The organism is Paracholeplasma brassicae (genome assembly GCF_000967915.1).
In the GTDB taxonomy this organism is placed as follows: Bacteria; Bacillota_I; Bacilli_A; order Acholeplasmatales; family UBA5453; genus Paracholeplasma; species Paracholeplasma brassicae.
In genome coordinates this window covers 1,095,755-1,153,425 of sequence record NC_022549.1, presented here as the reverse complement: position 1 = coordinate 1,153,425, position 57,671 = coordinate 1,095,755, and the positions used below count along the sequence as shown (strand labels likewise).

General features: G+C 35.0%; 54 protein-coding genes, 1 pseudogene, 1 riboswitch and 1 other annotated feature (2 of these 57 running past the window's edge). Of the genes and pseudogenes, 48 read left to right on the top strand and 7 right to left on the bottom strand.

Features of this window, described 5'->3' with window-relative positions:
- From BN853_RS05350 to BN853_RS05325, 6 genes are all read left to right on the top strand, one after another.
- Window positions 1–676, top strand: the 3' portion of a protein-coding gene (locus tag BN853_RS05350; protein ID WP_030004937.1) for an AAC(3) family N-acetyltransferase. Its footprint begins 107 nt before the window's first position; only the last 676 of its 783 coding nucleotides appear in the window; its start codon lies beyond the left edge, outside the window; its stop codon occupies window positions 674–676.
- Entirely contained in the window at window positions 667–924 is a 258-nt protein-coding gene (locus tag BN853_RS05345) for a GlsB/YeaQ/YmgE family stress response membrane protein (RefSeq protein WP_030004936.1), read from the top strand. Before BN853_RS05350 ends, BN853_RS05345 begins: the two co-directional genes overlap by 10 nt.
- Window positions 925–1,241: 317 nt before the next feature.
- A complete protein-coding gene (locus tag BN853_RS05340) occupies window positions 1,242–2,510 on the top strand; it encodes a Y-family DNA polymerase (RefSeq protein ID WP_030004935.1) in 1,269 nt (422 codons plus the stop codon).
- Window positions 2,503–2,832, top strand: a complete 330-nt coding sequence (locus BN853_RS05335; protein ID WP_030004934.1) for a YolD-like family protein — start codon at window positions 2,503–2,505, stop codon at window positions 2,830–2,832. The genes BN853_RS05340 and BN853_RS05335 overlap by 8 nt, the downstream gene beginning before the upstream one ends.
- A 153-nt stretch (window positions 2,833–2,985) precedes the next feature.
- Window positions 2,986–5,616, top strand: coding sequence for a bifunctional acetaldehyde-CoA/alcohol dehydrogenase (gene adhE, locus BN853_RS05330; RefSeq protein WP_030004933.1), 2,631 nt, complete (start codon window positions 2,986–2,988; stop codon window positions 5,614–5,616).
- A 139-nt stretch (window positions 5,617–5,755) separates the two neighbouring features.
- Window positions 5,756–6,577 (top strand): prephenate dehydratase, encoded by an 822-nt coding sequence (locus BN853_RS05325; protein ID WP_030004932.1) that lies wholly within the window; start codon window positions 5,756–5,758, stop codon window positions 6,575–6,577.
- 38 nt (window positions 6,578–6,615) lie between these two features.
- On the opposite strand, the gene BN853_RS05320 is transcribed toward BN853_RS05325, so the two are convergent.
- From BN853_RS05320 to gpmI, 5 genes are all read right to left on the bottom strand, one after another.
- A complete protein-coding gene (locus BN853_RS05320; protein WP_030004931.1) occupies window positions 6,616–8,679 on the bottom strand; it encodes an alpha-amylase family protein in 2,064 nt (687 codons plus the stop codon).
- Window positions 8,680–8,858: 179 nt separating this feature from the next.
- Complete coding sequence (locus tag BN853_RS05315; protein WP_030004930.1) at window positions 8,859–11,426, bottom strand: hypothetical protein; 2,568 nt, start codon at window positions 11,424–11,426, stop codon at window positions 8,859–8,861.
- 103 nt (window positions 11,427–11,529) lie between these two features.
- Window positions 11,530–13,800 carry an ABC transporter permease gene (locus tag BN853_RS05310; protein ID WP_052591281.1) on the bottom strand — a complete coding sequence of 757 codons (2,271 nt, stop codon included), beginning with the start codon at window positions 13,798–13,800 and terminating at the stop codon, window positions 11,530–11,532.
- Window positions 13,801–13,936: 136 nt separating this feature from the next.
- Entirely contained in the window at window positions 13,937–14,614 is a 678-nt protein-coding gene (locus BN853_RS05305; RefSeq protein ID WP_030004928.1) for an ABC transporter ATP-binding protein, read from the bottom strand.
- Between the two features lie 101 nt (window positions 14,615–14,715).
- Window positions 14,716–16,251, bottom strand: a complete 1,536-nt coding sequence (gene gpmI, locus BN853_RS05300; protein ID WP_030004927.1) for a 2,3-bisphosphoglycerate-independent phosphoglycerate mutase — start codon at window positions 16,249–16,251, stop codon at window positions 14,716–14,718.
- A 160-nt stretch (window positions 16,252–16,411) separates the two neighbouring features.
- Here gpmI and BN853_RS05295 point away from each other — a divergent pair, with 160 nt between their 5' ends.
- The 26 genes from BN853_RS05295 (at window position 16,412) to BN853_RS05170 (ending at window position 40,430) form a co-directional block, all read left to right on the top strand.
- Window positions 16,412–17,236, top strand: coding sequence for a DUF3137 domain-containing protein (locus BN853_RS05295; protein WP_030004926.1), 825 nt, complete (start codon window positions 16,412–16,414; stop codon window positions 17,234–17,236).
- Between the two features lie 48 nt (window positions 17,237–17,284).
- A riboswitch (FMN riboswitch) is annotated at window positions 17,285–17,401 on the top strand.
- Window positions 17,402–17,472: 71 nt separating this feature from the next.
- Window positions 17,473–18,123 (top strand): ECF transporter S component, encoded by a 651-nt coding sequence (locus BN853_RS05290; RefSeq protein ID WP_030004925.1) that lies wholly within the window; start codon window positions 17,473–17,475, stop codon window positions 18,121–18,123.
- Complete coding sequence (locus BN853_RS05285; RefSeq protein WP_030004924.1) at window positions 18,123–18,596, top strand: hypothetical protein; 474 nt, start codon at window positions 18,123–18,125, stop codon at window positions 18,594–18,596. The genes BN853_RS05290 and BN853_RS05285 overlap by 1 nt, the downstream gene beginning before the upstream one ends.
- A gap of 127 nt (window positions 18,597–18,723) precedes the next feature.
- Window positions 18,724–19,632 carry a phosphatase PAP2 family protein gene (locus tag BN853_RS05280; RefSeq protein ID WP_030004923.1) on the top strand — a complete coding sequence of 303 codons (909 nt, stop codon included), beginning with the start codon at window positions 18,724–18,726 and terminating at the stop codon, window positions 19,630–19,632.
- 133 nt (window positions 19,633–19,765) lie between these two features.
- Complete coding sequence (eno, locus tag BN853_RS05275; RefSeq protein ID WP_030004922.1) at window positions 19,766–21,061, top strand: phosphopyruvate hydratase; 1,296 nt, start codon at window positions 19,766–19,768, stop codon at window positions 21,059–21,061.
- A 152-nt stretch (window positions 21,062–21,213) separates the two neighbouring features.
- Window positions 21,214–23,280, top strand: coding sequence for a ribonuclease R (gene rnr / locus BN853_RS05270; RefSeq protein ID WP_030004921.1), 2,067 nt, complete (start codon window positions 21,214–21,216; stop codon window positions 23,278–23,280).
- Window positions 23,243–23,692, top strand: a complete 450-nt coding sequence (gene smpB / locus BN853_RS05265) for an SsrA-binding protein SmpB (RefSeq protein WP_030004920.1) — start codon at window positions 23,243–23,245, stop codon at window positions 23,690–23,692. Before rnr ends, smpB begins: the two co-directional genes overlap by 38 nt.
- Complete coding sequence (locus BN853_RS05260) at window positions 23,693–24,688, top strand: patatin-like phospholipase family protein (RefSeq protein WP_030004919.1); 996 nt, start codon at window positions 23,693–23,695, stop codon at window positions 24,686–24,688.
- A complete protein-coding gene (locus BN853_RS05255; RefSeq protein WP_030004918.1) occupies window positions 24,685–25,527 on the top strand; it encodes a phosphatase PAP2 family protein in 843 nt (280 codons plus the stop codon). The genes BN853_RS05260 and BN853_RS05255 overlap by 4 nt, the downstream gene beginning before the upstream one ends.
- A gap of 34 nt (window positions 25,528–25,561) precedes the next feature.
- Window positions 25,562–25,745, top strand: a binding site (T-box leader).
- 44 nt (window positions 25,746–25,789) lie between these two features.
- A complete protein-coding gene (gene alaS, locus BN853_RS05250; protein ID WP_030004917.1) occupies window positions 25,790–28,393 on the top strand; it encodes an alanine--tRNA ligase in 2,604 nt (867 codons plus the stop codon).
- Window positions 28,390–28,809: a Holliday junction resolvase RuvX gene (ruvX, locus tag BN853_RS05245; RefSeq protein WP_030004916.1), complete on the top strand. Its 420-nt coding sequence runs from the start codon at window positions 28,390–28,392 to the stop codon at window positions 28,807–28,809. Before alaS ends, ruvX begins: the two co-directional genes overlap by 4 nt.
- Window positions 28,809–29,096 (top strand): DUF1292 domain-containing protein, encoded by a 288-nt coding sequence (locus tag BN853_RS05240; protein ID WP_030004915.1) that lies wholly within the window; start codon window positions 28,809–28,811, stop codon window positions 29,094–29,096. Before ruvX ends, BN853_RS05240 begins: the two co-directional genes overlap by 1 nt.
- Window positions 29,062–29,655 carry a class I SAM-dependent methyltransferase gene (locus BN853_RS05235; RefSeq protein ID WP_084232932.1) on the top strand — a complete coding sequence of 198 codons (594 nt, stop codon included), beginning with the start codon at window positions 29,062–29,064 and terminating at the stop codon, window positions 29,653–29,655. Before BN853_RS05240 ends, BN853_RS05235 begins: the two co-directional genes overlap by 35 nt.
- Complete coding sequence (locus tag BN853_RS05230) at window positions 29,652–30,542, top strand: peptidase U32 family protein (RefSeq protein WP_030004913.1); 891 nt, start codon at window positions 29,652–29,654, stop codon at window positions 30,540–30,542. The genes BN853_RS05235 and BN853_RS05230 overlap by 4 nt, the downstream gene beginning before the upstream one ends.
- Entirely contained in the window at window positions 30,539–31,732 is a 1,194-nt protein-coding gene (locus BN853_RS05225) for a peptidase U32 family protein (protein WP_030004912.1), read from the top strand. Before BN853_RS05230 ends, BN853_RS05225 begins: the two co-directional genes overlap by 4 nt.
- A complete protein-coding gene (locus BN853_RS05220) occupies window positions 31,725–32,402 on the top strand; it encodes a M48 family metallopeptidase (protein ID WP_030004911.1) in 678 nt (225 codons plus the stop codon). Before BN853_RS05225 ends, BN853_RS05220 begins: the two co-directional genes overlap by 8 nt.
- Before the next feature lie 59 nt (window positions 32,403–32,461).
- Window positions 32,462–32,938 carry a transcription elongation factor GreA gene (gene greA, locus BN853_RS05215; protein ID WP_030004910.1) on the top strand — a complete coding sequence of 159 codons (477 nt, stop codon included), beginning with the start codon at window positions 32,462–32,464 and terminating at the stop codon, window positions 32,936–32,938.
- Window positions 32,938–33,504 (top strand): YqeG family HAD IIIA-type phosphatase, encoded by a 567-nt coding sequence (locus tag BN853_RS05210; protein ID WP_030004909.1) that lies wholly within the window; start codon window positions 32,938–32,940, stop codon window positions 33,502–33,504. The genes greA and BN853_RS05210 overlap by 1 nt, the downstream gene beginning before the upstream one ends.
- The gene (locus tag BN853_RS05205; protein ID WP_030004908.1) at window positions 33,491–34,543 is read left to right on the top strand and encodes a GTPase; all 1,053 of its coding nucleotides are present in this window, start codon (window positions 33,491–33,493) and stop codon (window positions 34,541–34,543) included. The genes BN853_RS05210 and BN853_RS05205 overlap by 14 nt, the downstream gene beginning before the upstream one ends.
- A gap of 1 nt (window position 34,544) precedes the next feature.
- Window positions 34,545–35,114 (top strand): bis(5'-nucleosyl)-tetraphosphatase (symmetrical) YqeK, encoded by a 570-nt coding sequence (gene yqeK, locus BN853_RS05200; protein ID WP_030004907.1) that lies wholly within the window; start codon window positions 34,545–34,547, stop codon window positions 35,112–35,114.
- Between the two features lie 20 nt (window positions 35,115–35,134).
- On the top strand, window positions 35,135–35,458 hold the full coding sequence (gene rsfS / locus BN853_RS05195) for a ribosome silencing factor (RefSeq protein WP_030004906.1): 324 nt from the start codon (window positions 35,135–35,137) through the stop codon (window positions 35,456–35,458).
- 2 nt (window positions 35,459–35,460) lie between these two features.
- Window positions 35,461–36,114, top strand: coding sequence for a class I SAM-dependent methyltransferase (locus BN853_RS05190; RefSeq protein WP_030004905.1), 654 nt, complete (start codon window positions 35,461–35,463; stop codon window positions 36,112–36,114).
- Window positions 36,115–36,179: 65 nt separating this feature from the next.
- Window positions 36,180–36,698: a ComEA family DNA-binding protein gene (locus tag BN853_RS05185; protein ID WP_030004904.1), complete on the top strand. Its 519-nt coding sequence runs from the start codon at window positions 36,180–36,182 to the stop codon at window positions 36,696–36,698.
- Window positions 36,667–38,751 carry a ComEC/Rec2 family competence protein gene (locus BN853_RS05180; RefSeq protein ID WP_052591277.1) on the top strand — a complete coding sequence of 695 codons (2,085 nt, stop codon included), beginning with the start codon at window positions 36,667–36,669 and terminating at the stop codon, window positions 38,749–38,751. Before BN853_RS05185 ends, BN853_RS05180 begins: the two co-directional genes overlap by 32 nt.
- Window positions 38,752–38,806: 55 nt before the next feature.
- Window positions 38,807–39,757: a DNA polymerase III subunit delta gene (holA, locus tag BN853_RS05175; protein WP_030004902.1), complete on the top strand. Its 951-nt coding sequence runs from the start codon at window positions 38,807–38,809 to the stop codon at window positions 39,755–39,757.
- 4 nt (window positions 39,758–39,761) lie between these two features.
- Window positions 39,762–40,430: a 3'-5' exonuclease gene (locus BN853_RS05170; protein ID WP_030004901.1), complete on the top strand. Its 669-nt coding sequence runs from the start codon at window positions 39,762–39,764 to the stop codon at window positions 40,428–40,430.
- A gap of 24 nt (window positions 40,431–40,454) precedes the next feature.
- Here BN853_RS05170 and rpsT read toward each other — a convergent pair whose 3' ends face one another.
- The gene (gene rpsT / locus BN853_RS05165) at window positions 40,455–40,715 is read right to left on the bottom strand and encodes a 30S ribosomal protein S20 (protein WP_030004900.1); all 261 of its coding nucleotides are present in this window, start codon (window positions 40,713–40,715) and stop codon (window positions 40,455–40,457) included.
- Window positions 40,716–40,823: 108 nt separating this feature from the next.
- On the opposite strand from rpsT, the gene pgsA reads away from it, so the two are divergent.
- Window positions 40,824–41,390, top strand: a complete 567-nt coding sequence (gene pgsA / locus BN853_RS05160) for a CDP-diacylglycerol--glycerol-3-phosphate 3-phosphatidyltransferase (protein WP_030004899.1) — start codon at window positions 40,824–40,826, stop codon at window positions 41,388–41,390.
- Window positions 41,391–41,436: 46 nt separating this feature from the next.
- On the top strand, window positions 41,437–42,426 hold the full coding sequence (recA, locus tag BN853_RS05155) for a recombinase RecA (RefSeq protein ID WP_030004898.1): 990 nt from the start codon (window positions 41,437–41,439) through the stop codon (window positions 42,424–42,426).
- A 73-nt stretch (window positions 42,427–42,499) separates the two neighbouring features.
- Here the strand turns inward: recA and BN853_RS05150 are convergent, their stop codons facing one another.
- On the bottom strand, window positions 42,500–43,078 hold the full coding sequence (locus BN853_RS05150) for a hypothetical protein (RefSeq protein WP_030004897.1): 579 nt from the start codon (window positions 43,076–43,078) through the stop codon (window positions 42,500–42,502).
- Between the two features lie 177 nt (window positions 43,079–43,255).
- Here BN853_RS05150 and rny point away from each other — a divergent pair, with 177 nt between their 5' ends.
- The 14 genes and pseudogenes from rny to cmk all read left to right on the top strand — a co-directional run.
- Complete coding sequence (gene rny, locus BN853_RS05145) at window positions 43,256–44,812, top strand: ribonuclease Y (protein ID WP_030004896.1); 1,557 nt, start codon at window positions 43,256–43,258, stop codon at window positions 44,810–44,812.
- A gap of 70 nt (window positions 44,813–44,882) precedes the next feature.
- Window positions 44,883–45,638 (top strand): TIGR00282 family metallophosphoesterase, encoded by a 756-nt coding sequence (locus tag BN853_RS05140; protein ID WP_030004895.1) that lies wholly within the window; start codon window positions 44,883–44,885, stop codon window positions 45,636–45,638.
- Between the two features lie 204 nt (window positions 45,639–45,842).
- Window positions 45,843–47,279, top strand: coding sequence for a tRNA (N6-isopentenyl adenosine(37)-C2)-methylthiotransferase MiaB (gene miaB / locus BN853_RS05135; RefSeq protein ID WP_030004894.1), 1,437 nt, complete (start codon window positions 45,843–45,845; stop codon window positions 47,277–47,279).
- Entirely contained in the window at window positions 47,272–47,565 is a 294-nt protein-coding gene (locus BN853_RS05130) for a YlbF family regulator (protein WP_030004893.1), read from the top strand. Before miaB ends, BN853_RS05130 begins: the two co-directional genes overlap by 8 nt.
- Before the next feature lie 152 nt (window positions 47,566–47,717).
- Complete coding sequence (locus tag BN853_RS05125) at window positions 47,718–49,280, top strand: hypothetical protein (RefSeq protein WP_030004892.1); 1,563 nt, start codon at window positions 47,718–47,720, stop codon at window positions 49,278–49,280.
- A 23-nt stretch (window positions 49,281–49,303) separates the two neighbouring features.
- Window positions 49,304–51,832 carry a DNA mismatch repair protein MutS gene (gene mutS / locus BN853_RS05120; protein ID WP_030004891.1) on the top strand — a complete coding sequence of 843 codons (2,529 nt, stop codon included), beginning with the start codon at window positions 49,304–49,306 and terminating at the stop codon, window positions 51,830–51,832.
- Between the two features lie 16 nt (window positions 51,833–51,848).
- Entirely contained in the window at window positions 51,849–53,636 is a 1,788-nt protein-coding gene (mutL, locus tag BN853_RS05115) for a DNA mismatch repair endonuclease MutL (protein WP_030004890.1), read from the top strand.
- Window positions 53,633–54,517: a tRNA (adenosine(37)-N6)-dimethylallyltransferase MiaA gene (gene miaA / locus BN853_RS05110; RefSeq protein ID WP_030004889.1), complete on the top strand. Its 885-nt coding sequence runs from the start codon at window positions 53,633–53,635 to the stop codon at window positions 54,515–54,517. The genes mutL and miaA overlap by 4 nt, the downstream gene beginning before the upstream one ends.
- Window position 54,518: 1 nt before the next feature.
- The gene (locus tag BN853_RS05105; RefSeq protein ID WP_030004888.1) at window positions 54,519–55,016 is read left to right on the top strand and encodes a shikimate kinase; all 498 of its coding nucleotides are present in this window, start codon (window positions 54,519–54,521) and stop codon (window positions 55,014–55,016) included.
- Entirely contained in the window at window positions 55,013–55,432 is a 420-nt protein-coding gene (locus BN853_RS05100) for a type II 3-dehydroquinate dehydratase (RefSeq protein WP_030004887.1), read from the top strand. Before BN853_RS05105 ends, BN853_RS05100 begins: the two co-directional genes overlap by 4 nt.
- A gap of 53 nt (window positions 55,433–55,485) precedes the next feature.
- Window positions 55,486–56,049: an elongation factor P gene (gene efp / locus BN853_RS05095; RefSeq protein ID WP_030004886.1), complete on the top strand. Its 564-nt coding sequence runs from the start codon at window positions 55,486–55,488 to the stop codon at window positions 56,047–56,049.
- Between the two features lie 125 nt (window positions 56,050–56,174).
- Window positions 56,175–56,273, top strand: a pseudogene (locus BN853_RS09155) (S4 domain-containing protein); the annotation flags it as partial.
- Between the two features lie 12 nt (window positions 56,274–56,285).
- Window positions 56,286–56,879 (top strand): pseudouridine synthase, encoded by a 594-nt coding sequence (locus BN853_RS05090; RefSeq protein ID WP_030004885.1) that lies wholly within the window; start codon window positions 56,286–56,288, stop codon window positions 56,877–56,879.
- 50 nt (window positions 56,880–56,929) lie between these two features.
- Window positions 56,930–57,671 carry the beginning of a (d)CMP kinase gene (gene cmk, locus BN853_RS08755; protein WP_030004884.1) on the top strand. Its footprint extends 1,337 nt past the window's final position, so the window shows 742 of its 2,079 coding nt (coding positions 1–742); its start codon is at window positions 56,930–56,932; its stop codon lies beyond the right edge, outside the window.

The following is a 57,671-nucleotide window of genomic DNA, read 5'->3' as shown; positions in this document are numbered from 1 at the left end:
TGGGGCAAAAACCGTACTAGACGCGTTTTGTTCTTATTTCTCAGAAGGTGTTTTTATGTTGCCTGCACACACGTGGAAGACTATGGATGAACAAAACAACCGATTTGATCCAAAAAAAGAAGAGGCATGTGTTGGTTTATTGCCCAATATGATGCTTAAAAGAAGTGACGTTCATCGAAGCTTGCACCCAACGCACTCAGTAGTAGCTTCTGGGAAAAAAGCTAGTAGTTATATTAAGGGTGAAGAAGATAAAACGACACCCACACCAAAAGATGGGGTTTATGGGCGCTTAAAAGACGTTAAGGGTTATATTTTATTAATTGGTGTCACACAAATGCGAAATACATTTATTCATTCGATTGAAGAACGTAAAGAAATCGCCAATCGTTTAACAAAAGAACCGATTCTTTTTGAACTTGTTAAAGAAGATCAAATTTTAAAGAGGTATTTTCATAAACATTACACAAAAGAATTTCCGCATCTATCGGAAAACTTTGACCGAATTGAACCATTGTTAATTGAAAAAAAATTGATTGAATTCTATCAATTTGGTGATGCCGTTGTAAGAAAAATGAAAGCAGATGAGTTATCGACGTTTATTGAAAAGTTGCTTGACCAGGACAGACGTCTGTTTGACTCAAATGAGCCATATGAAGGAGGTATAAAATGGGATTAATTGGATTCATCATTTTTGGTGGTATTGCAGGCTGGATTGCAAGCATGATTACTAAAAATAACAAACAAATGGGGATTATCGCCAATGTTATTGTTGGATTACTGGGCTCAATTATCGGGGGCTTCATCGCTTCTGAATTGGGCTTTGGGAAAATCACAGAGTTTTCAATTCGTAACTTGGTCATTGCAATATTTGGCTCCGTAATTTTACTTTGGATTGTTAATTTTATCACTGGAAAAAGACGATAAATTTTTCTAAAGGCACTTGTCATAAGACGAGTGCTTTTTTTTGAAGTAAAATGTAAATATATTTTCTAACAAAGGCAGTCGATGTTCTTATTTTTAAACTAAAAAATCGCTACACAGAGCGTTTTTTCTTTTTAAAACAAACTAAAACGATTTTTCTAAGGTATCGATAAAATAAAAACAAAGAGGCATGGCCAAGGTGCGGCAATTGCCGTTTTTCTGACTGAAAATGCTTGTTTACTTTCATTTTAAACAAGTAAAATTGAGTGTATTTAACAAGACTCTTTTTGATATAATTTAGACACCTTGGAGGTGAGTTTATGCAAAGCTATCAATTACATAAAAATATTATTTGTATCGACCTAAAAAGTTTTTATGCATCGGTAGAATGCAGCTTACTGGGTCTTGATCCTTTTACAACACCGCTTGTGGTTGCCGATCGCTCTAGAGGTGGTGGGGGTGTTGTGCTTGCGATTAGTCCTTATTTGAAATCGCTCGGGGTTAAAAGTCGCTGTCGAATTCATGAATTACCAACCAATATTTCGATTATTTACCGTAAACCTCAAATGCAAACCTACCTTGAATATGCTTCAAAAGTCCTTAGTATATACTTGGATTATGTTTCAGAAGAGGATTTGTTTGTCTATTCAATTGATGAAGCGTTTCTAGATTTAACCTCGTACTTGTCTTACTATAAGAAGACGGACGCTGAGCTAGCGAAAGACATTTTAAAAGCCATTAAAAATAAGCTTGATTTGTATGCGACTTGTGGGATTGGCCCCAACATGTTGATCGCAAAACTTGCGTTAGATATCGAATCTAAAAAAAGCCCGGATTTTATCGCAAAATGGGGTTATGATGACATTAAGACAAAGCTTTGGCCGATTGAACCATTAAGTGAAATGTGGGGTATTGGCCACCGGATGCTACACAATTTAAACCAAATGGGCCTCTACAAGATAGGGGATATTGCAAATTACGACGTAAAAAAACTTAAGCGAAAATACGGTGTTTTAGGGGAGGAGCTTTATTATCATACCCACGGGATTGATATGAGTATCCTTCAAGATAAAGACGCAATTAGCTCACCAAAGAATAAGTCGTATGGGATTGGACAAACACTTTATCGCGATTATCACGTGCCTGATATTTTTCAAGTGATCAGAGAAATGGCTGATGACGTGGCAAGACGTTTAAGGATGGCGAAAAAACAAGCATCAACTATCTCATTTGGAATCGGGTACTCAAAGGCATATGGTGGTGGATTTTCTAGGCAGCAGACCATAGAGGTTGCAACCGCTAGTCCCACGAAGATTTATGAGATTTGTTTGGGTCTGTTAAATGAATTTTATGAAGGGTTTCCAATTCGAAAAGTGCATATTTCGGTTAGTCAAATGTGTTCGAATCATGCGTATCAGCTTAACTTGTTTGAAGATATTGACATCGAAATCAATGAAACTAAAGTTCATAAAGCGGTTGATGAAATCAAGGATAAGTATGGAAAAAATAGCGTTTTAAGGGCATCGAGTGGTTTAGAGAGTTCGACAATTAAAAAACGAAATGAAATGATTGGTGGACACAATGCCTGATTATTATGTTGATCGAGGGATCATTAAATGGCGACCATTTGATGCACTTGTTGGCTATCATGACGTCATAAGAAACATGAAGTATCAGCGAGCAAAAAAAAATCAACCAATGGTCGACGAACAAAAACAAGAAGAACTTGAGTATCTTATGAGACGAGCAATTGAAGAAGATCTTGAAGTTGTTATTGTCTATTTTTTTGACGGCTACGTAAAAGAGACGTTTGGACGAATTATTAAAACAAATCCTATTTACAAACAAATAACCCTTGACACTAGTGAACGATTCCACGTTTCTAATATCTTAGATATTAAGTTGTATTGATTGCGTTTTTACCTTTAAAACGCGGTTTTACAACTTTTTGTTTTATGAAAAATATGATTGCGTTTACATATCTAAGTAAAACGCTTTCTATTTTTTTTCTAATTAAGTCCTGGCTATAATGAAGGTGTAGAAATCGAAAGGAAATTGAATATAATGCAACCAAAACAACAGTCAGTAGACGTGGCACTTTTTACAGCCACGGATGAGATTAACGGTTTAGTCGCAAATGCGAAGCAGGCGCTTGAGTCTTTTTATGATTACGATCAAGCGATGATTGACCATATTGTGGCGAAGGTTTCAGTCGCAGCCCTAAATGCCCATGGTAGTTTGGCTAAACTTGCTGTCGACGAGACAAAAAGAGGTGTTTTTGAGGATAAGGCAACAAAGAATTTGTTTGCCGTAGAGTATGTAATTAACCACATGCGTCACTTAAAAACCGTCGGTATAATTAGCGAGGATGATGTCAAAGGCATTACTGAAATCGCTGATCCAGTTGGTGTTGTTTGTGGTATCACACCTGTGACTAACCCAACAGCAACCACGTTATTTAAGGCATTGATTTGTCTTAAAACGAGAAACCCAATTATCTTTGCATTCCACCCAAGTGCTCAAAAATCAAGCATGGAGGCTGCGAAAATTTGTTATGAAGCTGCCCTTCTTGCTGGTGCTCCAGAACATGCAATTCAGTGGATAGAAGTACCAACAATGGAAAAAACGAACTTACTTATGAACCACGAAGGCGTTGCGACTATTTTAGCAACCGGTGGTAATGCAATGGTTAAAGCGGCCTATTCATGCGGCAAACCAGCGCTTGGTGTTGGTGCCGGGAACGTCCCAGCTTACATTGAAAAAACAGCGAATTTAAAACGTGCTGTGGCAGATGTTGTGATGTCAAAATCTTTTGATAATGGTATGGTCTGTGCCTCTGAACAAGCAACGATCATTGATAAAGAAGTTTATGATGAAGTAATCAATGAATTCAAGTCGTATGGGGTTTACATTTGTAATGCCAAAGAAAAGTCGTTATTAGAAAAATTTATGTTTGGTGTTTCTAAAAAAGACGAGTATTCCCAAGCGAAGTTAAATCCAAACGTGGTTGGAAAATCAGCCAAATGGATTGCTAATGAGGCAGGGTTTGACATCCCAGAAAAGCATTTAATTCTTGGTGTGAATTGTAGTGAAGTGGGTATAAATGAGCCACTCACTCGTGAAAAATTATCACCAGTGCTTGCCATATTAAAATCCAAGTCAAGTGATGAAGGTATCCGTATATCAAGACACATGGTTGAATTCAATGGTCTAGGTCATAGTGCGGTGATTCATAGTGATAATCAAGAAGTTGTTGACAAATTTTCTAAACAAATGTCTGCAATTAGAATCATCCATAACAGCGCAGCAACTTTTGGTGGTATTGGCGGTGTTTATAATGCGTTTATTCCATCGATGACACTAGGCTGCGGGTCCTATGGACACAACTCAGTTGGTGATAACGTTAGCGCCATCAATTTACTAAATATCAAGAAAGTAGGCAGAAGAAAAAATAATATGCAATGGTTTAAAGTCCCAAGCAAGATTTACTTTGAAAGAGATTCCATCGAGTATTTAAGACAAATGCGTGAGATGGAAAGAGTATTTATTGTGACTGACCGTCAGATGGTTGATTTAGGTTACGTTAATCGCGTAACTGATCAATTGAATTTAAGACGCAACCAAGTAAGCATTCAACTCTTCTGTGACGTCGAACCAGACCCAAGCATTGAAACAGTGCTTAGGGGTTATGAAATCATGAAATCGTTTGAACCCGATACAATTATTGCCTTAGGTGGCGGTTCACCGATGGATGCAGCTAAAGTTATGTGGTTATATTATGAAAACCCAGACGTTAACTTTGATGATTTGAAACAAAAGTTCATGGACATCAGAAAACGTGCATTTAGATACCCAGAACTTGGTAAAAAATCAAAAATGGTTTGTATACCAACGACCTCAGGTACCGGTAGTGAAGTGACACCATTTGCGGTTATAACCGATAAAAAAGAAAATAAAAAGTACCCATTAGCGGACTACTCATTGACACCTACGGTCGCAATTATTGACCCGTCATTGACGATGAGTCTGCCAAGAAGTGTAACCGCTGATACCGGTATGGATGTCTTGACACATGCGATTGAAGCCTATGTTTCAACGCTTGCAAATGACTACACAGACGCACTAGCACTTCAGGCAATCAAACTTGTCTTCGACTACTTAAAACCCAGTGTCGATAATGGTAAAAACGACCCAGTTGCTCGTGAAAAAATGCACAACGCATCGACCATTGCTGGTATGGCATTTGCCAATGCGTTCTTAGGCATCAGCCACTCAATGGCACACAAAGTCGGTGGGGTATTTCATTTAATTCATGGTAGAACCAATGCCATCTTATTGCCGTACGTCATCGAGTATAACGGCACACGCCCACAAAAACTGTCAACTTGGCCAAAATACGAATCCTACGTTGCCGATCAAAAATACGCGGATATCGCAAGATTCATCGGGCTTAAGTTTGAAACGACTGAACAAGGTGTAAAAGCATTGTCAAAAGCGGTTTATGAACTTGGTCTCTCGATTGGTATCGATATGTCATTTAAAGCTCAAGGCGTTGAAGAAAAAGCATTCATGGCCGCAGTCGATGAAATCGCGTATTTAGCCTATGAAGATCAATGCAGCCCTGCAAACCCTAGATTACCGATGGTAGCTGATATGAAAGAAATTTTAATCAAAGCATACCACGGCACAAAATAGTTTTCTTCCGAAAGAATTAAACATAGAAAAAAGAACGTTATTGTCAGTTCTAAGCGGCAATAAACGTTCTTTTTTCACTACCTAGTTGAAATACCCGTATTTTAGCGTATAATAAATAACAAAACGAAAGAGTGATGGTATGCCAACAATTGCAATTCTTGGGAAAAAAGACACCTACAGTGAACAAGCGGCCAGTCGGTTTATTAAAAAACAAGGTAGTGACTTTGAAAAAGTATACTACAAAACAACCAAAGAAGTAGTGAAATCTTTGGATGAAGGAATCACATATGCGGTGTTGCCGTTTGAAAATACGCTTGAGGGATACGTGAACCAACACATGGATTTGTTAATTGAACAAGACATTGAAATTATCAATGAAGTGACGTTAGATATTCAATTCAACTACGTTAAGAGAGTAGATAAACCAAGACGGGTTTATGTTCAGTACGTGGCTAAAAATCAATGCCTTAATTTAATTGAATCCTTAAATGATACCGAGATCATCACCACGGAGAGTAATTCGGAATCGTATGAGAAAATGCTTCAAGACGAGGATTCCGCTTCGATTATTCCATCACATCTAACCGTAAACAACAAACATTGGATGATTAAAAAAGATATTTCAGATACGCATTCAAACCACACCAGATTCTTAATTTTAACCAAACGACGTGATAATCCTGTTTATGACTTATATCAAACGTTAAAAGTGACCTTATTAATCAACGTAGGTAAGGATAAACCAGGCTTACTTTATGAGATTTTAAAAGAGTTCGCCAAAAGAGACATGTCATTGATTTCGATTATGTCTAGACCAACCAAAAATCAAATTGGTACGTATCATTTTTTTATTGAGCTATACTTAACCAATGAACTCACGAATGAACTTCAAAAAATTAATGAAATAGAGCGTTTGTTTCAATTGAAAATTCTAGGGATATACAAAAAAATAGAAGAATGAATCAAAAAAAAGAGAGATTTTACACTCTCTTTTTTTGATTATTTTTGAATGACAAGAATTTTGACTTCACCAGCACCCATGAAGAAATAAGGGTTACCATTTTCATCGAATTCAAAGAACATGCGAGGTTCTAACTCATGCATGGCATAAAGTAGTTTGGCCTCTTTTGCAACCAAATTGAATTTTTCGCGAATTGGTCTTAAATCGACTTTGGTGTGTTGAGCTTCGTATGGGTTCGCATTACCAACGATTAAAAGTATTTCATTTTTTGCTTCATACGCAAAACCAATTGGATTATAACCTTCAGTAAAACTAATTGGAAGATAGTTTTTCTTATTTGTGATGACATCCAAATAAGCTTGTCTAATTGGACTTACTTTGGATAGGTTATCAAGGATATCTTTTGACATATGATTCAAGTAATGAATGGCAAATTTATCGAATAGTGCAAGTTTCATGTAATATGGATCACTTGAATCTAACATATAAAGTTCGTTTGGTCTAGGGTCAATACCCGTATTCATTGGTTGACGCTCATAAACCTCTTGACCGGAATTTATAAACGGCACACCATTTGGCATGAACATATTCATAACGGTTAAGAACTTACTCAAGTTTTGCCCGCCATCTCTAGCAGCTAGTCTTGGTGTGTCATGTGTTTCACCACAGGCAAAGACAGGGCAATCAAGCAAGACGGATTCATACATGAATCGGTGAAGATTACCTTCAAACACCTTATGTTCCATTGAAAAACCGTTGCCTATGATCATGTTATAACCCATAGGACGTGCTGTTTTTGCGTTGTCAGGGTTTAGTTCTTCAGCGATGAACGCGAAGTCAGGATCGATTTTTCTAGCAGTACTGATAATTTGTTCAACGAGCTCTTTTGGAAGCGCATGACCCATGTCAATACGAGCACCATCGATGCCATAAGTTTTTTGGTAGTGAGGGATAATATTTGCTAAAGTATCCCAAAGTGCTGTGTTTGGCTTGTTTCCAGGGTATAAATTTGATTTGATGGTATCAAATAAAATGTAAGGTGGAATATTTTGATCGGTTAAATATTGTTGATTGTCTCTTGGGTGATCGAGATACATTCTAAAGAAGGTAACATCGGTCCAAGGTGGTTGAATATCATTGATGTGATCAGAGAAAGCAGGTGCGATGGTAAGTCCGTAATAGGTATCGATCAGTTCTAAAATCGAACCGCCATTCTTACGGTATTCTTTCTCAAGTTTTTTCCATAGTTCTTTATCTTGAGTTTTCGGATCAAATTGGAATAATGAAATGTGATCTAAAACTTCTTTTGATTGATAAACCGTAGGCATGTATTTACTCACAGGTGAAACCGTTTTTTCGAGTAGCTCATGGACGTATGGTGGTTTATATTTTGGCATATCGGCAGATTTAATCCAATAAAACCAATCTGGATGATCAATGATTAAATCATTTTCAGTGGCATTGGTTCTTGGGATGATGTCAATCATGACGCGCATGCCTAAGGTGTGGATTGCTTCAACTAAAACCTGGAACTGTTCATCTAAACTTAAGTCATTTTCAATCATTGGATCCGATAGGGATGAATCAAGTTCAAAAAAGTTCGAAACCCCGTATGGGCTACCTAACTCACCTTTTTTATTCTTTAATGAGAACTTTGAAATAGGTAAGAGATAAATGGTATCAACACCCATCTTCTTCAACATTGGAAGAAGCATCAGTGTTTTTAAGAACGTACCTGTTTCTTTTAAGTGGTAAACGTTGTTTTCATCAATGTAACCATTTCGATCGTGATCCCAAGCAGAAGAGGTACGAATCATCATGGAATATACCGTTGATTTAATAATCCAGTCACCACCGAACTTGTGGTGTTCATTTCTAATTGAAGAAAGCGATTGAACAGGAAGTGATTCGTATTTATCTAATAAAACATGGTCAATTAAGTCAATCAAGTAATCAAAAGGATTTACTAAGTGTTCACCACTTTTTAAACGAGTGATTGGGTCATGACCAAATAAATTGAATAAATCTGGAATTGCGTAATTAAAAGGGTAACTTGGTTTGTTCTTCACAAGTGCCTCTCTAAGTTTTAGTATTTTTGACATATTATAAACTCCTATCTATACAGTTTACATTATAACACCATATCGCCGTTCTTTTATATATAATGTGAAAAAGAAGTAAGCGTTTACACAAGTTAGGAATTATAAAATTTTAACTAGTTATATTTCGTAAAAAAAGACACCACCAAAGGCAGTGTCTTCTAAACAATCGTTACTTAGAATTAATTTGGTTCAATCGGAGGCATTATCCCTTCTGAAAAATTGAACATACGCGCAGGAAATGAATAAACACTTTGACGTTCTGTTTCAGTCATATTTGAAAAATCAAGAAGTGCTAAAGTATCTAGTTCATCGAATAAATCGCTGTAATAATTTGAGATTTCAAGACGCATCTCGTCCATGGCTTGTTCGGTCGAATTAGTCATTTCTAAAATGAACGCATCTTTAAGTAAGGTGTCAAACAAATTAGTAATGATTTCTAAGAATCGTTCTTTATTTGCTAAAGTAAGCGCATTGTCGACCACAAGAATGAACACGACGCTGTAAAGAAGTTCAGGGTCTTCGATTTGCCATACATTGGTATTGATCATTGAAGCAACTTCAGCTTGATCCAATGAGGCAAATAAGTCATTTTCTAGTATCGCAATTTCATAAATGAGTGAAGCTAAGGATGGAACTAATCGCTCGTAGGCAACGTCAAAATCGGTTGTTGGCATCATCGAATTGAGGATACTTGATTTTAATGGTACTCTTATGGCTCGTAAGACTGTTTCGATATTCTCAACACTATTTAGAGAGAACAATATCTCATGATATTCCCTAATGCCAAAGATAACAGCTTCTAACTCCTCATAGAAAGCGGCATCAATGACCGTTTGTGGCTCATCTAAGAATAGGATTAAATCAGCAATTGCTTTGCCGTTTGTAAGTCTAAATTCATCAATAAATGCGATACCTAGTGTTTTAAATAAATCAAGTGCGGCAATAATGTCATCTTTTGACTCACTTAATTCAATTAGTAACATCACCATTTCTGGTGGGTACATTTCTTGGTTTTCTAGTGATTGTAGTAGAAGTTCAATTGATTTGTTTTGAAGGCTTAAGAAAGCTTCAGATTGAAGTAAGGTTTCAAGGTAGATGACCTTATCTTCATGTGTGATCATTGAATCATCTAGGAAATTTAGTACATAACTCACAAGCTCGAATAACACATCAACTTTTATTTTTTGTTCGTCGTATTGATAATACTCATCAATAATTGTGACGGTTTCATATAAATCATTTTGAAGTGTTAATATGGCCATCACGTCCTCGGTTGTAACTTCAACTAAGATATTAAGAAGAAGATCAATTGATGCACGTTCTATTTTTGCAACAACAGCGATCTCTGTTTCAGTATTATTACTTTGAACACCACTTACAGATTGTGCCATTAAGTCCATTAATGTGAAGAACTTAATGAATGTTTCTTCCTCAGGTAATGTGGTAATTAACACATCAAGCAGCTCATTCTTGATTAAAATAGCTTCAGAAATTTCAAGTGCCATTTCGATGTTTGCAAGTTGATCAAACACACTTTCTGGAATGGAACTGTAGAGGGTGTTTAAATAGCTAGATAGCTCTGAAAAGACTTCTTTAAACATGACTTCATTTTCACTTATAGCATCGATGATTGATGTCATCATGGCTAAGTTTGTTTCTAACTGTGTGAGGTACGAATGACTATATTCTAGATCTTGTGAATCCATTAAGTAGTCAAAATATGCTCTCATTGGGTGATCGTAACCTTTTAATGAGTTATATAAAGTTAGGTCACTAGCTTTGATTTGGACGAATACATCAAAGAATAAACTGAAGTATGGGTTGCCATCATCATAAAAATAGTTGTATTCGATTTGATTTAGGATTTCAGAGTAAGTATAATAGACAAAATCCATCTTTGCCTCAACGTTAGACTCAGGTAAGAAGAATTCCATGAAAAGGGATTCTTGTTCAGGTGTGAGATAAGGCATGAATATTTCTGATATCGAAGAAAAATCAACCGCTGGGTATTTTAAAAGAAATGCATCTTCTTGTTGTTGATACACCACGCTTTGCGTTTGAAACTCATGTTCAGCACGATCGCGGTTCATTCCAATGAAGGTCATCATTAAATTAACCGCTACGTTAGAAAAATCAGTCGATTTCATCCCGTACGCACTTAAGTCATTGATTTCAGTCATTAAATCACGGATGCTTATGGTTTGTTGCATACGTTGTGGCATTTCATAGACTTGTTTAACCATGTTGTAAGCATCAGTTTCAGATAAATCGGTTTGAGTCATCGATAACGCAACTGAGTTCATCATGAGTGACATTTGTAGATAAGCTTCATATTGACTTGGGTCGTTATTAAAATCACTTAAACTCATTTCTGGTTCATATGATTCATTTACTAGTTTCAGAAGTCTCGAATACAAATCACCTGTATCAAGCGTTACAGTGTATGTGACAGACGATGATGGGTTTGAAACAGTTTTATCTTTTAAAGCAATAACCGATACACTATGTGATCCTTCAGGAATGGTTACTTGTTTTAAATCAAATGTGGTATTAGTTGTTGTAAATGAACTAGTTCCAACGACGATTCGGTAGGAAGTAGCCCCTTCAACGGACTGCCAAGTGACAACGCCATTTTCGATTGTTACGTTTTGTGGGCTTGAAAGTGTTGGATCGCCCGTTTTTTCATCACAACCAAAAAGGCTAAAGAGTGCAAAGACTGATAAAAGCACAAACATCAATTTTTTCATAGTATCCTCCTTAAGAAATTGATTTATTTTCAATTAGATTATTACTAATTTGTCTTCATTATACATTTTTTTCTAAAATATGTCATGTAAATGTCTTTTGAAATTAATCAAAATTTTGAAAATGTGAAGAAAATGATTCTCGAATGGCAGTTTTTTGATAAAAATAGCGAATCATAAAGTAAAAAACGGTAATAAATATAAAGGCAAAAAGTGAAGCTAAATGATAATCATAGCTTATCTCGTAAAGGAAGAAGCTTAGATAGAGGTCGGATATAAGAGTCAAAAATACCAGATAGAAGCCATAAGTAAAAACCATTGTCAATATAAAAATGAGCCAACTTTCTTTTATTAGGTACTTTCTTCGTTTGTCTTTAGCTAGTCCTAAAACGGATAGTTTTACGTAGTTGTCTTTTAAGGACTGATACAACAACGTTTGTTGGTTAGCCAAAGAGAGCATCAACGATACTAGAATAAAACATATAATGAGATTAAGATAGCTTTGAATCTGTTTCATCTCTATTAATTGACGACTTAATGAGCTGTTATAGTCGTAGACAACAATCAAACGTTTTTGAAAAGTAGAAAGTAGTGATGTTTTTAGCACTTGTTTATCATCAAGTGATTTAATCATAAAACTATTCCTATTTTTGTTTTCTGTATTGAGGTTAGAGATAACGAGGTTTGAAAGTTCTTTGTCAAAAAAACCACTAATGATATAACTTGTTTGATTGCCTAAGGTAGTTGTGATAACCACATCATCTAAGACGTTTAAACCATAAAGCGCTTTAAAAGCATATGGTAAAATGATGGTAGGCTCTTGGTTCTCTTTAAATAACGTAAGCGCATCTTTACTAATATTTAGGTCGTAGTAGATAGAAATATCATCTGGATTGATTGAAACAAACTCCATAACGACATGGTCATTTATTGTGACGTTTGTATCAAAAACGATTGGTGAAAATTGTAAATCTGTGCGTTTGGATAACTCATCTTCTATTGATGTGAAATTTTGTGTAATTCCAGTAATATAGAAATCAAACTGGTAAAACGACCCGTAATGTTTAATTCGTTCGCTCATATGTCGGTTGGCATAAAAAAGTAAGAAAACAGATAAAAATACAATGAACAAACTAACAATATAAGCTTTGAATGTCTTTTTCATTAAGGTCATTTTGAACAGATTAGCTGTTAGTATATTACCTTTAAATTTGCGCGTTGCAAAAAATAGGTGTGGAAGTTTCAAAGTACAAAACATAAACAAGAAAGCTACCGTAATCAAAATGATAAGTACGACATTCTTTGTATAAAGAAGAATTGCTACAATCAAACAAACAAAAAAGATCTTGATTGCTGTTTTTGAGGTTTGTGTCTCTCTCTTTTTATCAGATAAAAGAACGCCTAAAGAAATAAATACGAGTAAGTTCATGATCCCAAAGACGACGAATGCTTTTGATAAGTTAATCTTATATGAAGCAGTCGAACCTAGAAAATAAAAACCATAATCAATAACGAAATAAGAAAGAATAAAACCTATGACAAAACCAATAATCAAAGAAATGTATATTTCAGTTAAAAACAGTAAGTATATCTGCTTGTTTTTAAAACCTATCGTTCGTAAATTTTGATACTGAGTGTGTCGGTTTAGTGAAATGATTTGAAGGTTAGTATAAAAAAATACGAGCAGTGTTAAACTAATTATTGATAAAATAATGGTAAAGAAAGTAGCGGTGATTTGAATATTTTGATTAATTCTTTGTTGATTAAAAGGGTGTGAAATAGACAAGTTTTGATACCCAGGTAATGTCTCTAATGTGGTTTTAACTTGTTCGATGTCAACGCCATCATAAAAAGATAAATAGAGTTGATTTGTAAAACGTTCGTATATTACCTCAGGTAGATTGGATAAACTAGGATCTAAAGTCGTAATGAGCGTTTTTAGAATACTTTTCTGATCGACAAATACACGTTCATCTTTGAACAAACCGTAGTCATTGATAATGTAAGCGACCTGGTACTTGATTTTTTTATCACCAAGTTGAATATCTACTGTATCAAATAGATCAATATCATGTTTTTTTGCAAAACTTGAAGTTATAATGGCGTCATTAGGTAGTAAAACAAATGTATTGTTTGGGTTGATATAGTCTGTAAATGACGCGATTGAGGTTGAAAATAACGTTACCGAATGTATGTCGGAATCTAGCGTAAAGGTTGTTTCAATTTCAAATAACTGAAGATAACGTTTCAACTCATCTTTTACGGATGAATTTAATAAAGGTGTAATTGAAAAAAAACGAGAATTGCTTTCTAATGTTGGGTTAATTTTCAATTGGTAATCGTGGTAAGTAGAAGAAGTTTCATTATTATAGTACATTTTTAAGAATTCATTAGTTGATAGACTGAGGTAGATGGTTAAAACTAAAAAGGACAGGGCGCATACAAACAGTAAAAACCGAAAAAGACTTTTTTTAATATTTCTAAAAGAAAGTTTTAATATATATAAATACAAACTAGCCGTTTGTTTCATCGCGAATAATCGCTCCGTTTTTCAATTCAATGACTCTTTTTGCTTGTGTTGCAACGTCCTTATCGTGGGTGATAATAATGAGTGTTCTTTGGTGCAGTTCATTTTGTTCTTTCAATAACAAAAGAAGTTGATTAGTGGTTTTATCATCAAGGTTTCCTGTGGGTTCATCAAGAAATAGTAGTCGTGGATTGTTAATTAGTGCTCTTGCGATAGCGACACGCTGTTTAGTCCCACCTGAGAGCATATTTGGATAAAACGAAGCATAAGACTTAATGTGAAGTTCACTCATTAGTTGATATATTTTATCCTTGTCTACAAAACCGTTTAATGTAGCTGCCAACTCAATGTTTTCATAAACCGTTAGTTCATTGATTAACTGGTATGACTGAAAGACAAAACCGATGTCGGCAATTCTCAATTCGGTTAAGGCATCTGTTGAGTAGTTTTCAATTGGTTTTTCAAATAACATAAGGTTACCACTTGTTTTTTGTTCTAGACCCGATAATATTCGAATTAGGGATGATTTTCCTGAACCTGTTGGGCCGATGATTGCAACGTATTCACCTTCGTTAATGGTTAGGTTAATATCTTTTAGAACCGTGTCTATGCCATCTTGAAGTGTATAGGTTTTAAACAAATTTAAAGCTTTAATTATACTCATATTATCACCACCTGTTTACTTTATTTTATCACAAGTCTAAAAAAAGTAAGCTTAATTGAAAAAAGAAACGCATTTGAAAGCATCAAATGCGTTGGAATTAACTATTTTATAATTAATGACTTGCCGGTCATTTCTTTTGGTTTTTCTGTTTCTAATAGTTCAAGTAACGTTGGTGCAACGTCACAAAGTGCGCCACCAGAACGTAATTGATAATTTTTGTCTGTGATAATTACAGGGACTAAGTTCGTTGTGTGAGCGGTATGAGGATTTCCAAATTCGTCTCTCATTTTTTCGGCATTCCCATGGTCCGCAAGGACAATAGCAACACCACCCACGCTATTAATGGCGTCTAGAACTTTACCTAAACATTCATCGACGGCTTCAACAGCTTTTGTGGTTGCTTCAATCGAACCGGTATGACCAACCATGTCTGGGTTTGCAAAATTTAGAATCATGGTGTCATATTCATCTGTTTTGATTGCTTCAACAACTTTTTCAGTAAGTTCATAAGCACTCATCTCAGGTTTTAAGTCATAAGTTGGTACTTTTGGTGACTCAACTAAAATTCGATTAGAACCTTCAAGTTGACGTTCAACCCCACCATCGAAGAAGAAGGTGACGTGTGCGTATTTTTCAGTTTCTGCGGCACGAATTTGTTTTAATCCAGCATTGGCAATCACTTCGCCATAAATGTTTTGTAAGTCATTTAACTCAAACGCAATTGGGCCTTTAACCGTATAGGCATAGTGCATCATTGAAACAAAGAAAATATTCTTTGGTCCTTTTGAACTATCAAAGTGAGCTTTACCTTCAGTATAATAGTCCTTGACTGCTTCAGGGTTTGAAAAAGCAGTTGCAATTCGAATTGCTCTATCCGGTCTAAAGTTTGCAAAAATTATCGCATCGTTGGTTTCAACAAGGCCATTCTTGTTAACCACAAACGGTAACATGAACTCATCAGTAATGCCTTTTTGATAAGAATCTTCAATGCCACAAATTGGGCAGTCATATAACGGTGCATCACCAACGGTCATTGCGTCGTAAGCTTTTTGAAGTCGATCCCAGTTGTTGTCTCTATCCATTGCGTAATAGCGACCAGAAACGGTTGAAATTTTAGCACCAGCTTCGATCAGTTCTTTTACATACCCTAAGCCACTGGTTTGAGGGGTATCTCGACCATCTAAGAAGGCATGATAGAAGGTTTTGTTTTCAACGCCTTGATCTTGAGCAAAGCGCAGAAGAGCTTTAATGTGTTCACTATTTGAGTGGACCCCACCATGACCAGCTAATCCGAAAATATGAAGTTTTGAATTGTGCTTTTTGACATGATTAACAGCGTCTAAAAATGCTTGGTTATGATAAAATGAACCATCTTTGATTGCGACGTTAATGCGAGTAAGTGATTGATAAACCACACGACCTGCGCCTAAATTCAAGTGACCAACTTCACTGTTTCCCATTTGACCATCTGGCAGACCTACAGCCTCACCAGACGCTTCTAATGTGTTATTTGGATAGTTTGCAAGTAATTTGTCCAATACCGGTGTATTTGCTAATGTGACAGAATTTGAGTCACTAGCTTCTGCTAAACCTTGGCCATCCAAAATGATTAATCCTGAAAATCTTTTTTTACTCATTGTATACCTCATTTCTTTATCAGTGTTATTATATAACAGATGAAGTCATTTTTGTTATTGAAAAGGTTTACTTAGTGTAAAAAAGTTTTTTTTTCAATTTTGTTTGATTAAATATAGTAAAAAAATGTGAAATATTCTATAATATTGATGGGGTGATTGTATGGCAGAACTAAAAAAGATTTCTCAGTTAAAACTGACTTGTGAAATAATCTCTGCAAGTGGCATTGTCTTATTCGTATTAGGTATGCTCACAACAATGGCAAATGCAAATGTGGGTGGTTTTATTACATTTGTTATCGGTCTTGCTATGGCTTCAATACCGGTGTTTGTGTTTAAACCTGCAGCGGTTAAATTCAAAGATAAGTACGTTAAACAAGCGATAAATGAATTAGGTATTGATGCGAGTTTTCATGCCACCTATGGTTTTACAAAAGAGGAAGTTAAGAACTCAAGAGCGATTCAACTTCAAACAAGATTTACAAGCGAAGATTTGGTCAGTGGTGTGATTGATGATCGCGCGTTTCGATTTTCGGATATTCACATTGAACAGCGTCGCAGTAGTGGCAAGTCAAGCCACTATGTAACAACCTTTAAGGGTCGTTTATTCGAAATAGCGAGTGATAAGACGGCGAAATTGCCAGTTTATATTTTCCCTAACAACCGAAAATACTTACCATTGTTTTCTTCTGAAAAGAAAATAGAATTAGAATCCATTAAGTTTAATCAAGCTTTTGATGTTTACTCATCAGACGAACACACAGCTTTTTACGTCATTACACCAAGATTAATGGAAAAAATTCATGAATTAAATTCAAAATACGAAAAGCTATCAATTAGTTATATTGGTAATAAACTTTATGTTGCCGTTGACACACGAATTGATTATTTTCAAATTGCCCTATTCAAACCGATAGAAGAGCATTTCATCGAAGAATTTAAGAAGGATATTTTGGAAGTTAGAAACATTATAAAAACGCTATCATAAGGTCAATTGTTGACATACTTTGAGATTCGATATATAATGAAGCTGAATTTAATACTTCGGGGCAAGGTGTGATTCCTTGATCGGCGGTTATAGTCCGCGAACCTACGGGTTGAGCTAGTGTAATTCTAGTACCGACAGTTATAGTCTGGATGGGAGAAGAAATGTCGTCAGTTTTTTGTCGTCCTTTTTTGCCGTCACCCTGGAGTGAGGGCATTTTTTATAGGAGGATTCTAAAAATGACAAACACATTCAACACAAAAAAACTGGTACTGGCTTCAATTTTTACCGCCCTTGCGGTAGTTGTCGGGTACCTAGAAATTGTTTGGCCACTCTCAGGGTGGCTAAAACTTGACTTTTCTGAAGTCATTATTTTATCGGCATTCTTGGTGCTTGGTTTTAAACAAACGGCAGCTGTAATTGTGGTTAGGTCAATTATTCGTTGGCTAATTAGTGGACAAAACGCTGACTTAATCCCATTCTTTGGTGAATTTATGGCAATCACAGCGTCTTTTACAATCATTGGATTATTTATGCTTGCAAATAAGTTGATTCGTTTTAAGGAAATACCGATGATTATTAAAGAAGACCATTCAAAATTGTCAATGAACCAAAAAATGATTCGTGGGTTTGTCGTTGCGCTAGGTTTAACTGTGGTAATGACGGCTTTAAATTTCTTTATCGCGACACCTATCTATATTTCAGGCGGGAGTCATTTGTTTTTTACAACACTCATTAATGACAACAATTTTGCTTGGATTGGAACGAATGTAGAAACTTATTTTTGGTGGACATTTAATCTCTATGTACCGTTTAATTTTGTCAAAGGGATATTAATAATGATCGTGTTCGAGTTATTGCGTGATCGTATAAAGGAAATGGATATCTAATGAAAACATTTATAAATAAACTAAAACAACCAATCGATAAAAGTGATTTAAAAGGATTTATAATAGAGGGATTTCTAGCCTCTATTGTGTTTGGTGCTTTCATTGGTGCATTTGAGTTTTATTTTGAGGCCGTATTTGATTCGATATTATCAATCTTTGGGTTTGTAATATTCTACTATTTTATGTCCTCAAGACTCTATAAATCATTTAGAGAGTACCACATACTCTATTCAATACTCGCGGTTTTCTTCTTATTATTTGGTATGTACGTTACCGGATTTACTAAAATGATGTTTTTACAAAAACTACTTATTGGTGATGTCTTAGATGTTATAGGATTTTTAGACCCTAGGCTCTATTTTTCTTATCTATATCTTTACAGCACAAATTCTATGGTTATATTTAACAATTTAATCAATACACTTTTTACAATTATTGTGTCTGTGATGCTTTACAGAAGAATGACTTACTAAACTAGATTAATTTCTAGTTTATTTTTTTTTGACTTTTGTCATCTATTTGATAAAATATATCATGCTAGTGACTAGCACAACGTATAAAATCGGCATACAATTGGTATGTAAATCTTGGGAGGATAATATGGATTTAAAAATTGTTGAATGGTTTCAAAGTAATCGTAATGACGTTTTTGATCAGTTTTTTGGATTAATCACTGAATTCGGAGGCGATTTGATTTTCTTAGTCGTTGGAACGCTAATTTTATGGCTCTATGATAAAAAAGTTGGTTTTCGATTCATGGTGATTTTCTTATTCACGCTTGGATTCAATGACGTGTTTAAAAACATCATTAGAAGACCACGGCCGTTTTTAGAAGGTGTGGATTCTGTAGGCGAAGAAACGTATGGATATGCAATGCCTAGTGCGCACGCAAGTAACGTAAGTATGCTTGGATTGCTTAGTCTTGAGGCGTTTAAACCAAAAGTTCGATGGCTAAGTTTTGTGGTGTATCCTATAATTATACTCGTGTTGATTTCTCGTATTTATCTAGGTCAACATTACCTAAGTGATGTGATTGTAGGCTTTATTTATGCACTTGCTTTTTATCATTTAATAAAAACAGTTGGGCAAAATATAAAACTCCATTACACAAAAGTAATTCTTATTGGACTTTCAGTATTACTTATACCGATGATAGTCTTTGGAATGTTTTACAAATCATTTAACATCGCATCTCCAGATTCATTTCGAAATCTCTTTATTGCATTTGGTTCAATATTAGGTTTGACTATCGGACATATAATAGAAGAAAAACATGTGAAATATGTCGAAAAAGCACCAATCATCAAGCAAATAGTTAAATACTTGATTGGGTTAATCATCGCTGTTGCGATTCAAGAAGGCTTCAAACGAATACTGCCTTACCCACTTGAAGAAAGTATTTTTACACTAATCCTTGATGCGATACGTTATTTCTTGTTAACTATCTGGTTGACGCTTGGAGCACCTTATGTGTTTAAATTAATCATTAAAGAAGCAAGAGTCGATTAAAAAAAGTTTTTTACCAATATCTTTTAAAAAGTAAACGCTTTTATCTTTGTTGTCGCTTTATTTTTAACTAAGCATAGGGTATAATAACAAGTGGTAATAAGCTATAAAATAAATACTATAAGGAGTGAATATTATGCCATTTATTACAGAAGTGTATGCAAGAGAAGTTCTTGACTCACGTGGGAATCCAACGGTTGAAGTTGAGGTTTACACAGAAAGCGGCGCATTTGGTCGTGCTTTAGTACCATCAGGTGCATCAACTGGCGAACATGAAGCAGTTGAATTAAGAGACGGCGACAAAAAACGCTATTTAGGAAAAGGTGTTTTAAAAGCCGTTGAAAACGTAAACGACATTATTGCACCAGAAGTAATCGGTTATGCGGTTACAGATCAAGTTGCTATCGACCAATTAATGATCGAACTTGACGGTACACCTAATAAATCTAAATTAGGTGCTAACGCTATTTTAGGTGTTTCTATGGCAGTTGCAAGAGCAGCAGCTGACTTCCTAGGTGTGTCTTTATATAACTACCTAGGTGGTTTCAACGCAAAACAACTACCTGTACCAATGATGAACATTATTAACGGTGGTTCACATGCTGATAACACAGTTGATTTCCAAGAATTCATGATTTTACCTGTCGGGGCACCTTCATTTAAAGAAGCAATTCGTTGGGGTGCTGAAGTGTTCCACAACCTAAGAACAGTATTAAAGAAAAAAGGTTACAACACATCCGTTGGTGATGAAGGTGGATTTGCACCATCATTAAAATCAAACGAAGAAGCTATTCAAGTGATTTTAGAAGCAATCAAAAATGCAGGTTACGAAGCTGGTAAAGAAATCTTTATCGGTATGGACGTTGCTGCTTCTGAATTCTTCAATAAAGAAACTAAGACTTACGTATTAGAAGGCGAAGGCAATAAAGAATTTACATCGGCTGAATTAGTTGATTTCTATGTTGGCTTAGTAGACAAATACCCAATCATCACAATCGAAGATGGTCTTGATGAAAATGACTGGGCTGGTTGGAAGATCTTAACAGAAAAATTAGGTAAGAGAATTCAATTAGTAGGTGATGACCTATTTGTTACAAACACTGAACGTTTAAGCACAGGTATTGAACAAGGTATTGCAAACTCAATCTTAATCAAAGTAAACCAAATTGGTACATTAACTGAAACTTTTGAAGCTATTGAAATGGCTAAGAGAGCTGGTTATACTGCGGTTGTTTCACACAGAAGTGGTGAAACAGAAGATACAACAATCGCGGACATCGTTGTTGCAACAAACGCTGGTCAAATTAAGACTGGGTCAGCATCACGTACAGACCGTATTGCTAAGTACAACCAATTAATCAGAATCGAAGATGAACTAGGTGAAACTGGTAAGTTCTTAGGTTTAAAATCTTTCTATAACTTAAAAAAATAATTAGATTATTATGATTAAACAAGAAGATAACTCACACTTGAGTTATCTTTTTTTTAATTTCATTCAGAAATAACTAAATTTTAAACGGAATTCGAAAAGACTACGCTTTTAAGCCGTTATCTATGATATAATTAAATAAAGTTGGTGATATTATGAATATATTAAAATACTATAAAGACCATAGTAGTCTTGCGTTTGAAGAATTACTTAAGTTATCAAAGCTATCAGATGAACAGTTACTTGCACATCTAGATGAATTGGTTGCAAACAGACGATTAACTAAAACCAAAGACAATAACTATGTACTATATAAAAATTTAGCCGTAGGACGGATTGACGTTAAAGATAATTTTTCTTTTTTAATCCAAGTAGGCGACGATCTTTTTATGCAAGATAAAGACATAAAAGATGCGCTTGATAATGACATTGTATTGGTTCATATTGGTAAAACAAATAAAGTCCTTGAGGTCCTTGAAAGAAATGTTCAACGTTTGGTTGTTCACGTCTCCAAATTAGGACAAAAAAACGTCTTTATTCCAATTAAACCGTTTCGATTGACGATTGAATTAACTGAGGGGTCAATGCCACTATTTGGTGGGGAAGTTTTACTTTTAGAAGTCGAAATATTTGAAAATAAAAAAGCAATTTGTAGGATTGTTGAGCAAATTGGAAATACAAAAGACCCAGGAATTGATATATTAGAGCTTGTTTATCAGTTTGATTGGCCACACACATTTAGTGATGAGGTCTTGTCTTACACAGAATCGCTCGATCGTCGGATTAAGGAAGATGGAAGATATCGTGTAAAAGATGAACTGATTGTTACAATTGATGGTGCAGATGCGAAGGATTTAGATGACGCAGTGAGTTTGAAAATAGTGGATGATTATTATCACCTGTCTGTTCATATTGCTGATGTGACTGCGTATGTCACAGAAAATTCAATATTGGACCAAGCTGCCACAGAACGGGCCACATCGGTGTACTTAGCCGACCGTGTCATTCCCATGCTACCTAAGCGCTTATCGAACGATTTATGCAGTTTAAATGCCGCTGAAGATAAGTACGCATTATCGTTGTTTATGAAGATTAATAGACAAGGTGATGTTGTTTCACATGAGATAAAACAAACCATTATTGAAGTTAATCAACGATTGAATTATCAAGAAGTGAATCGTTACCTCGATCAAAAATCACCTTTGTACACGAAAGACATCGAACAAATGATGGATCATATGTATGACTTATCGAATCTTTTAGAACAAAAAAGATACATAAGAGGGTCGCTCAATTTTAAAAGCGATGAATTTAAGTACGATACTGACGAATTTGGTAATATTTTAGACATACACTTAGCAGTCACAGGTCAATCAGAAGGAATTATTGAATCGTTCATGGTGTTGGCTAATGAGACGATTTCGATGCATTTATCTACGTTAGGCTTACCTTGTATTTACCGTGTTCATGATAAACCTGATCAAGAAAAGTTACTTAATGTACTTGAACTGATTAAAGGACTCGGTATTAAAATCCCTAGAATTAATCATGTGACACCCAAAGCCTTACAAATGATTATTGAAAAAATAGAGGATCATCCGCTTGAACAAGTGATTCACACATTATTACTTCGTTCAATGAAAAAAGCCGTTTATAGTGAGAACAATATTGGACATTATGGCTTAGCATCAACGTATTATTCGCATTTTACTTCACCGATTAGACGGTATCCGGATTTGTTGTTGCACCGATTGATCCGAAGATTCTTAATTGAACCATCCAACGTAAGTGAAGATTTTAGACATTTTGAAATGCTTTTGCCAACCTTAGCAAAACATTGTTCAGATATGGAAAAAAAAGCAGACGAACTTGAGCGTGAAGTAGACAAGTTAAAGACAACGGAATTTATGGCAAATCAAAAGAATGAAGTGTTTGAAGTCGTTGTTTCAAGTATTACAAATGCTGGTATGTTTGTAAGGCTTTCAAATGGAATCGAGGGGCTCTTGCCACTTCGATTATTAGATGATTATTACACATTAAACCCAAAAGAGTTAACCTTGACGGGTAAACGAAGTAAAAAAATATTTAAAATTGGGCAATTGATTGAGGTGAAACTCATCGAAGTTGATGTCAAACTAAGGCAATTAACATTTAAATTAAATGAAGGAAAGGGTGAGCGCAATTATGAAAATCGTCGCCACAAACCGAAAAGCAACGCATGATTATTTTATTGAGCACAAATATGAAGCCGGTATTCAGCTTTTAGGTACAGAAATTAAATCCATTCGCCAGTCAAAGGCAAATATTAACGATGCGTTTATTCAAATTAAAAATGGCGAACTGTTTGTGATCAATATGCACATTTCACATTATGAATACGGCAATCAGTTCAATCATGATGAATCACGCACAAGAAAATTACTGATGCATAAAAAAGAGATTTTAAAACTTGAAGCAAAAATAAAAGAGGATGGGTACGCCTTAATCCCTTTAAAACTTTACATTGAAAAAGGTCTTGCAAAATTAGAAATTGCCATTGCCAAGGGTAAAAAGACATACGATAAACGAGAAGCACTAAAGGAAAAAGACCAGCAAATGCGTATTAAAAAGGTCTTGAAAGAGACGAATCGGTAAATGAAACCTAAAGTCGGTTTAATGCTTGGTGGTGGTGGCGCTAAGGGTGGGTATCAACTTGGCGTTATAAAAGCGTTACAGGAAGAAAAACTTTTAGACAACATTGACTGCATCGCAGGTACATCAATTGGCGCGATTAATGGCTTATTGATTGCTACACTTAAGGATGCCGATAAAATATATGAAACTTGGGTTTATGCTCAAGAAAAACAAAAAGAGGTCAAAGGCTTTACAAGATTCAAAGAAGACAAAAGAGGCTTGTTTAGTCTAGATGTTTTAAGAGATGTCTTTAGAAAGACGATAGACATAAAAAAACTTGAAAACAGTCCAATTGATTTATATGTCGTGACATCAAAACTGATTAATCCGAAATTAATTGCCTCACAAATTCGAACAAGCAACTATGAAAAGTGTGTATTTCGAATCAATGACGCACAAGATGCTATGGATAAAGTCATTGCTAGTGCCTCTATTCCGCTCTATTTTGGACCTACGCAAATTGGCTTAGAATTTCATGTGGATGGCGGGGTTGTTGATAATAACCCGATTGATGTGTTAATTGATGCCGGTTGTGAGGTAATCCTTACAGTTCCATTAGATCATGGGTTTGATCCTTCAATCTACAGACACAAGAATGTAATGATTATTAATTTAACCGACTTAAGCGTATTTCAAAAAGTGTCTATTTTAGATGCTTACGACATCATCCGTTTTGATCAAACACACATCAATGAAAAAGCTAACTATGGCTATTTTGTTGCTAAAGATGTAATATCAAAACTAAGGGACCTAAATTTGTTGAAAAAAGGATTAATATTAAATTACAATGAAAATTTTGTTAAACCTACGAGATACATTTACTTTGATGTACCGCTTGAAACGTATGAGAAAGTTCAAAAACTAAAAGAAGAACGTGTAATTAAAAGAAAAGAACAAAAGAAACGTCAAAAATACCAAAAGAAATTAAATAAGAAAATGAAAGAGGATAACCAATGAGATTCGTAGATTTTTTTCAGCAGTTTTCAACCCCAATACTTGATTGGTTTTTTAGAATAATCACTGAGTTCGGAGACCAATATTTCTTTATTTTATTAGGTGCAATTTTGTACTGGACAATCGACAAAAAATTCGCTTTTAAATTTATGATTTCGTTTTTAGCTTCTGCATTTATTAACGGTGGTCTTAAAGAAATTACAAACGCAAGAAGACCTTATGAAAATGGGGCTAAACCAATCTTAGGTTTAAAAACGCATGGCTCGTCCATGCCGAGTGGTCATGCACAGTCAATCGGTTTAATAGGTATCGTAATGACTGACCGGTTTAAGCATGTTACATGGGTGAAGTACGTATTTTATGCTTTAATGGTTTTAGTTCCAATCTCTCGGGTTTATTTAGGTCAACATTACCTTCACGATGTTATTGTAGGCTTATCACTCGGGGTGTTTTTTGGAATTCTATTTATGTGGCTACTAACGGTAAAGAATGACAATGTCGAAGAAATTAGGGCATTATACTTAATTCCAGTATTGATCATACTCTTGTTTTTCGTTTACAACCGTGATCTCTACATTGCTTCATTTGCGTATATGGGACTTGCACTCGGTTATTTTGTCGAAAAAAGATACGTCAACTACGACATCAATGGGCCAATGAAACACCAAGTGATTAAAGTCCTTATTGGTTTAATTGGTGCACTTCTAATAAAAGAAGGATTAAAACCCCTGTTTGAACTTATATCAGATGCTTATATTTTAGATGGCATTCGATATTTCTTAATAGCAATATGGGCTAGTTTAGGTGTAATGTACCTATCAAAAATGTATCTAGCAAAATAAAGCTTGAAAAAAAATCAAGTTATGATAAAATAAATTGAACGCAATGAACAAGATGAGTAACAGAAGGATTTGAATGTAGAGATTATGCGGTTGGTGAAAGCATAACAAACACTCTGTGAAGCTACTTGGGAGCGGTGGTTTGTTGGCCTTAACAACACAAATAAAGGGCTAGTGAAAACTAGAACTAAGGTGGTACCGCGGAATGATTCGTCCTTAGATTGATTTCTAAGGGCTTTTTTTATTTTTTAGGAGGATAATTCACATGAAATTTATGACATCAAAAGAAATTAGAGACACATGGCTACACTTTTTTAGAGATAAAGGCCATTCAATTGAGCCTTCAAGCTCCTTAATCCCTATGGGTGATAAGACGCTTTTATGGATTAATGCAGGCGTAGCACCGTTGAAAAAATACTTTGACGGCTCCGAAGTTCCACCAAGACCAAGGTTAACCAATGTTCAAAAATGCATTCGCACGAACGATATAGATAACGTTGGTAAAACGGCAAGACACCACACATTTTTTGAAATGATGGGGAATTTTTCGATTGGTGATTATTTTAAAGAAGAAGCAATTGATTTTGGCTTTGAACTTCTAACAAGTCCAAGTTATTTTGGGTTTCCAGTCGAAAAACTGTATATGACTTATTACCCAGATGATGTTGTGGCTAAAAATCGTTGGTTAAGTTTAGGGGTTAAGGAAGACCATTTAATTCCATTAGAAAGTAACTTTTGGGAAATTGGTGAGGGTCCAAGTGGACCGGACACAGAAATTTATTTTGATCGTGGAGAATTATTTGACAAAAGAGGACCAGAACTAATTCAAAACGACATCGAAAACGAACGTTATATTGAAATATGGAACATCGTATTTTCACAATACAACGCAAAACCAGGCATTCCAAGAAATGAATATAAAGAATTACCAAATAAAAATATTGATACGGGTGCTGGTCTTGAGCGCTTCGCCTGTGTCATTCAAGGAACTAAAACAAATTTTGAGACGGATTTATTTTTGCCAATCATTGAAAAAACCGAAGAACTGAGTGGTATTAAGTACGATGGACAAATGGCATTTAAAGTCATCGCTGACCATGTGAAAACATTGTCTATGGCGATTGCTGATGGTGCGATTTTATCCAACGAAGGACGAGGTTATGTTTTAAGACGCCTGTTAAGAAGAGCCTTAAAATATGGGAAGAAAATTAATCTTAATGAAGCTTTCTTATATCGTTTAGTACCTGAAGTTGTAAAAATTATGGGACCGTTTTATGACTCTGTCCATAAGAATCAAGCGATCGTTGAGAAAGTAATCCACATCGAGGAAATGAAATTTCTTGAAACACTTTCAAGCGGTGAAAAACACCTAGATGAAGCGTTAGAAAAAACAACCGATGTCTTAAGTAAAGAAGACGCGTTTAAACTTTATGATACATTTGGCTTTCCAATAGAACTCACTGTAGAATTGTCAGAAGAAAAAGGTTATCAAGTCGATATCGAAGGGTTTAAGGCTTTATTGCAACTTCAAAAAGAACAATCAAGAGCAAGCAGAACAAAAGAAGGTTCGATGAAACAACAAGAAAAAGCATTCATCGAATTTAGAGAACCATCTGTCTTTATTGGTTATGAGAATTATGAGGTTTCGACACCGGTCATTAAAGTGTTTGATTCAGGTATCGTGCTAAAAGAGACACCTTTTTACGCAACGATGGGTGGACAAGTCGCAGACAAAGGGACGATCAACGGTTATGAGGTAACCGATGTCATTAAATTACCAAATGGCCAGTATTTGCATGTAGTGGATAATCCATTTGATGAAGGTGAAATGGTTATTGCAAAAATTGATCTTGCAAATCGTGTGAAGATTATGCAAAATCATAGTGCAACGCATTTGCTTCATAAAGCCCTCAAAGTGGTTTTAGGTGACCATGTGAATCAGCAAGGTTCACAAGTGACACCAGCAACCCTTCGTTTCGATTTCAACAACTATGAAACACTCAAAAAAGAGGAGATCATTGAAATTGAAACCATTGTAAAAAATAAGATTAATGAAGCACTTGATGTCGTAACAACAGAAATGCCAATCGCAGAAGCAAAAAAATTAGGCGCTATGGCACTTTTTGGTGAAAAATACGGCGACGTCGTCCGTGTGGTTGACATTGCTTCCTATTCGGTAGAACTTTGTGGTGGTACACACGTTAAAAATACAAAAGAAATCATCGATTTTTCAATCACAAGTTTTGAATCGATCGGCTCTGGCATTTTTAGAATTGAAGCCGTTACAGGTAATCAATTAATTGAAAAAGTAGAAGCTTACTTACACTCACTCATCAAAGATAATGTGACACTTGAAGAAAAGCGTGAACGTCTCGTCGATGAACTCAAAGACATCAGTCCAAAAACAGTCATTGAATTAAGTCAAAAAGCGCCGTTCATTGGATCTTATCAAGACGTCATCGAACTAAGAAATTACAATGAAAAGATTAAGGAAGATAACAAACAATTAGAAAAGATCTTACAACAAAGTAAGCAAAAAGACGCACTATCGAATCTTGAACAATACGTTACTTCAAATGACAAAAATCAGGTGGTTCATACAAAAGATGTTGAAATGCAAGTTTTAAAACAACTAGTAGACGCAATTTATGATAAAATGAACTTAGACGTTTTATTCTTAATTAACGAAGCCAATGATAAACTCACATTTATGTGTAAATCAAAAACAATCAGTGCCAACCAATTAATTAAGGCAGCCGCAAAACTCACAGGCGGTTCTGGTGGCGGAAGAGACCAATTTGCTCAAGGTGGCTCAGGTAATTTTGACGTTACTGAATTAATGAAACACATCAAGGGGATGATGAATTGATCTATATTGGACTTGATTTAGGTGAGAAAACCGTTGGAATTGCAAGAAGTGATTCCGGTATTATTGCACATAGTGTGACTACATACCGTTTTTATACAAATCACTACGACGATGCATTTGAGTACGTTAAAAAATACGTAATTGAAAACGACGTTGATGTGGTCGTTATTGGGTATCCAAAGCACATGAACAACGATATTGGAATTCGAGCTCAAATTTCAATTGATTTTAAAGAAAAACTTGAAAAAGAACTTCAAGTTGAAGCCGTTTTATGGGACGAACGATTGTCGACAAAAACCGCTAAAATGCATATGATAAGTGCGGGCTTGTCTCGTAAGAAACAACAAAATAAAAAAGATGAACTTGCCGCACAAGTCATTTTACAAAACTATTTAGATTTTAAAGGAGACAACTAATGGATGATACTAGATTAACACTTGTATTAGATGGTGAAGAAGTCATTTGTGACATTTTATTTACTCACTATTCTGAAGAATTTGAGAAAAACTATGTGGTTTTTCAATTTACCGATCGCGATGAAATAAGCGCAGCTGTATTCGTTGAGACCGATGGTGGCGAAGGCTACTTTGAGGATGTGCAAACTGACGAGGAATGGGAATTACTAGATGAATTGCTTGAAGCTTTTCTAGGTGATTTAGAGGCCGAGGATGACGATGCACAGGATGAAGACGACGATATCTAATATAAAAAATAAAGCCCTCGAAGAAAAGGTACCTATCATCTCTGCTGAGGGGCTTTTATTTTTGAAAAAAGCAATTAAAGACTATCAAGTTAAGGACATTTTAGAGATTGGTAGTGCGGTAGGGTATTCAGCCATTGAAATGGCGCAAATAGCCAACCACGTAACGACCATCGAACGTGACCCTCAAATGGTTGAAAAAGCAAAATTAAACATTAAAGAACTCGGCTTAGAAGAAAAAATCACACTCATCTTTAATGACGCTTTATCAGATGAAATTAACTTTGAAGAACGCTTTGATTTGATATTCATCGATGCGGCTAAAGCACAGTATGAAAAATTTTTTAATAAGTACGCACCCTACTTAAAACCCACAGGAATAATTGTGACAGATAACTTAAACTTCCATCACTTAGACATTAATCGTGTTTCAAGGGGAACCAAGGGGTTAATTAAGCGTTTAAACGCATTCAAATTGTTTTTACAAAACCACTCAGATTATGAAACGGTGTTTTCAGATATTGGTGATGGAATGAGTATTAGTAGGAGGGTATCGAAATGATTAAACTAGTAACAATTTATGACCTACGTCACATGGAAAAACTAAGTGAGTTTGCCGATGGATTTATTGGTGCAAATGATCAATTTGCCACACGCGTTGAACGATCATTTAGTGTCTTAGAATTACTTGATCTCATCAAAGAAGCACATCGTTTAAATAAAAAAATATACATCAGTATCAATCAAATGATGCACAACGATCAAATCGCGTCATTTAAAGAATTCATTCAAACGTTAGAGACGGCTAATCCAACTGGCTACATTGTTGGTGATATTGGTGTCGTCTACCTTCTAAGAGAATTAAAAATCGAAGCTAAAGGTGTATATAATCCAGAAACCTTATTAACGAACGTCTTTGATTTTAATTTCAATCAGACACTAGGCGTTCATGGTGCATTTCTTGCAAAAGAGATTACATTAGAGGATATTTTGGCGATCACAAAACAAAAGAAGCTACATGCGTTTATGTATGTACATGGCTATTTAAATATGTTTTATTCAAAAAGACAGTTAATCTCAAGCTATTTTGAGAATTTAGATCAGAATAACCCATACCACGACAAGCGTAACCTTAAGATTAAAGAAGAAAAACGCCCAGATTTAGTCTACCCAATTTTAGAAGATAATGGCGGTACACATGTATTTAGAGATAAAGTTTTCTCAACACTGAATCACATTAATCTACTAAAAGAACACATCGATTACGCGGTATTTGATATGGTCTTACACGATGACTCATATACGTATGACGTACTTAAAAGATACGCTGAAGTGTTAGAAGGTAAAGAACCACTAACATCTGACATCGAACAAAAATATGGGGAAACTTGGGATGATGGTTTTTTATATAAAAAAACAGTATATAAGCCGAAGAAGGTGACAAGATGATTGAATTATTAGCACCTGCAGGTGACTTAGAAAAATTGAAAATTGCGATTATTTATGGTGCTGATGCCGTATTCATCGGTGGCACTGAATTTTCATTACGCGCAAGAGCGTCAAACTTTACGTTAGCTGACATTAAAGAAGCGTGTGAATTTGTCCATAGTTATGGCAAAAAGCTCTATGTAACGACCAATATCATTCCTCATAATGAAAATATGAGTGAGCTAATTGAGTATTTAAAAGGTCTTGAAGCGTGTGGCGTTGATGCGATTATTGCTGCAAGTCCATACATCGCAACGACGGCACTAGAACATACGACAATTCCTGTACACGTGTCAACACAACAATCGGTAGTTAATTCGAATGCGGTTCAGTTTTGGGCAGATTTAGGTGCCGAACGTGTCGTATTAGGACGTGAACTTGATCAGTATGAAATCAAAGACATCTGTGAAAAATCTCCGGTTGAAATTGAAGTGTTTATCCATGGTGGCATGTGTGCTTCATATAGTGGTCGTTGTACGTTATCAAACAACATGACCGATCGAGATGCAAACCGCGGCGGATGCGCACACAGCTGTCGTTGGAACTACGAACTTTTGAGTGATAAAACGACCATTAACGACGAAAGTGTCTTTTTCTCAATGTCATCCAAAGACCTACAAACATTGGCATTTATTCCATCGTTAATTGATTCGAAGGTATCTTCCTTGAAAATCGAAGGTCGAATGAAATCAATCCACTACATCGCTACGGTGGTTAGAACCTACCGTATGTTAATTGATGAATATACCGCAACTAAGCAGATTAAAGATCTTGAGTTCTATATCAAAGAAATAAAAAAAGCGGAAAACCGATTGACCTCTTTTGGCTTCTTAGATGGAAAACCAAAAGCGGAACAACAACTCTATAATTTAAGAAACGAAGAGCCAACAAAAGAATTCATTGGTATCGTACTAGCTTATGACCCAATCAAAAAGTGTGCCCTTATCGAACAAAGAAACCATTTTACGCCAAACGAATCGGTAGAATTATTTGGCCCATCAGGTAAGAGTTTCTTCTTTGAAATAAAAGAAATCAAAGACACCGAAGGTAACCTTCTTGATGCCGCAAGACATCCAAGACAACAAATCTATATTCCGGTGCCACATGAAGTAAAACCTTACGATATGCTAAGGAAAGTGCTCGATGTTTAAAGTAAAAAAAGACAATAAAGAGATCATCGTAGAGCTTAAAACCAAACCAAATAAAAACACCTATTTTAAAATAAAACAAGACCGACTGGTTGTAACAAAAAGCAAATTCATCAAAGAAGAAGTAATCAAGGCGTACATCTTTGATAATTTTGACCGTATTTATAATAAAATATCAGCGGTTAAAGATCGTATGATTAAAGACGATTTAGCCAATGAATTCATGTTGTTTGGTAAAACGTATCAATTGAATACCAATCTAACAACCGAATTCTCATATCGCATTGAAGAGAATCAAATTAATCTATGCATTAATGAAGGAATAAGTCTTGCTAAGGCTAAAGAAATGATTTTAGAAGAGATGCTTCTAAAAGAAGTTAACCATATCGAATCAAAGATACGGTTTAACCTTCAAAAATTAGGTGTCAAACCAAGACCTTATCGTATAAAAATGCTCAAATCCAAATTTGGAAGTTATCATCGATATAAGGATGAAATCACGCTTAACTTATATTTAGCTAAGCTTAACCCAATTTATTTAGAGTATGTTATGTATCACGAATACGCCCATGTACTGGTCTTTAATCATCAAAAAGCATTTTATGATGTACTTGATCAATGGATGCCAAGACATAAAGAAATTCAAAAAGCATTAAAGAAACATCACATTTAACTATCAAATTAAATCAAATTGTAGTATAATTATCTAATGTATAAATAAGGAGTGATTTTATGGCAAAGAACAAACAAGTCTTTGAATTAACCCAAGAAGGTGTGGATCAGTTAAAAGCTGAACTAAGATATTTAAAAGACGAAAAAAGACCTGAAGTTGTTGCGGCACTTCAAGAAGCTCGTGCACAAGGTGACTTGTCTGAAAATGCGGATTATGATTCGGCAAGAGAAGAGCAAGCAAGAACTGAAGCACGCATCAAAGAAATTGAAAACATTTTAGAAAACTCAAAATTAATTAAAACAACAAACGATAACCGCATTAACGCTGGTAAGACAGTTAAGTTATTATTTGTTGAAAAGAACAAAGAAGTGGAATATCAATTAGTTGGTACAATTGAAGCGAATCCACTTCAAAATAAGATCTCGATTGAATCACCGGTTGGTGCTGCAGTCATCGGTCAAAACGTTGGGGATACTGTTTCTGTACGTCTTGAAACAGGTAAGACATTTAACGTGACCATCTTAGAAGTAAGATAATGGTAGAAATCTTAAAAAAATACCGAAAATTTATCCCGTATCAATACTCAAAATCGGTGTTTGACATCGATTTTTTGAACTTATATCAAAATGGATATCGTTTGATACTCTGTGACATTGATAATACGCTTGTGTCTTATAAAGAACACGTACCAAACGAGCAAGTATTTGAATGGTTTTCCTACATTGAATCGCTAGGGTTTGAACTGATACTGATTTCGAACAATCAAAAAAAGAGAGTTGAAGGATTCTCAAAAGAAACGAAATACCCGTATGTATTTAGTGCAAGAAAACCACTCAAAATGGGATTCAAGAAAGCAATGAAACTTGCGAAAAGTAGATATCATAAAAATGAAATCATCAATATTGGTGATCAAATCATGACAGACGTTTTAGGTGGGAATCGATTTGGGATTAAACCGATTTTAGTTAATCCGATTGAATCAAAAACCGATGTTTTATCAACAAGAATTAACCGAAAAATCGAGCGTTTTTTTATCAAAAAAATCCAAAAAAAATACCCGAAAACCTATAAAGAAAGAATGAGTGATTATGTCAATAGATAAGAAATGTCAAGGTTGTGGTGTCAAACTTCAAACTAGTGATATTACAAAATTAGGTTACGTGCTAGACATGAATCATGATCTTTGTAAAGATTGTTTTAATCTAAAACATTATCATAAAGTCAAAGATGGCATCGATACAGCAAGCATGCCTGTAATTGAAGAAAATGCATTAGTTGTTTATGTTTTATCAGTTAATCACATTTCTGAACGATTAAAATATCGTTTAGATCGGCATTTTTATGGCAGTGAGTTCATTCTTGTCATCAATCACATTGACACACTAGAACAAAGCGTGAATTTAAACCGTATGATTCATAAACTAAGAGAAGAAACGAACCGATTGCAGATGAAGTGGCTAGATATCGTACCAGTATCGGCAAAAACAGGCAAATACGTAAACGAGTTAATTGAGACTTTAGCGTATTTCCAAAGAAATCGCAACATCTATTTAGTGGGCTATCAAAACTCAGGTAAATCAACCTTATTTCAAAAGATTGCTCAAACAAATAACATTGATGTGTCCGTTCTTGCTGGTAAAAAACCAGGATTGACACAAGATTTATTCGATATTCCGTTTGGAACAAAAAAGTTATTTGACACGCCAGGTATATACTTAGAGGGCTCGATTGCTGAATATTACCCATTTGAAATATACAAGGATTTAATTGTTGAACAAAAGATTAAACCAACCATTTTTCAATTAAATGAAAGTCAAAGCGTCATCATCGGTGCACAAGCGATTTTTTCTTTCCTAAAAGGTGGATTTAAAGGCATCAGCTTTCATTTTAATAAATCGGTCTCGCTTCATCGTACGAAGTATGAGAATGCCTATGAATTATTCGATAAGCACAAAGGTAGTTTATTTAAACCATACAATGAGACACATACTTATGTGAAACAAACATTTAAGCTTAATCAGGATACCAAATATGAAATTACGATAAGTGACATTGGTGTGATTCACATCAAGGGTGATGCGATTATCGAAATGTACTATTTAAAGGGATTAAGACTAACATTAACGGAGAGTTTATATTAAGATGATAAATCAAATTGAAACCTTTTTAATTCGTCAATTTGAAGACGATTCGCACCGTTTAAAACACATTTATGGCGTTCGTTCGGTCGCCGTCGAGTTGGCTCAGATTCATCATGCGAATGTCTATGAAGTCGAGGTCGCTAGTTTGCTTCATGATGTGATGAAAAATGCTTCATATGAAGCACAATTAGACATGATTAAAGACCCAGTTGTGATTGATTATTTCAAGGACGTCCCAGTCGCGTATCATGCAGCTGCGGGTTACTACTATGCAAAAGACAACTTAGGAATAACAAACCCTACGATTTTAGAAGCCATTTTTTATCACATGTGGGGAAAAATCGACATGAGTCTTGAAACAATGATTGTTTGTGTGTCTGATTTTTGTGAACCCAATCGCATCTATCCAAAAGCAAAAGAAATCTATAAATTAGCGAAAGTGGACATTGAACTTGCATTTATCGAAGCCATCGGTAGCACAATTGATTACTTGCGAAAACATGGCGTTGAGCCATTTAAAGATCAACTTAAGATTTATGAGTATTACACCAAAAAGAAAGGGCTTGTATGAAAATACAAATAAGGGAAATTATGGAATTAGTTAAAAAAGCATTAGAAGCATTAGAACAAGTCAAAGCGACGGATGTTAAGGTATATGATATGGAAAAAAGTTCACCTTTTTATGATTACATCATTGTAGCAACTGCCAACGAAAGACAATCCAATGCGTTAATTGGGTATTTAAAAGATGGATTAAAAGATTCCTATGAAATTAGAGGGATTGAGGGTAAAAAAGGTGGCTGGTTGTTAGTTGATTTAAAGAGTGTTGTTATTCACGTATTTTCTTCTGAACAAAGAGACTATTATGGATTTGATAAACGCTTAATGGGCATCAAGCAAATAGACGTAATCTAACGATGAGTTTTTCAAGACTTTATGAAACGTTAGTATCGGACATTGATTACGGTGATATTGAGGTTTTTCTACTTGATCATTTAAAAAAGAATCAAGGGGTATTAGATGTCGGTTGCGGTACGGGTATTTTTTCATTATTCTTAAAAAAACAAGGGTTTGATGTAACCGGTATTGATAGCGATTCTGAAATGTTAGCCATGTTTGAAGAAAAACAAAGAGATATGCAATTGCACATCCCTGTGTTTGAACATGACATAAGAAAACCACTAAACCGAACATTTAATCAAATGATATTATTGAATGACGTCATCAATTATTTTAAAGGCGTCAAACAAGTACTTAAAAATCTATCAAACGCGCTAGAGAACAACGGCCAAATTCTAATTGATTTTTATAAAGAAGAATACTTGAGTGTCATGAAAGACTACGTCGAAGATGAAGTGAGTCCGGTAGTCTATCGCTGGGAAATTTTTGTGAAGCATTGTCAAATGACACATCAAATTACCTACAAAGAACAGGTGTATCGATTTAACCAATACATCTATCCACTTAATTATTATTTAGACCGATTTAAAGAGGTAGGCTTAAATTCTGAACTTATCGATGGACCAGATGAACGAAAACACTACGTTAAACTTACTAAAAAAGACAATTGATGTCTTTTTTTATTTTTAAAGTAATTTCTTTTGACGAGGGTAATGATTAATTGGAGGTAATTAGCATGAAACAAACACATTTATATGTCTTAATCGGAGGACTAATAATCATTTTAGTTTTATTGGTGCCAATATTACTAAAGGAAAAGACGATTGGTGCGAAAAATGAAGTCGCCATGAAGCCAAACCTCATACAAGTTGAAATCAAAGGTGAAGTTGTTTTGCCTGGGACTTATGTGGTTAAAGAAGGTCTTGTCTTAGCGGATTTAATTCGATTTGCGTTAGGACTCACACCTGAGGCGGAAATAGATTCGATTAATTATCAAATGAGATTAGTAGACAGCACAACCTATGAAATTAAAAAGATTAGAAAAGAACCCTCACAAGAAAAAAATATAATCAACATCAACACAGCCTCTTTAATTGAACTAATGACATTAAAAGGCATTGGCGAAGTCACCGCGAGTAAAATAATCACCTACAGACAAACCAATGGGCCATTTATATCCATACATGATATTAAAAAAGTCAGTGGGATTGGTGAACAAACCTATGAACAAATTAAAGACCATATTCAAACCTAATGAACTACATTTATACGCATTTAGTGTCGTCATTGCGATATTAAGTTACTATCACTTGATATTTTCTTTGCTGTTTATACTTTATTTCATTAAAATCAAACATTTGGACATCAAATACTATGTCCTATTTTTTGGTTTCTTCTTTTGTGGGTATCTAGCAATTTATGAACACAAACCACAAAAAGTCCCTAATGAGGGCGTTTACCTCATTATGGATAAGAAAGAAACCGAATTTAATATCAATTACACCATTAAAGCTGGACAACAGAAAGTCATATTGATAACCAATAAGGAAACGACCTATAGAATCGGGGATCAACTCTTGGTTTCAGGAAAATTTGAGCGGATTAATACACCAAAGGTGCCATTGAATTTCGACTATCAACTATATTTGAAATCCAAAGGCATACAATATCAAATTAAAACCAAGGATCATGCTTATGTTCAAACGCCTTTGTCGGTCTATAAAATCAATCAGCAGATCAAAACATATATTGATTCGTTAGAAATGGATAATACCGACTTAATGAACAGTTTGATTTTAGCTAGCTCTGACTTTGATTCGGATTTCGCATTTGAGATTAATAGTCTTGGGATCAGTCACTTGTTTGCAGTTTCAGGTCTACATATTGGACTGTTTACGGCATTTTTAAGTTTTTCTTTAGGGTTTATACCAAAACGGAGTAAAGAGGTCTTGATTGCTTTATGCCTCATTTTATATTACGCAATTACGCAGTTTAAAGTAACGATTTTTCGTGCGGTGTTTTGTACGATTGTTAAGAAACATCAAAAAACCTATACGAACTTGGATGTTCTTTCTATTTCGTTTATCATTACGCTTTTGGTTCGACCACTTGTTTTTGTTCAAGTGGGTTTTGTTTTTAGTTACTTGCTGGTATTTGTATTTACGATTATGAACAACCACAATGGATTTAAAGGGATGTTCTATCAAAGTTTTGTAGCACAACTTGTTGTTTTACCATTTGTCCTATCAATGAATGAGCAGATTAATCTATTGTCTCTTGTTGTGACCCCTTTTTTTATCGTATTATTTTCCTATTTTATTCTTCCTTTAGCTTTTATTGGTTTACTTCCTGTTGTCAAAAGCAGTGTTGATTTTTATTTATCGTTATTTAAGCAGTTGATTAATGGTACTAGTCGAACAGGGCCACTCGTTGAAGTAAGCGTATTTGGCCTATTTTTTGGTGCACTATTTTATGCCGGATTAATCTATGTGTTTTATACAAGAGTGACACTGAAGCGATTAAAACGACTGGTTGTGTTTGTTTTAATACTTGGTATGTATCAAATTTATCCGTATGTCTCAATTAGTGGAACGGTGTATTTTCTCGATGTCGGACAAGGTGATACGAGTATGATTATTAGACCGTTCAATCAATGTAACGTGGTGATTGATTCCTTTGGTGGGGTTGCTGATTTTATTAGAAACAAACGAATCCACCGAATTGATTATTTAATTGTGACTCATGGCGATTTAGATCACTATCAAAAAGTAAACGACGTATTAAAAACAGCCGCAGTCTCTCATTTAGTATTAAGTAAGTACGATCAAAGTGATTTTGCAAAGAGCATGCAATATGACAAACGGTTGATGTTAGTTGAAGAGGGAGATAAACTATTATGTGCGGATATTGTGTTAGAAATACTGAGTCCTTTTGAACAAACACAGTCTTTAAATGATTCTTCGATTGTATTTCAAACGAGAATCGATGATTTGACTTATTTGTTTACGGGGGATATCGAAGAAAATACCGAACAAAGGCTTGTAAAAAAATACCAAGGCGCACTTAAAAGTGATGTACTAAAAGTCCCTCATCATGGTTCAATCAGCTCATCAACCGTTGAATTTATCGATGCGGTCAATCCGACCTATGCCATTGTTTCTTCTGGTCATCATAATAAATTCAATCACCCACACGATGAAGTAATCAAGCGATACATGAGTAAGCAAATCATAATCTATCAAACAAATATAGATCACACCATCTGTTTTCAAACAATTTGGTATTCGCGTAAACATCGAATAAAATGATACAATTTGAAGACGAAATGTAGTATAATAATATAGAGTAGAAAGTAGGGATTTTATGCCGGATTACCTATATATATATCAAGGTATCGACACGTTTTTGGTTGAAAATGCGGTGGAAAGTCTTGTAAAGACACTTAATGTGGATCCGTTTAACATATTAACGTATGATTTAGAAGAACAAACGATTGACCATTTACTACAAGAAATGACGACGGTTTCGTTTTTTTCTGATAAAAAAATCATCAAGGTTAAAAATCCATGGTTCTTCTATGAAAGTTCAAAAGAAGAAGGTATCTCAGACTTGATTCGATATTTTAAAAATCCAAATGAGGATACCTTTGTGATCTTTTATCTCTCGAAGGCACTTGATCAGTCGATATTGATTTCCAAAGAGGCAAAAAAATATTGCCGAATCGAACTAATTAAAGACATGGATAAAAAAGATTTCGAGCCATATGTGAAGTCTGTTTTTAAAACATTTGATTATCAAATTGATGATTTAGCGACTAAAGAACTTGTCGAACGAACAAATTTCGATATCGTATTGTTAAATAATGAAGTTGAAAAACTCAAATTGTATAAAATGGATCAAAAACAAATAGCTTTAGATGACATTAGACGACTGGTTTCGAGAAACTTAGAAGAAAACATATTCGAGTTAACCAATGCGATTTTGGCAAAAAATAAGCGACGTATCATGGAAGTGTATGGCGACTTGTTAGAGAAGAATGAAGACCCCATTCGAATTATCAGTCAAACAAGTTCAAAACTCAAAGAAACCATTCATACGAAAAAGCTTCTAGAAAAAGGTTATACACAGGAAAAAATAGCAGAGTTCTTTAATGTGAAACCAGGCAGGGCTTATTATATGGTAAAAAATGCTTCATCTTTGAAGTCTAGAGACTTAGAAAAATATTTTAAACGATTAACGGAACTAGATTATCAAATCAAATCAGGGCAAATCGATAAAAAAATCGGTTTAGAGCTCTTTTTATTGGAGGTTTAAGAACATGCTTAAAGAACGTTATGAACACATCTTATTATTCGATTTTGAAACCACAGGTCTCTCACATGTTAATGATCGTATCATCGAAATTGGTGCGATTTTACTGCAACGACAAGAGCCTAGTAAGCAATATAAGATTGTGAAAGAATTATCCGTTTTAATCAAACAAGATAGACCTTTACCAGATAAAATCGTTGAAATAACAAACATTACAGACGATATGTTAAAGGAAAAAGGCATTCTTGAAGAAGAAGCCTTTCATCTATTAAACGATATGGTGAAAGACAACTGTTTGATGGTTGCCTACAACATTCAATTTGATTATGGCTTTCTAACATCGATGTATCGCCGTATGTTAAATAACCCACATTATGAAATCAAACATGACTTGCTTGATGTGATGGCAATCTACAAAGATAGACACCCATTTCCTCATAAATTGGATAACGCGGTTAAACAATACCACATTGAAATAGCAAATACGCACCGAGCACTCGATGATATTAAAGCGACATTTCTGGTGTTAGTTGAAATGATTAAAGAACGTGACTCAATGGATAAATACATCAACGTAATTGGATTTAATCCGAAATATGGTGTCTCGGGTTTAAAAGCTTCTCACGTCACTTATGTGCCACAATATGGCAATCGGTTAGAACTCGAAAGAAGATAAAAAAAAACCACATCGTCGATGTGATTATAGTGTGTTAACTAGTTTTGCAAGTTGAGATTTATGGTTGGCAACAAAGTTCTTGTGATAGATACCTTTTGCTTGTCCCTTATCCAATTTCTTGTTTGCGTAAGCAACAGCAACTAATGCTTTTTCCTTGTCTTTTAAAGCGACTGCTTGATGAACTGCTTTAACAGCTGTTTTTGTTGAAGACTTGTAAGATGCATTGATTAAATGACGTTTTTCGTTTGTCTTGATGCGTTTGATTTGTTGTTTAATGTTAGCCATAATGTCACCTCCCGTGATAAGCACCTCAAATTATACCAAAACACATTTTAAAAAGCAACTATTAATGGCCAAATATGATAAAATAAATTTGAAAGAGGGATTTATAAAATGAATTTACCGAACAAAATTACACTGACTCGAATGATTTTAATTCCAATCATGATTCTGATGGTTATGTTGGAGCCGATTACTAAAGTAAATAACGTCGTTTTTAATCTTAATTTAGGCGAGTTGTTATTTGCTGTTATCTTTGTTATTGCCTCGTTCACGGATTTTTTAGATGGTTATTTAGCAAGAAAAAACAATCAAGTGACTACATTTGGAAAGTTTCTAGATCCAATTGCAGATAAACTACTAGTAACAACCGCAATGCTATACTTGATTTCAATTGGGCGTGTTGGATGGGCACTTGTGGTCATCGTTATTGCTAGAGAGTTTATCGTTACCACCATTCGACTACTTGCGGTTGAAGGTGGGAAAGTCATCGCTGCATCAGTCTATGGAAAACTCAAGATGATTGCAACGGTCATTGCACTAGTGGTGCTATTATTCAATGATTTTGGATTAAATGCAATCGTTGGTGACATCTTATTTTATGTGGCTGTTCTGTTGACACTTTTATCAGGTATTGATTATTTTTGGAAGAACAGAAAATTGGTTTTCGAATCGATTTAGAAGTAAAAAGTATTAGTATGTTGTATCATAACAATAGGAGGTTACTATGGATAACAAAAAACAAGACGCACTCTTAAATGCAATGAAACAAATTGAAAAGCAATACGGTAAAGGTTCCATCATGAAGTTAGGTGATGAGGCAGATAGACACATCGAGATTGTTCCATCAGGATCGATGTCACTTGATATTGCACTGGGTATTGGTGGATACCCAAAAGGTAGAATTATTGAAATATATGGACCTGAAAGCTCAGGTAAAACAACTTTTGCACTACACGCAATCGCAGAAGTACAACGCGCTGGTGGCTACGCAGCATTTATCGATGCTGAACATGCGTTAGATCCGCAATATGCTAGAGCACTTGGTGTGGATGTTGATAATTTGATATTGTCACAACCAGACACAGGTGAACAAGCGCTAGAAATCGCTGAGGCATTAATTCGCAGCGGTGCTGTGGGGATTGTTGTGGTTGACTCAGTTGCAGCGCTCGTGCCAGAGGCGGAAATCAATGGTGACATGGGTGATTCACACGTCGGACTACAAGCAAGACTCATGAGCCAAGCAATGAGAAAACTATCTGGTATCATTAGCAAAACAAATACAATCGCAATTTTTATTAACCAAATTAGAGAAAAAGTCGGTGTCATGTTTGGTAACCCAGAAACGACATCTGGTGGCCGTGCACTTAAGTTTTATGCATCTGTACGTTTAGAAGTAAGACGTTCTGAACAAATAAAACTAGGCACGGACGTTGTTGGTAATAAAGCAAATGTGAAAGTGGTAAAAAATAAAGTAGCACCACCATTCAAAGTAGCATCAGTTGACATAGTATATGGCAAAGGTGTATCAAAAACGGGTGAAATAGTTGATATCGCCTCAGAACTTGAGATTATCAAGAAAGCTGGTGCATGGTATTCCTATGAGGGTGAAAAGATCGGTCAAGGTAGAGAAAATGCAAAAGAATACCTCGAAACTCATCCAGAAATCAATTTAGAAATTGAGAAAAAAATCAGAGAACATTATAATTTAAAATAAAAGAAAACAGCCTTAGTGCTGTTTTTTTATTATATTACTAGAAAAAAAACCAATTAAATTGGTTTTTTGTTAATTACGCTGGAATAATGACAGTGTTAGAAAAATCCATTGGTAGTTTCACGTAAACTGTTTTTGGAGTAGGTGTATCAAAAATCATTTCTTCATAAGTGAGCATCATATATAAATAAGGACCTTGGGGCTTAATAAGCGGTAGGACAGATTTATTCATATCGAGATTAAATGAAATTGAGGATGATTTTTCTTGACCTAGTGTGACAGCTGAAACTGAGTTTGCTGAGTTGTACTCCTGCCATCTAGTTGAAAGTTGGAATGCTACTTTAATGTTTTGAAATGTATTTACCGTGGCTTCTTTATTGATAGTGTATGTTATGGTGTAGTACCCATTTTTAAGTTCTGAACTAGTTTCTTTGATTTGAGTAATCTCGTATTCGATAGTAAAAATCTTTAAATCAGACAGTTCAATTGCCTCTGCTTTTTTATCCTCAAACAAAATAGGTTTACTCTGAATGTATTGTGAAGCATAAATGGCAGGTATCAATAAAAGTGGTAAAACAACCAAAAATAACAGCAAAACAAGCTTTAAACGATTCTCATATAACCAGTTACTTTTCTTTTTTGTAATTGTTTTCATTAAATCCCTCTTTCTTCGTAATTTTATTATACACTAGTTAAAATTAAATTGAAAGATGGAAAGATAAAACGTTGACTAAGAATCGTTGTTAAGCTATAATAAAAGGGTAATAAAAAAATGTTACTTATGCTTACGTTTAGTCAAACGATATAAAAAATAAAATATGGAGGTATGTTTATGACTGAAATCATTATCTCCATTTTGCTAGGTTTAATCATAGGTGTTGTTACTGGATTTTTTATTCGTGTTAAAATGCACGAGAAAAGCCTTGAAAACAGCCGATTAGAATCGAAAAAAATTGTTGAAGATGGCCAAAAAGAGGCCGAAAAGATTAAAAAAGAGTTAATTTTAGAAGCAAGACAAGACATTTTTAATCAAAAGAAAGAGCTTGAAAGAGACATTAAAGAGCGAAAACAAGTTGTGATCGATTTAGAAACAAAGATCATGAATCGTGATGAAATGCTAAACAGAAGAGCATCTAACCTTGACAAGAGAGAAGAGCATCTTGGTCTAAAAGAAATTAAACTGGATGAAAAGAAAGTTGAACTTGAACAATTAAATAGCAAAGTGGAAGACATTTTAAAGAAACAAGAAGAAAAATTGATTGAAATTTCTGGTATATCTACTGAGCAGGCACAAGGCTTCATAATGGACCGTGTTCGTAATGAAATGTCAGAAGAGATTAGCGCTTACATTAAAGAAGCTGAAGAAAAAGCAAAAGCTGAGTCAGATCAAAAAGCCAAGGGATTATTAACCTTAGCAATTCAAAAGTACGCGAGTGAAACAACAAGTGAACGAACGGTAAGTGTAGTTACCTTGCCAACAGATGAAATGAAAGGTCGAATTATTGGACGTGAAGGCCGAAACATTCGCACCATAGAAGCATTAACCGGTGTTGATTTAATTATTGATGATACACCTGAAGCAGTCGTTTTGAGCGGCTTTGATCCTATTCGAAGAGAAATTGCAAAACGCGCATTAACATCACTTGTTGAAGACGGTCGTATTCACCCAGGACGTATCGAGGAAGTGGTTGAACGTGCTCAAGCAGAAGTTGATATGTTTATTAGAGAAGCTGGTGAAAATGCTGTATTTGAAACAGGTGTAGGTAAAATGCACCCAGATCTTGTTAAACTATTAGGTCGCATGAGCTTTAGAACTAGTTACGGACAAAATGTGTTAAAACACTCAATTGAAACCGCCTTTTTAGCTGGTAAATTAGCTGCTGAAATCGGTGAAAATGAAGTTTTAGCAAAACGCGCAGGTTTATTACATGATATTGGTAAAGCAGTCGATCATGAAGTTGAGGGGTCACACGTAGAAATCGGTGTATCCATCGTTTCAAGATATAATGAGCCAAAAGAAGTCATCGACGCCATCGCATCACACCATGGTGACAAAGAACCTCAATCAATTATTGCTGTCCTTGTAGCAGCGGCAGATGCATTAAGTGCTGCTCGTCCAGGCGCAAGAAGTGAGTCAATGGACAATTACATTAAACGCTTAGAACAACTTGAAACTATTTCAAATAGTATCACTGGTGTTGAACGATCATTCGCTATACAAGCAGGTAGAGAAATTAGAGTTATTGTCAAGCCTGATGAAGTTGATGATTTATCCACATTTAAAGTAGCACGTGAAATCAAAGAGCAAATTGAAGCTAACTTACAATACCCAGGAACAATCAAGGTGACCGTAGTTAGAGAAACTCGTGCCACAGACATTGCAAAATAAAGAGGGGTACTTACCCTCTTTTTTTAAAAACAAAGAAAGGTTTTATTGATTACAATAAGGTGATGGCGCTATGAAAGTACTTTTTATCGGTGATGTTTATGGTAAACCAGGCAGAACAATTTTGCTTGAACAACTAGATAACTTAAAAAACGAATATAAACCTAATTTAATCGTTGTGAATGCAGAAAACAGCTCGAATAATGGTAGAGGAATCACTAAGTCGTTTTACAAACAATTAATGAGCGCAGGCGTTTCATGCGTGACAATGGGCAATCACGTTTGGGGAAACAATGAACTTCTTGAATTCATAGACGAATCACATATAGTCAGACCAGCAAATTTTTATAACGCACCAGGAAAAGGTTATGATATCATTCGATATAACGATAAAACATTGTTAGTGATCAACTTACTTGGAAGAACTTATATGAATGCAAATTTAGAAAATCCATTCTTCATGGCAGAGAAAATCATTGAAGAACACAACGCAACGTTTTCATTAATCGATTTTCACGCAGAAGCTACATCTGAAAAAGTTGCATTAGGCCACTATTTGGATGGTAAAGCATCGGCAGTGGTTGGAACACATACACATGTGCCTACAGCAGATGAGCGGCAGCTAACTGGCGGGACACTCTATATTACTGATGTTGGCATGACTGGTCCTTTAGATGGTGTCATTGGTGTTGATAAGAAGATTGTAGTTGATCGATTTTTATATGGTCATTCAAGACCAAATGAAGTTGCAGAAACAAAAAACCAATTGAACGCAGTTATTTTGGATTTTGAGAAAAAAACAATTAAAAGAATTAACGTTATACAATAAATACACAAGGACCAAATGACAAATTGGTTCTTGTTTTATTTTTTAAAGCCTCAAAGCATATAAAATCTATTTTTAAGCCCGTTTTAATTGAATCATGAGCCATTTTCGTGTATACTTTATAGATAGAAAAAGGATTATAAGCATGAATTTGAATAGCAGCACTTTAGATTGAAAGGAGTAGAGGAAAAAACCTCGTACAAACACATGGTAGATATAGATAAATACTTTAAACCGGATTTAAAAAAAGCAAGAAAGAGAAGTCAAACAGAAGCTGAAATTCTTTCATTTGAAATGGATGATAGAGCAAAAAAATTGGGCATAGGAAAAAAATACAAAATCCAAACCTATGGATGCCAAGGAAATGAAGCTGATAGTGAAACAATGGCTGGTATTCTTGAAAATATGGGGTACGTTGCCACTCAAGATGAGCTAGAAGCAGATGTCATCTTGTTAAATACATGCGCAATAAGAGAAAACGCAGAAAACCGCATTTGGGGTGAACTTGGAAGATTAAAACCGCTGAAAAGAAGAAATCCAGACTTACTACTTGGATTATGCGGGTGCATGGCGCAAGAAGAAAAGGTGGTTAACCGCATTTTAGAAAAATACGATCAAGTTGACTTAGTCTTTGGAACACATAATTTACATAAACTTCAAGAATACATTTTATTCGCATACTTTAACAAAGAACGTGTCATCGAAGTGTATTCAGAAGAAGGCAATATTGTAGAAAACTTACCAAAATCAAGATTCAATGGCTATAAAGCGTTTGTCAATATTATGTTTGGATGCGATGAATTTTGCACGTATTGTATTGTTCCTTATACACGAGGTAAAGAGCGCTCTAGAGCTAAAGAAGATATCATAAAAGAAGTAACTGACCTATATAACGAAGGTTACCAAGAAGTGACCTTACTGGGTCAAAATGTGAATGCGTATGGTAAAGACAGAAATAATGGCGAATACACGCTAGGTGATTTGCTTGTGGAATTAGATAAAGTAGGTATTCCTAGAATTCGATTTACAACAAGTCATCCACATGATTTGGATCAAAAGACTATTGATGCTTTCAAAAATTGCAAATCAGTGATGCCACATTTACATCTACCAGTTCAATCAGGATCAAATAGTGTTCTAAAAAAGATGAACCGCCACTACACTAAAGAAATGTATCTTGAGGTCATTAATAGACTAAAAATAGCGGTGCCAGACATAGCACTTACAACAGATATTATTGTTGGATTTCCAACAGAATCGAACGAGGATTTTTTAGAAACCCTTGATTTGGTAAAACAAGTCGACTTTGAAGGTGCATACACATTTATTTTTTCAAAACGTGCAGGAACACCTGCAGCGAAATTTGAAGATAATATACCTGAAGAAGAGAAGAAGAATCGACTACAAGCACTAAATAAAGTTGTTAATGAAGGTTACGCCAGAGCAAGCAAAAAGTACGCCGATAAAGTTGTAAAAGTACTTGTAGATGGGACGTCCAAGGCAGATGATAATACATTAGCAGGATACTCAGAACACAATAAACTAGTCAATTTCAAAGGCGATAAATCATTAATAGGAAAGATTGTTGACGTTAAAATCACCGAAACACGAACATGGTTTTTAATTGGTGAAGCGTGTGAGTAAGAAACAAGAACTATTTGAAATGATTCAAACAATGGAAGAGCTTGAAACGTATAAAAAACTCGAGTCTTTAGTGAATGGCGATAAATCCCTTAAGAAAAGGATTTCCGATATGAAAGCACTTCAAAAACAACTAGTTAATGCAAAGGCAATAGGCAAAACGAACGCAATTTCACAGTTTGAAACAGAGTATGAGTCAGTAAAGCGCTCAATTGAAGAAATACCCAAGGTTGATATTTATCTTGATCTTCAAAACGAGATTAATAACTTATTGCTTGAAATAAAGTAAATTATTGAATTTGAGGTCAATAAAGATCTCGAAAACTCGAAAATTTAAGGTAAATTATCAAAATATACGGTTTTCCTTTATTATTGGCTATTGATATTTCTAAACTAATGTTGTAAGATATAAGTATAATTTGAACATTATGGAGGGATACGATGGCTATTTTAACTAAATCAAGTACTGTGTTAATCGGTACGAAACAAGTCGAAGTAGATGAATTAATTGAAACGTTGATTTATTTACCTGCTGAGAAAGTTGTGAATTTTTTCCAAGGCTTAGGGTTATTAGTTCCAAGAAAACTACGAATGATCGCCTTACGCTCAGTGTTGGACAGTGTTGTGAAATCAAAACAAATAGTTTCACAAACATTATCAGATGAAGTAAACTACAGATTGTCCTGGTATGATAATTTTAGTGAGTCTCAACTTGAAGGACTGCTACCACTTTTTCAAGACGATGAGTTAGAAAAAAATTATCGTGTCAATCTATGGTTAAGATTATTGACTTATATTTTTGATAAACAAGTTGGAGAAGATGAAGTTTTCAAGTTGATTAATGAATCAAAGAACCATTACGTTAATTTAGGACAAGTGTTCGAAGATGTCGTCTTTTTTAACAAGACGCTTGCACCAATCTTTTACGACGAAGCGAATCGAATAGATGGTCTGACACCAGAATTATTTAGACCAGTATTATTTAAGAGTTCGACATTAGTGGAATTAAGAGAAATTGGTAAGAAATATGGTGTTGATGTACCTAGAAGATTAAAGAAAAATGAACTACAAGAAATTATTATTCGTGAGTTAAAAAATAATAACGAACACACTCCAGAAGTTGAAGAAAAAGTTAAAAAGATGGCTGTTATTCAATTGCAACGTTTCGCAAAAGACCACAATATTAAGGCTTCAATCGAATTAAAGAAAGAAGAAATTATTGAGTACATTTTGGCAAACGCAGAAGGAACAAAAGAATTATACTTCATACCAGAACATCCAGGTGTTTATGAATCAATAATTGTGCCAGAAGAAAAACAAGAAGAAGTTGTTGCACCGATTGAAGAAGCAGTAGTTGAAGAACCTGTGGTTGAAGAGCCAGCAGTTGATGAAACGGTTGTTGAACAGTCAGTAGTTGAGGAACAATCAGTGCTTGAAGATCAATCTGAGCCAGTTGAAGAAGAAATTTTGAAAGAAGAAACCGAATCATTTGATGAAGTTCATACACATGATGCACATTGTGATCATTCACATGACTTTGTCGTTGAGTTCGACACTGAAGAGATTTTAGCAGAATTAAGAGAGATTAAAGCAGAACTTGCTAATCTAAAAGCTAAAGTTGAAGTTGAAGAAGACAAACCAATATTAGATGCAATTGCAGTAAATGCATATGAAACAAAACTCACACGTAAAGAGTGGAAAAAAGTCAAGAAGATTGAACAAAGCTTGCTTTCTGAACAAGAAACGAATGTTCAAGACGTTCCTAGAGATATAAATAGTATTTTAGGAATCGAAGAAGAAAAACCAAAAGAACAATCCCAATTTAGAAAAATACTAAAGTGGACAGTTCGTGGTATTTTAATTGCAATATTATTGTTATTCATTTTAGCAGTATTAAAAGGTTTAACTGGATTTTCACTTGGTTTTATTACGAATAACCCAGTATCAAATCAAATCGCAAGCTTCTTTTCTTGGGTAAAAAACATAATCGAAACTATCATATAGTTATATTAGAATAAGGTGATTGAATGGACAAAGAAGACATTAAATACACCCCCATGATGGAACAATACTTAACATTAAAAAAGGACTATGCGGATGCGCTAGTCTTTTTTAGATTAGGTGATTTCTATGAGATGTTTTTTGAAGATGCGATCACAGCTTCTAAGGAGTTAGAGATTGCATTAACTGGTAGAGATGCCGGTGCCAAAGAACGTGTTCCAATGTGTGGTGTACCACATCATGCGGTTTTACCGTATGTTCAAAAGTTAATACAAAAAGGATACAAAATAGCAATTGCAGAACAAGTCACAGAACCAGGCAATGGATTAGTCAAGCGTGAAGTTGTGAAGATGATTACGCCTGGCATGGTAATTGATGAGGGCATTTTAGATGGGGCATACTATAATTACATTGGCTCAATTATAAAAGATAAATCACTTTATCACATTGCTTTTGGGGATATTTCGACAGGGGATTTAAACCTTATCCAAAATCAAAAAGAAGAAAATTTGATTAAAGTTGTACTTCAATTAGGTTTAAAAGAGGTTTTAATTTCTTCAAATGAAGAAAAATTAGAAAATGAACTAAGAAATCACGTTCTGGTTTCATACGAAGAAGGTTATTTTGAACATCAATTAGCAAGTGAGATTGATTTCACGCCTGCGAAAGCCGTAAAAAGACTACTAAATTATTTTAAACAAACACAAAAAGCGGAATTATTACAGTTTTCAAATGTAAATGTGATCAATGAAGAAGATTATCTAAAAATGGATTTGAATTCTAAAAACTCATTAGAATTAATGACTTCGAACAAACAGCGTAAGAATCAATCGTTATTAGATGTTTTAGATCACTGTGTGACTGCACTCGGTTCAAGAAAATTAAAAGACATGTTAGACCGGCCACTTTATAATCAAAGTCAAATTGAGGATAGACTAGATTATATCGAAGCCCTTCGAAGTGATCACTTCAAGCGAGATGATTTGAAAAAAGCACTTCAAGGTGTTTATGACTTAAGACGTATTACTACAAGAATCGCAAGTCAAAATGCCTCAGGTAAAGACCTTGCGCAGTTAAGACAAACACTTAGTCGAATTCCATTAATTAAGATAACACTAAATCAATTTAGCGAACAAAAACTAACGAATTTCTCTAATGAAATCAATGACTTTAGTTCGTTATATTCACTTCTAGAAAAAGCCATCGAAGATAACCCGCCATTGACTTTAAAAGATGGTGGAATCATTAAAAAAGGTTACGATGAACGCCTAGATGAACTAAAAGATCTCTCGATTAATGGTAAAACATGGATGACTAATTTCGAACAAATGGAACGTGAGAAAACAGGGATCAAGAACCTTAAAATTGGCTATAATCGCGTTTTTGGCTACTACATCGAAATATCAAAAGGCAATCTAGGGTTAGTACAAGATTCTTTTGGTTATGAACGTCGTCAAACGCTGACGTCATCTGAACGGTTTATCACACCAGAACTCAAGGAAAAAGAACAGTTGATATTAAGTGCTGGTGAAAAGGAGCTTGCACTTGAATTCGAACTATTCGTTGAGTTAAGAGATAAAGTAGCCACTTATACGAAAGACCTACAATCCCTAAGTGATCAAATTGCCACAATTGATGTGTATCAAACCCTAGCCACAGCAAGCATTGAGAATCACTACGTAAGACCCTCATTTAATCAAAAAAACGACGTTTTTATAAAAGAAGGTCGACATCCGGTGGTTGAATTAAATACGAAGGTAAGTTTTGTAAGAAATGATGTCTTAGTGAAACAAGGCGGCATTTTACTGATAACTGGGCCAAACATGAGCGGTAAATCAACCTACATGCGTATGTTTGCGCAAATCGTTATCTTAGCTCAAATGGGGGCTTTTGTGCCTGCTTCTGAGGCTAATTTGCCACTTTTTGATGCGATATACACTCGAATTGGGGCACAGGATGATTTAGCTGGTGGACAATCGACGTTCATGGTTGAGATGAAAGAGACCAATGAAGCACTAAAGTATGCAACAAAAAACTCATTGTTGATTTTTGATGAAATTGGACGTGGAACGGCGACCTATGATGGCATGGCGATTGCACAAGCAATTATTGAATACGTACATGAGAAAACAAAAGCGATTACTCTATTTTCAACACACTATCATGAGTTAACACGCTTAGAAGAAACACTTGAAAGGCTAAAAAATGTCCATGTGACAGCCAATGAAGAAAATAAGCAAATTGTGTTTCTACACAAAGTAGAAGAAGGACCAACCGATAAATCCTACGGGATAAACGTTGCAGAACTAGCGAAACTACCAAAATCTATCATAAAACGTAGTAATGATATTCTAAAACACCTTGAAAGTGATAAAGATAAAACGATTTTACTAAATTTGTTTAATTTTGATGATTATGAAGCACAGGATAATCAACAAGTATTAACAAGTGAATTAGAACTGGTTGTCAATCGATTAAAACAAGTGAACATCAATGAATTAACACCACTTGAAGCACTCGTGATTTTAAAAGAGCTTCAAGACGAAATTAACTGATTAAGGAGGAGAAACGATGGCTAGAATTATCAAACTTGATGAACGATTATCAAATATGATTGCCGCTGGTGAAGTGGTTTCAAGACCCGCTTCAGCACTAAAAGAACTCATTGAAAATGCCATCGATGCAGAGGCAACCTCGATTGAAATTCACATCAAAGATTATGGTTTAGGTGAAATAAAAGTCATTGATAATGGCGTAGGAATGGATAAAGATGATATCCATCTAGCCTTTTTTAGACATGCGACATCTAAAATTAAAAATGAATATGATTTAGCACATATTAAAAGCTTGGGTTTCCGAGGTGAGGCGATTCCTTCGATTGCGTCGGTTTCGAAACTGACAATCAAATCAAAAACGAACGATGGCTCTGGCTATCAGGTGACCTATCATGGCGGAAAACTCTACTCTGATGGCTCAAGTGCTTTAAATGAAGGCACAGAGGTCATTGTTAACGATCTATTTTATAACGTACCAGCAAGACTCAAATACATCAAATCACCTCAAACAGAACTCGCATACATTCAGGAAGTTGTGGATGAAGCGATGCTTTCAAATCCAGAGGTTCGGTTTATATTGACACATGAAGATAAAGTCCTAAAACAATCTTTTGGTGACAAGAGCTATCCTAATTTATTTGCACAAATTCATGGAAAAGAAATAGGTAGGACGTTAGAAAAAGCAACAATCAATGAAAATGATATAAGAATCGATGCTTTTTTAGCCTCTCCAACCTATAATAAAGCCAAGAAAAACGATATTACGATTTTAGTCAATGGTCGAACGATTAAAAACTACTTGTTAATCAACGCGGTTGTCGAGGGCTATCACACCTACATCATGGTCAATAGATACCCGATTGCTGTGATTAGAATAACAATAGATCCATCCTTAATCGATGTCAACGTACACCCTCAAAAACGAGAGATTAAACTATCTAATGAGTACGTTTTGGCATCAATGATTCGAAAACTGATTTATCAAACGCTAACAAAAAAACCTAGAATCATTGAAGATGTCTTAAAGCCTATGGACTCAGCAACAGAAAACTATAAGCAACTCAGTGGATTTGAAGACGCTTTATTAACGATTAAAGAAGAGCAATTACCAAAATTAGGGCCAACCGATTATGTTGAATACAAATCAAATGGTAATCAAGAAATAATCAACGATATCAATAATTTTGAAGAACAAAAGGTTGAATTTAATGAAGTTAAACGAGGCATACCCGATTTTGATTACGTAGGGACTTATGCGGGTACCTATCTATTATTTCAAAATAAAGAAGGGTTGTTTTTAGTGGATCAGCACGCAGCTGCTGAACGAATTCGTTACGAAATTTATTATAAAAAACTTGGGGAGCCTTCACAAACTAGAAAACAACTACTTGTGCCACATCTTTATGATTTTAGAGCAAATGAAAAAAACATGATTGATTCAAATCAAACGCTATTTCAAAAGTTAGGGTTACTGTTTGAACCGTTTGGTCAAAACAGTTATCATTTAAGAGAAATACCCATTTGGCTTGATGAAAAAGACCTTGACTACATGATTTATGGCATGATTGAAGAGTTGGATCGATATCAAACCATTGACTTAAGTCGATTACGAGATCAACTCGCTAAGGACATCAGTTGCAAAGGTGCAATTAAAGCGAATAAAGCCTTGAACTCAGATGAAATATATCATTTAATGAGTGAACTTAGAAACTGTGAAAACCCCTATTTTTGCCCACATGGCAGACCAATCATAATTTCATTTTCACTGTATGAAATTGAAAAGAAGTTTAAACGAATCGTATGAAAAAAGTGATTGTTTTATGTGGACCTACCGCGGTCGGAAAAACCGCGATTTCAATCGAATTAGCTAAACACCTGAGTGCTGAAATCATTAGTGGTGACTCTGTACAGGTTTACAAACGATTAGATGTAGGATCTGCCAAAATCAAGGGTGATGAAAAACAAGGGGTAATTCATCACTTAATCGATATCAAAGAGCCAAACGAAACCTACGATGTGGCTCAGTTTCAAACGATGTCTAGAGCTTTAATTGATAAAATCAAGGTACCAATGATTGTTGGTGGCACGGGACTATACATCAAAGCCGTCATCGATAATTATGAGTTTTATGCACCAAAATACGATATAAAAGATGAATCGATGTACGATTCCTATTCAAATGAAGCACTACACGAACTTTTAAAATCCAAAGATGCAAAGACAGCGAATGAACTGCATCAAAACAATCGAAGACGTATCATTCGTGCCATACTTCAAGCGGATTCAAACGTTAAACGAAGTGAGTTAGTTAAGAAGGATGAACGACTCTATGATGCACTTGTTATTTATTTGACAATGCCTCGTGAACAGTTATACGAACGTATTAACTTGAGGGTCGACCAAATGGTTAATGAGGGATTTGTTGAAGAAGCGTTTCACCTCTATCAAGAAGGAATCACTCTAAATATCTTAGGGTATCGTGAATTAAATGCCTACTTTGAAGGCTCGATAAGCTTAGAAGAAGCACTAATTGAAATCAAAAAGAAGACAAGACATTTAGCTAAAAGACAAGAAACTTGGTTTAAACATCAAATGGATGCGACCATAATAAACGTTAATCACAATGAGCTAAATCAAACGATTGAAGCACTGAAAATCAGGTGCAATCAATTCTTAAAGGAGTAATATGAATATCTATTTAATTGGTATGCCGGGGAGTGGAAAAACCACCGTAGGAAAATCATTAGCACAAAAACTGGCTTATACGTTTGTTGATTTAGATGCACAAATCGAACGCAATGCCTTAATGTTTATCGATGAAATATTTGACAAATATGGCGAACAAACGTTTCGAAAATTAGAGACCGAAGCGTTAATTGAAGTGAAATCTTGTGACCAAATGGTGGTATCGACCGGTGGTGGGATTGTTACTAATAATGAAAATAAAGAGCATTTTAATGGCGTAGTCGTCTATCTAAATACTGAACTAGATGTCATTGAAAAACGCATTAAAAATGATTTTCCAAGGCCGTTATTGCAACAACAAAGTTTGGATCAACTTTTTAATAAGCGAATGATGAGTTATATTTTCTTTGCAGATGTCATTGTCGATAATGATCATCAGTTAGAAAAAACAGTAGAAACAATCATCTCAAGGTTAAAAGAAGAGGGGTATTTAAAATGAAAGCCTTAATCATTAATGGTCCTAATTTAAATATGCTTGGAAAGCGTAATCAAACACATTATGGTAGTCTGACATTAAGTGAGTTAAACGAATTGATTAAAAAAACTTACCCATCAATTGATTTTGAGTTTGTTCAATCGAATTCCGAATCGGTTCTAATTGATTTATTACAAACAAACGATAACTATGATTTTATGTTAATGAATCCAGGGGCTTTTGCACATTATAGCATCGCACTAAGAGATGCATTTGAGATTGTAACAAAGCCAAAAGGTATCTGTCACCTTAGTGACATAAGGTTGCGTGAAGAATTTAGACATATCGATTTGTTTGAAGCACTTGCAGATGTTTATGTAAAAGGACTTAAAGAACAAAGCTATCTACAAGCGATTGAAATGTTAACCAAAAAAATATGACAATTGATTTTTTTATGATATAATTATAAAGGAAATTTTCGAGGAGGTAAATTATGATTAGTACAAGTGATTTTAAAACAGGATTAACAATTAGTTTTGATGGTAACATCTATCAAATCATCGAATTTATGCACGTTAAACCAGGTAAAGGTGCTGCATTCGTTCGTTCTAAATTAAGAAATTTAAGAACAGGTTCTGTGATTGACTACACATTTAATGCAAGTGAAAAAGTTGATCGTGCACAAATTGACAAAACCAGAATGCAATATTTATACGTTAATGGGGATGCTCACGTTTTCATGAACATGGAAACTTACGAACAAATCGAACTGACACAAGCGCAAATCGCATATGAAAGTAAGTTTATATTTGAAGGTATGGAAGTTGATGTTATGTTCTATAACGAAATTGAAGTACTTGGTGTTATCTTACCAGACAAAGTCGTATTAGAAGTAACTGAAACTGTGCCTGGCGTCAAAGGAGACACAAAAACAAACGCTTTAAAAGACGCGATCGTTCAAACAGGGCTATTAGTAAAAGTCCCAATGTTCATTGAACAAGGCGAAAAAATCATCGTTAGTACACAAGATGGTTCCTACGTTTCAAGAGATAAATAAGATTAACCAAAACGGGTGAGTTCATCACCCTTTTTTATGGAATAATCATCTGTCTATGTTATAATGATAGATAGATGTAATGGAGGCAATGAAAATGAGATTAACAAAAAAAATTAGCTGAAGCCGGCATTGCCTCACGACGTGGGGCAGTTGAAATAATTACCTCAGGAAAAGTAAAAGTCAATGGAAATGTAATTCTTGAACCAGGATATGACGTCAACGAGAATGATCTAGTCATGATAGAAGACAAAGTCTTAGAAAAAGAAAAACACGTTTATTATCTTATGAACAAACCTACGGGTGTCGTCACAACGGTTAAAGACGAAAAAAATCGTAAAACGGTTGTTGATTTATTAGATGAAGTTGATAAGAGGTACCGTGTGTTTCCGGTTGGAAGACTTGACTTTGACACCGCAGGGTTGCTGTTGTTAACTAACGATGGCAATTTAAATTATTTTTTAACGAAGCCTGACTTTGGCGTAAGAAAAACATATTTAGCACGCGTTGAAGGTTTGGTAAATAAACACATCATTCGCCAACTAAAAGCAGGTGTTAGAATTGAGAATAATTACCTAACTAAAAAGGCAGAAGCAAGATTAGAAGAAGTAAAAGTAAAAGAGAATTCATCTCTTGTGCGTATTACAATCACAGAAGGGAAAAATAGACAAGTCAGACAAATGTTTGAAGCGCTAGGATACCCTGTTAAGAATTTAACGCGTGTTGAATACGATTTCTTAACACTCGATGGTGTTCAAAGAGGTTCATATCGAGAGCTTTCAATTCATGAAGTGAAAAAATTGTATGCGCATACAAAAAAGACAAAAATATAATAGATAATTTATAATTATAATGTTATAATTAATAGGTGTGGAGGGTTAACATGCCAGGATTTAAAGTTGCAATTGACGGACCAGCTGGCAGCGGGAAGTCAACGATAAGTAAAAAAATAGCCGAAAAGCTAAATTTAACACATATTGATACTGGCGCAATGTACCGTGCCATCACGTATTTAGCCTTAGAAAAAGGCATTAATTTAGACGATGAATCCGAATATGAATTTGTTAGCAAAGTTAAAATTGAATATAAGAACGAAAAAATCTATGCAAATGGAATTGACGTCACTACGAAAATCAGGGATGATAAAGTAACGAAAAATGTTTCTAAAGTATCAAGCTTTCCATACGTTAGACGTACACTCGTTAGTATTCAACAAGAGGCTGCTAAAAATATTGATGTTATCATGGATGGTAGAGATATCGGAACCGTTGTTCTGCCAAACGCAGATTTAAAGATTTTCTTAACGGCTCATGTTAAAGAAAGAGCCAAAAGACGTCTTAAAGATAAAGAAGTTAACAATGTCACACAAGACATTGAACAATTAGCTAAAGAATTACAAGAACGTGATTTAAAAGATTCAACACGTAAGGAATCACCACTTGTTGTAGCAACAGATGCAATTGTCATTGACACAACAAATTTTACAATAGAGGATACGATTGAGCGTATCACAAACGAAATATTGAAAAGGAGAATTACCATGGAAGAACTACAAATGAAGGACGTTAAGTTTCAAACACTAAAGGTGCGTGATAAAGTAGAGGGAACGGTTTTCAAAGTTGAAG

Excerpts from the sequence above, each read along its gene's own strand:
- BN853_RS05225 (WP_030004912.1), top strand. The coding sequence starts at position 30,539 with ATGATTGAATTATTAGCACCTGCAGGTGACTTAGAAAAATTGAAAATT.
- BN853_RS05150 (WP_030004897.1), bottom strand. The coding sequence starts at position 43,078 with ATGAAAACAATTACAAAAAAGAAAAGTAACTGGTTATATGAGAATCGT.
- holA (WP_030004902.1), top strand. The coding sequence starts at position 38,807 with ATGCCGGATTACCTATATATATATCAAGGTATCGACACGTTTTTGGTT.
- rpsT (WP_030004900.1), bottom strand. The coding sequence starts at position 40,715 with ATGGCTAACATTAAACAACAAATCAAACGCATCAAGACAAACGAAAAA.
- rsfS (WP_030004906.1), top strand. The coding sequence starts at position 35,135 with ATGGAATTAGTTAAAAAAGCATTAGAAGCATTAGAACAAGTCAAAGCG.
- BN853_RS05235 (WP_084232932.1), top strand. The coding sequence starts at position 29,062 with ATGACGATGCACAGGATGAAGACGACGATATCTAATATAAAAAATAAA.
- eno (WP_030004922.1), top strand. The coding sequence starts at position 19,766 with ATGCCATTTATTACAGAAGTGTATGCAAGAGAAGTTCTTGACTCACGT.
- mutL (WP_030004890.1), top strand. The coding sequence starts at position 51,849 with ATGGCTAGAATTATCAAACTTGATGAACGATTATCAAATATGATTGCC.
- pgsA (WP_030004899.1), top strand. The coding sequence starts at position 40,824 with ATGAATTTACCGAACAAAATTACACTGACTCGAATGATTTTAATTCCA.
- BN853_RS05105 (WP_030004888.1), top strand. The coding sequence starts at position 54,519 with ATGAATATCTATTTAATTGGTATGCCGGGGAGTGGAAAAACCACCGTA.
- BN853_RS05295 (WP_030004926.1), top strand. The coding sequence starts at position 16,412 with ATGGCAGAACTAAAAAAGATTTCTCAGTTAAAACTGACTTGTGAAATA.
- BN853_RS05335 (WP_030004934.1), top strand. The coding sequence starts at position 2,503 with ATGCCTGATTATTATGTTGATCGAGGGATCATTAAATGGCGACCATTT.
- BN853_RS05185 (WP_030004904.1), top strand. The coding sequence starts at position 36,180 with ATGAAACAAACACATTTATATGTCTTAATCGGAGGACTAATAATCATT.
- BN853_RS05210 (WP_030004909.1), top strand. The coding sequence starts at position 32,938 with ATGGTAGAAATCTTAAAAAAATACCGAAAATTTATCCCGTATCAATAC.
- BN853_RS05285 (WP_030004924.1), top strand. The coding sequence starts at position 18,123 with ATGAAAACATTTATAAATAAACTAAAACAACCAATCGATAAAAGTGAT.
- BN853_RS05280 (WP_030004923.1), top strand. The coding sequence starts at position 18,724 with ATGGATTTAAAAATTGTTGAATGGTTTCAAAGTAATCGTAATGACGTT.
- BN853_RS05240 (WP_030004915.1), top strand. The coding sequence starts at position 28,809 with ATGGATGATACTAGATTAACACTTGTATTAGATGGTGAAGAAGTCATT.
- BN853_RS05305 (WP_030004928.1), bottom strand. The coding sequence starts at position 14,614 with ATGAGTATAATTAAAGCTTTAAATTTGTTTAAAACCTATACACTTCAA.
- BN853_RS05125 (WP_030004892.1), top strand. The coding sequence starts at position 47,718 with ATGGCTATTTTAACTAAATCAAGTACTGTGTTAATCGGTACGAAACAA.
- BN853_RS05315 (WP_030004930.1), bottom strand. The coding sequence starts at position 11,426 with ATGAAAAAATTGATGTTTGTGCTTTTATCAGTCTTTGCACTCTTTAGC.
- BN853_RS05345 (WP_030004936.1), top strand. The coding sequence starts at position 667 with ATGGGATTAATTGGATTCATCATTTTTGGTGGTATTGCAGGCTGGATT.
- miaB (WP_030004894.1), top strand. The coding sequence starts at position 45,843 with ATGGTAGATATAGATAAATACTTTAAACCGGATTTAAAAAAAGCAAGA.
- miaA (WP_030004889.1), top strand. The coding sequence starts at position 53,633 with ATGAAAAAAGTGATTGTTTTATGTGGACCTACCGCGGTCGGAAAAACC.
- efp (WP_030004886.1), top strand. The coding sequence starts at position 55,486 with ATGATTAGTACAAGTGATTTTAAAACAGGATTAACAATTAGTTTTGAT.
- BN853_RS05260 (WP_030004919.1), top strand. The coding sequence starts at position 23,693 with ATGAAACCTAAAGTCGGTTTAATGCTTGGTGGTGGTGGCGCTAAGGGT.
- mutS (WP_030004891.1), top strand. The coding sequence starts at position 49,304 with ATGGACAAAGAAGACATTAAATACACCCCCATGATGGAACAATACTTA.
- BN853_RS05320 (WP_030004931.1), bottom strand. The coding sequence starts at position 8,679 with ATGTCAAAAATACTAAAACTTAGAGAGGCACTTGTGAAGAACAAACCA.
- BN853_RS05340 (WP_030004935.1), top strand. The coding sequence starts at position 1,242 with ATGCAAAGCTATCAATTACATAAAAATATTATTTGTATCGACCTAAAA.
- alaS (WP_030004917.1), top strand. The coding sequence starts at position 25,790 with ATGAAATTTATGACATCAAAAGAAATTAGAGACACATGGCTACACTTT.
- BN853_RS05290 (WP_030004925.1), top strand. The coding sequence starts at position 17,473 with ATGACAAACACATTCAACACAAAAAAACTGGTACTGGCTTCAATTTTT.
- rnr (WP_030004921.1), top strand. The coding sequence starts at position 21,214 with ATGAATATATTAAAATACTATAAAGACCATAGTAGTCTTGCGTTTGAA.
- BN853_RS05325 (WP_030004932.1), top strand. The coding sequence starts at position 5,756 with ATGCCAACAATTGCAATTCTTGGGAAAAAAGACACCTACAGTGAACAA.
- BN853_RS05090 (WP_030004885.1), top strand. The coding sequence starts at position 56,286 with ATGATAGAAGACAAAGTCTTAGAAAAAGAAAAACACGTTTATTATCTT.
- BN853_RS05140 (WP_030004895.1), top strand. The coding sequence starts at position 44,883 with ATGAAAGTACTTTTTATCGGTGATGTTTATGGTAAACCAGGCAGAACA.
- rny (WP_030004896.1), top strand. The coding sequence starts at position 43,256 with ATGACTGAAATCATTATCTCCATTTTGCTAGGTTTAATCATAGGTGTT.
- BN853_RS05220 (WP_030004911.1), top strand. The coding sequence starts at position 31,725 with ATGTTTAAAGTAAAAAAAGACAATAAAGAGATCATCGTAGAGCTTAAA.
- BN853_RS05100 (WP_030004887.1), top strand. The coding sequence starts at position 55,013 with ATGAAAGCCTTAATCATTAATGGTCCTAATTTAAATATGCTTGGAAAG.
- BN853_RS05180 (WP_052591277.1), top strand. The coding sequence starts at position 36,667 with ATGAACAAATTAAAGACCATATTCAAACCTAATGAACTACATTTATAC.
- recA (WP_030004898.1), top strand. The coding sequence starts at position 41,437 with ATGGATAACAAAAAACAAGACGCACTCTTAAATGCAATGAAACAAATT.
- BN853_RS05230 (WP_030004913.1), top strand. The coding sequence starts at position 29,652 with ATGATTAAACTAGTAACAATTTATGACCTACGTCACATGGAAAAACTA.
- greA (WP_030004910.1), top strand. The coding sequence starts at position 32,462 with ATGGCAAAGAACAAACAAGTCTTTGAATTAACCCAAGAAGGTGTGGAT.
- BN853_RS05205 (WP_030004908.1), top strand. The coding sequence starts at position 33,491 with ATGTCAATAGATAAGAAATGTCAAGGTTGTGGTGTCAAACTTCAAACT.
- adhE (WP_030004933.1), top strand. The coding sequence starts at position 2,986 with ATGCAACCAAAACAACAGTCAGTAGACGTGGCACTTTTTACAGCCACG.
- yqeK (WP_030004907.1), top strand. The coding sequence starts at position 34,545 with ATGATAAATCAAATTGAAACCTTTTTAATTCGTCAATTTGAAGACGAT.
- BN853_RS05170 (WP_030004901.1), top strand. The coding sequence starts at position 39,762 with ATGCTTAAAGAACGTTATGAACACATCTTATTATTCGATTTTGAAACC.
- gpmI (WP_030004927.1), bottom strand. The coding sequence starts at position 16,251 with ATGAGTAAAAAAAGATTTTCAGGATTAATCATTTTGGATGGCCAAGGT.
- BN853_RS05255 (WP_030004918.1), top strand. The coding sequence starts at position 24,685 with ATGAGATTCGTAGATTTTTTTCAGCAGTTTTCAACCCCAATACTTGAT.
- BN853_RS05190 (WP_030004905.1), top strand. The coding sequence starts at position 35,461 with ATGAGTTTTTCAAGACTTTATGAAACGTTAGTATCGGACATTGATTAC.
- BN853_RS05310 (WP_052591281.1), bottom strand. The coding sequence starts at position 13,800 with ATGTACTATAATAATGAAACTTCTTCTACTTACCACGATTACCAATTG.
- smpB (WP_030004920.1), top strand. The coding sequence starts at position 23,243 with ATGAAAATCGTCGCCACAAACCGAAAAGCAACGCATGATTATTTTATT.